The 57,671-nt window shown below is 45.6% G+C and carries 54 protein-coding genes (1 of these 54 running past the window's edge); 26 read left to right on the top strand and 28 right to left on the bottom strand.

All coding sequences use genetic code 11. From position 1 onward, the window contains the following. Nucleotides 1–696: 696 nt before the first annotated feature. Both E5S67_RS03295 and E5S67_RS03300 read right to left on the bottom strand, forming a co-directional pair. Nucleotides 697–2,799 carry a M3 family metallopeptidase gene (locus tag E5S67_RS03295; RefSeq protein ID WP_172185454.1) on the bottom strand — a complete coding sequence of 701 codons (2,103 nt, stop codon included), beginning with the start codon at nucleotides 2,797–2,799 and terminating at the stop codon, nucleotides 697–699. Between the two features lie 158 nt (nucleotides 2,800–2,957). Beyond that, complete coding sequence (locus E5S67_RS03300; protein WP_172185456.1) at nucleotides 2,958–3,830, bottom strand: hypothetical protein; 873 nt, start codon at nucleotides 3,828–3,830, stop codon at nucleotides 2,958–2,960. Between the two features lie 93 nt (nucleotides 3,831–3,923). Here E5S67_RS03300 and E5S67_RS03305 point away from each other — a divergent pair, with 93 nt between their 5' ends. From E5S67_RS03305 to E5S67_RS03355, 13 genes are all read left to right on the top strand, one after another. After that, nucleotides 3,924–4,097, top strand: coding sequence for a hypothetical protein (locus tag E5S67_RS03305; protein WP_216670169.1), 174 nt, complete (start codon nucleotides 3,924–3,926; stop codon nucleotides 4,095–4,097). A gap of 144 nt (nucleotides 4,098–4,241) precedes the next feature. Beyond that, the gene (locus E5S67_RS33940; protein ID WP_281363516.1) at nucleotides 4,242–4,376 is read left to right on the top strand and encodes a hypothetical protein; all 135 of its coding nucleotides are present in this window, start codon (nucleotides 4,242–4,244) and stop codon (nucleotides 4,374–4,376) included. 755 nt (nucleotides 4,377–5,131) lie between these two features. After that, a complete protein-coding gene (locus E5S67_RS03310; protein WP_172185460.1) occupies nucleotides 5,132–5,449 on the top strand; it encodes a hypothetical protein in 318 nt (105 codons plus the stop codon). Nucleotides 5,450–5,582: 133 nt separating this feature from the next. Further along, a complete protein-coding gene (locus E5S67_RS03315) occupies nucleotides 5,583–7,502 on the top strand; it encodes a globin domain-containing protein (RefSeq protein ID WP_172185462.1) in 1,920 nt (639 codons plus the stop codon). Nucleotides 7,503–7,946: 444 nt separating this feature from the next. After that, a complete protein-coding gene (locus E5S67_RS03320; protein WP_172185464.1) occupies nucleotides 7,947–9,026 on the top strand; it encodes a ligand-gated ion channel in 1,080 nt (359 codons plus the stop codon). A 1-nt stretch (nucleotide 9,027) separates the two neighbouring features. Then, nucleotides 9,028–10,116, top strand: coding sequence for an urea transporter (locus E5S67_RS03325; RefSeq protein ID WP_246276610.1), 1,089 nt, complete (start codon nucleotides 9,028–9,030; stop codon nucleotides 10,114–10,116). Nucleotides 10,117–10,191: 75 nt separating this feature from the next. Next, nucleotides 10,192–11,187, top strand: coding sequence for a nucleoside hydrolase (locus E5S67_RS03330; RefSeq protein WP_172185466.1), 996 nt, complete (start codon nucleotides 10,192–10,194; stop codon nucleotides 11,185–11,187). Between the two features lie 52 nt (nucleotides 11,188–11,239). After that, on the top strand, nucleotides 11,240–11,665 hold the full coding sequence (locus E5S67_RS03335; protein WP_172185468.1) for a hypothetical protein: 426 nt from the start codon (nucleotides 11,240–11,242) through the stop codon (nucleotides 11,663–11,665). A gap of 384 nt (nucleotides 11,666–12,049) precedes the next feature. Further along, nucleotides 12,050–12,823 carry a carbonic anhydrase gene (locus E5S67_RS03340; protein WP_216670170.1) on the top strand — a complete coding sequence of 258 codons (774 nt, stop codon included), beginning with the start codon at nucleotides 12,050–12,052 and terminating at the stop codon, nucleotides 12,821–12,823. Nucleotides 12,824–12,918: 95 nt separating this feature from the next. Further along, entirely contained in the window at nucleotides 12,919–13,863 is a 945-nt protein-coding gene (locus E5S67_RS03345; RefSeq protein WP_216670171.1) for a mechanosensitive ion channel family protein, read from the top strand. A gap of 4 nt (nucleotides 13,864–13,867) precedes the next feature. Next, nucleotides 13,868–14,110 carry a hypothetical protein gene (locus E5S67_RS32215; RefSeq protein WP_216670172.1) on the top strand — a complete coding sequence of 81 codons (243 nt, stop codon included), beginning with the start codon at nucleotides 13,868–13,870 and terminating at the stop codon, nucleotides 14,108–14,110. Nucleotides 14,111–14,314: 204 nt separating this feature from the next. After that, nucleotides 14,315–16,462, top strand: a complete 2,148-nt coding sequence (locus E5S67_RS03350) for an adenylate/guanylate cyclase domain-containing protein (protein WP_172185470.1) — start codon at nucleotides 14,315–14,317, stop codon at nucleotides 16,460–16,462. Further along, on the top strand, nucleotides 16,455–17,933 hold the full coding sequence (locus tag E5S67_RS03355; protein WP_172185472.1) for a mechanosensitive ion channel family protein: 1,479 nt from the start codon (nucleotides 16,455–16,457) through the stop codon (nucleotides 17,931–17,933). Before E5S67_RS03350 ends, E5S67_RS03355 begins: the two co-directional genes overlap by 8 nt. A gap of 72 nt (nucleotides 17,934–18,005) precedes the next feature. Here E5S67_RS03355 and rimI read toward each other — a convergent pair whose 3' ends face one another. Next, the gene (gene rimI, locus E5S67_RS32220; protein ID WP_339382932.1) at nucleotides 18,006–18,683 is read right to left on the bottom strand and encodes a ribosomal protein S18-alanine N-acetyltransferase; all 678 of its coding nucleotides are present in this window, start codon (nucleotides 18,681–18,683) and stop codon (nucleotides 18,006–18,008) included. Between the two features lie 185 nt (nucleotides 18,684–18,868). Here rimI and lysA point away from each other — a divergent pair, with 185 nt between their 5' ends. From lysA to uppS, 3 genes are all read left to right on the top strand, one after another. Beyond that, nucleotides 18,869–20,302 (top strand): diaminopimelate decarboxylase, encoded by a 1,434-nt coding sequence (gene lysA / locus E5S67_RS03365; protein ID WP_172185476.1) that lies wholly within the window; start codon nucleotides 18,869–18,871, stop codon nucleotides 20,300–20,302. A gap of 208 nt (nucleotides 20,303–20,510) precedes the next feature. Then, nucleotides 20,511–21,404 carry a diadenylate cyclase CdaA gene (cdaA, locus tag E5S67_RS03370; protein ID WP_172185478.1) on the top strand — a complete coding sequence of 298 codons (894 nt, stop codon included), beginning with the start codon at nucleotides 20,511–20,513 and terminating at the stop codon, nucleotides 21,402–21,404. 20 nt (nucleotides 21,405–21,424) lie between these two features. Then, nucleotides 21,425–22,171, top strand: a complete 747-nt coding sequence (gene uppS, locus E5S67_RS03375) for an undecaprenyl pyrophosphate synthase (RefSeq protein ID WP_172185480.1) — start codon at nucleotides 21,425–21,427, stop codon at nucleotides 22,169–22,171. A 314-nt stretch (nucleotides 22,172–22,485) separates the two neighbouring features. Here the strand turns inward: uppS and E5S67_RS03380 are convergent, their stop codons facing one another. From E5S67_RS03380 to E5S67_RS03415, 8 genes are all read right to left on the bottom strand, one after another. After that, nucleotides 22,486–22,758: a DUF3143 domain-containing protein gene (locus E5S67_RS03380; protein ID WP_172185482.1), complete on the bottom strand. Its 273-nt coding sequence runs from the start codon at nucleotides 22,756–22,758 to the stop codon at nucleotides 22,486–22,488. A 104-nt stretch (nucleotides 22,759–22,862) separates the two neighbouring features. Next, nucleotides 22,863–23,342 (bottom strand): DnaJ domain-containing protein, encoded by a 480-nt coding sequence (locus tag E5S67_RS03385; RefSeq protein WP_172185484.1) that lies wholly within the window; start codon nucleotides 23,340–23,342, stop codon nucleotides 22,863–22,865. A 176-nt stretch (nucleotides 23,343–23,518) separates the two neighbouring features. Then, nucleotides 23,519–24,100 (bottom strand): NIF family HAD-type phosphatase, encoded by a 582-nt coding sequence (locus E5S67_RS03390; protein WP_172185486.1) that lies wholly within the window; start codon nucleotides 24,098–24,100, stop codon nucleotides 23,519–23,521. Nucleotides 24,101–24,157: 57 nt separating this feature from the next. Then, nucleotides 24,158–25,045: an Rpn family recombination-promoting nuclease/putative transposase gene (locus tag E5S67_RS03395; RefSeq protein WP_172185488.1), complete on the bottom strand. Its 888-nt coding sequence runs from the start codon at nucleotides 25,043–25,045 to the stop codon at nucleotides 24,158–24,160. Nucleotides 25,046–25,107: 62 nt separating this feature from the next. Next, entirely contained in the window at nucleotides 25,108–26,697 is a 1,590-nt protein-coding gene (locus E5S67_RS03400) for a chloride channel protein (RefSeq protein ID WP_172185491.1), read from the bottom strand. A 402-nt stretch (nucleotides 26,698–27,099) separates the two neighbouring features. Then, on the bottom strand, nucleotides 27,100–28,479 hold the full coding sequence (locus E5S67_RS03405; RefSeq protein WP_246276611.1) for a hypothetical protein: 1,380 nt from the start codon (nucleotides 28,477–28,479) through the stop codon (nucleotides 27,100–27,102). Between the two features lie 116 nt (nucleotides 28,480–28,595). Then, nucleotides 28,596–29,264 (bottom strand): methyltransferase family protein, encoded by a 669-nt coding sequence (locus tag E5S67_RS03410; protein WP_339382933.1) that lies wholly within the window; start codon nucleotides 29,262–29,264, stop codon nucleotides 28,596–28,598. Between the two features lie 16 nt (nucleotides 29,265–29,280). Beyond that, on the bottom strand, nucleotides 29,281–30,225 hold the full coding sequence (locus tag E5S67_RS03415; RefSeq protein WP_172185594.1) for an aldo/keto reductase: 945 nt from the start codon (nucleotides 30,223–30,225) through the stop codon (nucleotides 29,281–29,283). Nucleotides 30,226–30,375: 150 nt separating this feature from the next. Here E5S67_RS03415 and E5S67_RS03420 point away from each other — a divergent pair, with 150 nt between their 5' ends. Together E5S67_RS03420 and E5S67_RS03425 are read left to right on the top strand one after the other, a co-directional pair. Beyond that, on the top strand, nucleotides 30,376–31,809 hold the full coding sequence (locus E5S67_RS03420) for a BCD family MFS transporter (protein ID WP_172185495.1): 1,434 nt from the start codon (nucleotides 30,376–30,378) through the stop codon (nucleotides 31,807–31,809). A 93-nt stretch (nucleotides 31,810–31,902) separates the two neighbouring features. Then, nucleotides 31,903–32,733 carry an inositol monophosphatase family protein gene (locus tag E5S67_RS03425; RefSeq protein ID WP_172185497.1) on the top strand — a complete coding sequence of 277 codons (831 nt, stop codon included), beginning with the start codon at nucleotides 31,903–31,905 and terminating at the stop codon, nucleotides 32,731–32,733. A gap of 427 nt (nucleotides 32,734–33,160) precedes the next feature. Here the strand turns inward: E5S67_RS03425 and E5S67_RS03430 are convergent, their stop codons facing one another. From E5S67_RS03430 to E5S67_RS03465, 8 genes are all read right to left on the bottom strand, one after another. After that, nucleotides 33,161–33,730: a PIN domain-containing protein gene (locus E5S67_RS03430; protein ID WP_172185499.1), complete on the bottom strand. Its 570-nt coding sequence runs from the start codon at nucleotides 33,728–33,730 to the stop codon at nucleotides 33,161–33,163. 3 nt (nucleotides 33,731–33,733) lie between these two features. Further along, a complete protein-coding gene (locus tag E5S67_RS03435; RefSeq protein ID WP_172185501.1) occupies nucleotides 33,734–34,204 on the bottom strand; it encodes an excisionase family DNA-binding protein in 471 nt (156 codons plus the stop codon). A gap of 151 nt (nucleotides 34,205–34,355) precedes the next feature. Continuing rightward, nucleotides 34,356–34,937 carry an NAD(P)H-dependent oxidoreductase gene (locus E5S67_RS03440; RefSeq protein WP_172185504.1) on the bottom strand — a complete coding sequence of 194 codons (582 nt, stop codon included), beginning with the start codon at nucleotides 34,935–34,937 and terminating at the stop codon, nucleotides 34,356–34,358. 337 nt (nucleotides 34,938–35,274) lie between these two features. Next, the gene (locus E5S67_RS03445) at nucleotides 35,275–35,928 is read right to left on the bottom strand and encodes a retron system putative HNH endonuclease (protein ID WP_172185506.1); all 654 of its coding nucleotides are present in this window, start codon (nucleotides 35,926–35,928) and stop codon (nucleotides 35,275–35,277) included. Then, nucleotides 35,925–37,175, bottom strand: a complete 1,251-nt coding sequence (locus tag E5S67_RS03450; RefSeq protein WP_172185508.1) for an AAA family ATPase — start codon at nucleotides 37,173–37,175, stop codon at nucleotides 35,925–35,927. Before E5S67_RS03450 ends, E5S67_RS03445 begins: the two co-directional genes overlap by 4 nt. 52 nt (nucleotides 37,176–37,227) lie before the next feature. Beyond that, nucleotides 37,228–38,103: a ChaN family lipoprotein gene (locus tag E5S67_RS03455; protein WP_172185510.1), complete on the bottom strand. Its 876-nt coding sequence runs from the start codon at nucleotides 38,101–38,103 to the stop codon at nucleotides 37,228–37,230. Nucleotides 38,104–38,663: 560 nt separating this feature from the next. Further along, nucleotides 38,664–39,026, bottom strand: a complete 363-nt coding sequence (locus E5S67_RS03460; RefSeq protein ID WP_172185512.1) for a cupin domain-containing protein — start codon at nucleotides 39,024–39,026, stop codon at nucleotides 38,664–38,666. Nucleotides 39,027–39,121: 95 nt separating this feature from the next. Further along, nucleotides 39,122–39,397, bottom strand: a complete 276-nt coding sequence (locus tag E5S67_RS03465; protein WP_172185514.1) for a hypothetical protein — start codon at nucleotides 39,395–39,397, stop codon at nucleotides 39,122–39,124. Between the two features lie 159 nt (nucleotides 39,398–39,556). Between E5S67_RS03465 and E5S67_RS03470 the strand changes: the two genes are divergently transcribed. The 4 genes from E5S67_RS03470 (at nucleotide 39,557) to E5S67_RS03485 (ending at nucleotide 42,446) form a co-directional block, all read left to right on the top strand. Then, a complete protein-coding gene (locus tag E5S67_RS03470) occupies nucleotides 39,557–40,195 on the top strand; it encodes a peroxiredoxin (RefSeq protein ID WP_172185516.1) in 639 nt (212 codons plus the stop codon). A gap of 195 nt (nucleotides 40,196–40,390) precedes the next feature. Further along, nucleotides 40,391–40,972 (top strand): Uma2 family endonuclease, encoded by a 582-nt coding sequence (locus E5S67_RS03475; protein ID WP_172185518.1) that lies wholly within the window; start codon nucleotides 40,391–40,393, stop codon nucleotides 40,970–40,972. 65 nt (nucleotides 40,973–41,037) lie between these two features. Then, nucleotides 41,038–42,012 (top strand): cysteine synthase A, encoded by a 975-nt coding sequence (locus tag E5S67_RS03480; protein ID WP_172185520.1) that lies wholly within the window; start codon nucleotides 41,038–41,040, stop codon nucleotides 42,010–42,012. Nucleotides 42,013–42,146: 134 nt separating this feature from the next. Beyond that, nucleotides 42,147–42,446, top strand: a complete 300-nt coding sequence (locus tag E5S67_RS03485) for a (2Fe-2S) ferredoxin domain-containing protein (protein ID WP_172185522.1) — start codon at nucleotides 42,147–42,149, stop codon at nucleotides 42,444–42,446. Between the two features lie 14 nt (nucleotides 42,447–42,460). Here the strand turns inward: E5S67_RS03485 and E5S67_RS03490 are convergent, their stop codons facing one another. The 3 genes from E5S67_RS03490 to E5S67_RS03500 form a co-directional block, all read right to left on the bottom strand. Further along, a complete protein-coding gene (locus E5S67_RS03490) occupies nucleotides 42,461–43,693 on the bottom strand; it encodes a hypothetical protein (protein WP_172185524.1) in 1,233 nt (410 codons plus the stop codon). A 170-nt stretch (nucleotides 43,694–43,863) separates the two neighbouring features. Further along, complete coding sequence (locus E5S67_RS34350; RefSeq protein ID WP_339382934.1) at nucleotides 43,864–44,310, bottom strand: HNH endonuclease; 447 nt, start codon at nucleotides 44,308–44,310, stop codon at nucleotides 43,864–43,866. Next, on the bottom strand, nucleotides 44,307–44,930 hold the full coding sequence (locus E5S67_RS03500; RefSeq protein ID WP_172185526.1) for a cytochrome c oxidase subunit 3: 624 nt from the start codon (nucleotides 44,928–44,930) through the stop codon (nucleotides 44,307–44,309). Before E5S67_RS03500 ends, E5S67_RS34350 begins: the two co-directional genes overlap by 4 nt. Nucleotides 44,931–44,936: 6 nt before the next feature. Between E5S67_RS03500 and E5S67_RS03505 the strand changes: the two genes are divergently transcribed. Then, nucleotides 44,937–45,107, top strand: a complete 171-nt coding sequence (locus E5S67_RS03505; RefSeq protein ID WP_172185528.1) for a hypothetical protein — start codon at nucleotides 44,937–44,939, stop codon at nucleotides 45,105–45,107. Between the two features lie 67 nt (nucleotides 45,108–45,174). Here E5S67_RS03505 and ctaD read toward each other — a convergent pair whose 3' ends face one another. From ctaD to E5S67_RS03525, 4 genes are all read right to left on the bottom strand, one after another. After that, complete coding sequence (gene ctaD, locus E5S67_RS03510; RefSeq protein WP_172185530.1) at nucleotides 45,175–46,980, bottom strand: cytochrome c oxidase subunit I; 1,806 nt, start codon at nucleotides 46,978–46,980, stop codon at nucleotides 45,175–45,177. Nucleotides 46,981–47,058: 78 nt separating this feature from the next. Next, nucleotides 47,059–48,060 (bottom strand): cytochrome c oxidase subunit II transmembrane domain-containing protein, encoded by a 1,002-nt coding sequence (locus tag E5S67_RS03515; protein ID WP_172185532.1) that lies wholly within the window; start codon nucleotides 48,058–48,060, stop codon nucleotides 47,059–47,061. 222 nt (nucleotides 48,061–48,282) lie between these two features. Then, nucleotides 48,283–49,047 carry a class I SAM-dependent methyltransferase gene (locus E5S67_RS03520; protein WP_339382935.1) on the bottom strand — a complete coding sequence of 255 codons (765 nt, stop codon included), beginning with the start codon at nucleotides 49,045–49,047 and terminating at the stop codon, nucleotides 48,283–48,285. 109 nt (nucleotides 49,048–49,156) lie between these two features. Next, on the bottom strand, nucleotides 49,157–50,155 hold the full coding sequence (locus E5S67_RS03525) for a S66 peptidase family protein (RefSeq protein ID WP_172185534.1): 999 nt from the start codon (nucleotides 50,153–50,155) through the stop codon (nucleotides 49,157–49,159). A gap of 73 nt (nucleotides 50,156–50,228) precedes the next feature. Here E5S67_RS03525 and E5S67_RS03530 point away from each other — a divergent pair, with 73 nt between their 5' ends. From E5S67_RS03530 to E5S67_RS03540, 3 genes are all read left to right on the top strand, one after another. Continuing rightward, entirely contained in the window at nucleotides 50,229–51,662 is a 1,434-nt protein-coding gene (locus tag E5S67_RS03530; RefSeq protein ID WP_172185536.1) for a carotenoid oxygenase family protein, read from the top strand. Nucleotides 51,663–52,375: 713 nt separating this feature from the next. Then, the gene (locus tag E5S67_RS03535) at nucleotides 52,376–53,197 is read left to right on the top strand and encodes an SDR family NAD(P)-dependent oxidoreductase (RefSeq protein WP_172185538.1); all 822 of its coding nucleotides are present in this window, start codon (nucleotides 52,376–52,378) and stop codon (nucleotides 53,195–53,197) included. A gap of 139 nt (nucleotides 53,198–53,336) precedes the next feature. Further along, on the top strand, nucleotides 53,337–55,091 hold the full coding sequence (locus E5S67_RS03540; protein WP_172185540.1) for an asparagine synthetase B family protein: 1,755 nt from the start codon (nucleotides 53,337–53,339) through the stop codon (nucleotides 55,089–55,091). A 153-nt stretch (nucleotides 55,092–55,244) separates the two neighbouring features. On the opposite strand, the gene E5S67_RS03545 is transcribed toward E5S67_RS03540, so the two are convergent. Next, entirely contained in the window at nucleotides 55,245–56,549 is a 1,305-nt protein-coding gene (locus tag E5S67_RS03545) for a toprim domain-containing protein (RefSeq protein ID WP_172185542.1), read from the bottom strand. A 20-nt stretch (nucleotides 56,550–56,569) separates the two neighbouring features. Beyond that, nucleotides 56,570–57,671 carry the 3' portion of a diaminopimelate decarboxylase family protein gene (locus tag E5S67_RS03550; RefSeq protein ID WP_172185544.1) on the bottom strand. Its footprint extends 128 nt past the window's final position, so the window shows 1,102 of its 1,230 coding nt (coding positions 129–1,230); its start codon lies off the right edge, out of view; the stop codon is at nucleotides 56,570–56,572.

A 57,671-nucleotide genomic window follows, 5' to 3' on the forward strand; every position in this document is an offset into this window, starting at 1 on the left:
CTCCAGGCAAGTCTAATATATAGTCCAAATAAAAGTCCATGAGAACAAATGTATTGTTTGTTACATTATACACCATAAAGTCAGGAGAGCCAGCATTAGCTGTATCGAGAAAACAACCCTTAAATATTGCGAAATATAAAGTTAATTTCAGGGAGAGGGAAAGTTAAGTATAATCAGCGCTTAATGACAGCAAATATTTGCAAATGCGGGTTTGATGAGCCTTCCACCTAAACTAAAATCTGCTGGCGATCGCACTTTATGCCCGATTTTTCACCACAAGATAGGGGATGATGTGCCAAACTACAGATGTTTATTGCATGATGTTCTACAATAAAATGGGTTTGTAGCGAAAATTTTAGTCCTATTAATACCAATAAAAAAAGTGTGGCTCCAATTATCAATTTGGCAATAATAAAACTTACGCAAAAATAACAATAAAACTTACGCAAAAATTTTTACGCATGAATTGTAGCGTTTTCCAGGTTTATGAAGTGTAGGACACGGCAATGCCGTGTCCCTACAGGGAACGAACGATATGTTGTGTGCTTCATAAACCCGGAATCTGCTGAATAGCGGTAAGACTTCATCCACACCGCACCCTACACATACAGGATATGCCTAAATCTTGTTTAACAAAAAACAGGGATTAATGCAGATAAATTCACCCGCATTAATCCCGAGTAATTCCACACTTAATTAAGCCGCAACTAAACCGCTGTGCCTCAACAAAGCTTTAGTGCTCGGTTCGCGTCCCCGGAAAGTTTTAAACACTTCCATCGGGTGCAAACTGCCGCCCAATCCTAACACTGTATCTCGGAAGCGCTTGCCTGTAGATGCGATCGCACTTTCATCTTCCAAACCCGCTTCCTCAAACGCCGCAAAAGCATCAGCGCTAAGGACTTCCGCCCATTTATAACTGTAATACCCCGCCGCATAGCCGCCCGCAAAAATGTGTCCGAAAGCGCACAAAAATGCGTCTTCTTCCAGAGGAGGCAAAACAGTCGTAGTTTTAGCGATGCGGTTGCGGACATCGGCCACAGTTTCGCTGCCGCCCGATCTGTAGCGGTGGTGCAATTCGATGTCAACGCTGCTAAAATGTACTTGCCTGAGCATGGCGGTGCCGCTCATGTAGTGGCGCGCTGCTAGCAGCTTTTGGTAGTAGTGTTCCGGCAAAGTTTCCCCGGTTTCGTAATGCTTTGCCATCCCGAACAAAGTCGCGCGGTCGTAACACCAATTTTCCATAAATTGACTGGGCAATTCCACCGCATCCCACTCAACATTATTGATGCCCGAAGCCCCCGGATAGTCTACCGTTGTCAGCATATGCTGCAAACCGTGACCGAATTCGTGAAACAAAGTTTCGACTTCCAAAAAAGTCATTAAACTCGGTTTCCCGTCAACAGGAGGACTTTGGTTGCACACCAAATAAGCCACCGGCAACCGCGTGGTTGTCTTGGACTCTTCCACAAATTTAGCGCGCACCACGCACTCATCCATCCAAGCACCGCCGCGCTTTTCCTCGGGGCGGCTGTAGGGGTCTAAATAGAAATTGGCGATCCTATTTCCTGCTTCGTCATCTATTTGGAAATAGCGCACATCTTTGTGCCACACAGGAGTTTGACCGTCCGCCGCAGTTACTGTCACGCCGAACAGCCGCTTTACTAATCCAAATAACCCCTCTAATACCTGCGGCAAAGCAAAGTAAGGGCGCAATTCTTCGGCACTAAAAGCAAACTTTTCTTCCCGCCGCCTTTCAGACCAAAAACCGATATCCCAGTGCTTTAAATCCTTAGCTTCCGGCGCGCCTTTTTCGGCAGCAAAATCTTTCAATTCTTCTAAATCTTTGACAGCAGCACTGTAACTAGCTAAGCGCAATTCTTCTAACAAAGCTTCCACTGCTGCAACGTCGGGAGCCATTTTGCTCGCCAAGCTCAATTCGGCATAACTGCTAAACCCGAGCAAAGCAGCTTTTTCCTGGCGCAAAGCCAAAATTCGATCGGTCAACGGCCAGTTATTCAATTCTCCACTACTTGCTCTGCTGATAAAAGCTTTGTACAACTTTTCGCGCAAGTCGCGGCGGGTGCTGTGCTGCATGAAAGGGCCGTAACTCGGAAAGTCTAAAGTAATCCGCCAAGGGCCGTTTTCGGCATCCGCATTTTCTTCGCCCGCGCTGCGAGCGGCTTGAGCTGCTAAACTCAACAAACTCGGCGGTAAACCGTCAATTTCGTCTTTGTTTGTGAGGGTGATGCTGAATGCTTTGGTAGCGTCGAGGACGTGATTGGAAAATTGGGTAGTAATTTCCGCCAATTCTAATTGAATGGCATTAAAACGCTCTTTTTGCTCACTTTCTAAACCGACACCGGAGAGTTGGGCGTCTCGGAGAGCGGCTTCGACAATTCGCTTTTGAGCTGACTTTAAGCTGTCCCAATTTTCGCTAGCCCGCAGCGCTTTAAAAGCTTCATAAAGCGGTTTGCTTTGACTGAGCTTGCTCCAAAATTTTACTACTTCTGGCTGCACTGTTTCGTGAGCCGAGCGCAGTTCCGGGCTATTTTTCACGCCCATCAAATGTCCGACAATGCTCCAGCTCCAATTTAAACGCTCTCCGAGCCGCTGCAAGGGTTCTACTAAACCGCTCCAAGTCGGCTCGACAGAGGATTCTAAGGCAGCTAGCGAGGCTTCTAGTTCGGTCAGCAGTTGGGTAACAGCGGGGACTACCTGCTCTGGTTCGATCGCGTCAAATGGAGGCAATCCTTGACCTATTAGTAACGGGTTATCAGCAAGAGTGACAGTTGCAGTCATAGAATTTTGTTGTAGCAGGTTGAAAACAGGTGAACTACGCAGATTAGCTTTTCATTTTGTAACACATTTGTCGAAAAAGTTGGGATCTATTCGCGGTAGAGTCGGAGAGTCGGAGAGTGAGAAAATCTTCCTAATGACTAATGACTAATGACTAATAACTACTGACTATTCTGCTGCAACTCCTTGACAACCGAGATTAAGCGCTTGAGGTGAGGTTTAACAACTTCTTGCTGCTCGTGTTCCAAACGGTGGATTTGAGCTTGGACGATTGACAAATCACCAGTCGATTGGTGCGCGGGAGCTTGCAGTTGGCTTTGCAAATTGGCCATGACTTTCTGGATTTCCAAAAATCGAGTATTTACTGCTTCCCAGTCGTCTCGCGTCAGAGAAGTTTCTGCCAAGCCTTGCGTGGCGCTTTGCAGTTGCTCTATAGCCTGTTCCACAGCTTGGAGATTCGCCGATTGGTCAACCGATAAATCTTGCAGTTGTGCGCTCACCTGCTGGCGGACATCGAGCACAGCAGACGCCACGATTTCTTGCAAAGAAGCTACCGACTCTCCTAAACTCAGCAACTGCCGCTGGATGTCGATCGACTCCTCAAAGCCTTCTGCCCTAGGCAGTGCAGCCATTTGCTGGCGCAGCGCTGCAATATCTGCTGACAACTGCTTGCGCAATTTAACAATTACCGTCACCGCCGTTTTTTCGACCTTATTTACAGACTGTTGCACTTGAGCCATTTCCGAATTTTGATGCACCCGCACTTGCTGCTCGAAGCGATATCTGTTAGCAACATTCAGGGACAAAGCCAAAGTTAAGGGAGCCACCCCGTAAAAAGCTTGGCCCGACACAGCCACCGCCAGGGAACCCACACCAGAGGCCGCCAGAGAGGCGTACTCTGCCAGCTCCAGCCAGTGCCTTTGAGGAAAACTTTGCCTCAACTGGTTTCCAACATAGGGATTTGGCTTCCGCACGGCTCTTTGAGTCATAGTATTTTCTCGTTGTTGGTAAGGTTGCGAGACTGGGTGGAGCATCGATTTCTATCCTTTTTTCAGTTATATGTTTTAGATTATTTCCTGAAACTCTTCTATTTTTACCTTTGTCAGTAAGCAAAGGATGACTGACATATGATTGTGTATTTGGGATCTGACGGCGATCGCGCCCAATTCCGGCTGTTAAAAGGTTCGCCCCAACGCGCCCTCTATTTTACAGGAGTTAGGGTCATCGGGTTCGGGCGATCGACAATAGCTGCCCAGGCTAACCGAACAATGCCTAAGACTATTTTAGATTTTAGATTTTAGATTTTAGATTAAAAGTTCAAAAAATGCGACCTACTGAGGGCGATCGGGGTTTGGAGCTTGTCTGGAGTTGCATTTTTGTGCGCGCATTGGTATAATTTAGTGTTTCTCAAATGCCCGGATAAAATTTACTGCAAAAATTGACCGATGAACTCAGAAAAATCAGGAATTGCCGATCGGCTAAAGTCTATTTTCAGTATCGCCATCTTTATCATTCTCGTACTCGCAGTAGGCTTTTTAAGCGTTAATTTTATTTCAGCTCTCTATGCCAAATTTTCTTAAAATTAGTCCTGGACGCATCGGGTTCAGAAACCATTTTTTTTTACGATAATAGTTCGTCGCAGCCCGCAGACTCGGTAAAAAAACCCGGTTTCTCGGAGTCGGAGTGCGTAATAGCAAGTCGGACAAGGAAATGCCGTTGCCATACTTCAAAATAGGCGATCGCCAGAGACGTAACTATCACCCAATTATCTTGTAGGGAAAGGCACTGCCGTGTCCTGATCGTGGGTAATTTATCATAATTTCAACTATAAAGATTGTGGTCTGGGTCTAGCCAGACAATATAAAAAACATTTTCACTAAAAAAGCCATGCACCCTGCCGCATTCATTAGCAGATATTGAAAACTGGTACGGAACATTTACTAGCTCGTCTTCATTGGAAATCCCAAAGCCATTAGGTTCAGTAGTATTTTTCCAAACTATACCATAACATCGCAAACTTTTACTCTGATTATTGATAACTTCTGGAGCGTTCAATTGTGATTACAAATCGCGCAGCCTTCTCAATAGAGATGCTAGATACTTAGCATCTCTACCGCCAAGGGAAATTCGAGGTCTAGAAGACAAAAATTTAATTTTGAGGTAATATAAATTGTTAGGACTTACGCACAGACTATACTTGTAGTGGGCGTCTGAAGCACCAGACTACTATAGATAGTATAATAATTAACTTATATAGCGTAAGTCCTGTTGCTTTCATTAATCGAAAAAAATTACTTACGAGAGTACCTTAAAACTAGGAAGAGGAAAATATCCAATGAAGTTAGACAAGTTTGTAATAGCACAAAATATGGCATTTCTAATAGCCATTCCACCAGAAAGTAATTTGGCAAAATTGCTTTCCTTTTGCTTGGCAACAAAGCCTAGAAAAAAGACGACCGGAACAGACATCTTAAAAATAACCTGTGACCTAATGGAAAACCCATCTAATTTGCCCTATTGGACTCAAGATGTGATGGGACTAGATTTAGATTACACCAGTGAAGAGTGGAAAGCTTTAGGAGAAATGGGCATCAACGATGCAGAGGAGTTTATGACTACCCTGTGGCAAGAGTTGGAAAATTTGAGTTTGTAATATATCGCCCTGGCGTCAGCTAAGAAACTCTCAGGTTCCAAACACTCTATCAAAAGCATTCATCACAGCCGGATAGTTAAAAACCCCTGTCTTTAGACAAGGGATCGTCAACTTTCAAGAGAGAAACAAAAATATGTCTTTAAATGTTGAACTTTTAGAGCAAAGTTTCGAGAAAATCAAACCTCGTGCTGATGAATTTGCCGCTAGCTTCTACGAAAAATTGTTTACAGATCACCCCGAGTTGAAACCGCTGTTTGCCAAAACTGATATGGAAAAGCAACAGAAAAAGCTCATAAGTGCTCTGGTTTTAGTAGTAGAAAATCTCCGTTCTCCAGAGGCTTTAGGGCCAGTTCTCAACGCACTAGGAGGCAGACACATCGGTTATGGAGTAATTCCCAAATATTACGGTCCAGTTGGAGAAGCACTACTGAGTGCTTTTGAGCAGTCTCTCCAGCAAGATTGGACAACAGAAGTAAAGCTGGCGTGGACAGATGCCTACAAAGCAATTACTGCTTTGATGTTAAAAGGCGCAGGTGTAGAAACTACACGTGAAGAAGTCCAATTAAAAGCACAGATAATTCCCGAGGAACAGGTGACTGTAGCAGCTAATCACCCACTAGAATCAGTTCCCGAAAATGAGTCAGAATTAGCCGTAGATATACTGGAAAGCAGTTTCGAGAAAATTAAACCTCGTGCTGATGAATTTGCCGCTAGCTTCTACGAAAACCTCTTCATCGCTCACCCAGAATTTAAACCGCTTTTTGCCAATGTCGCTATTGAAAAACAACAGAAAAAGCTCATAAATGCTTTGGTATTAGTAGTAGAAAATCTCCGCTCTCCCGAGGCTTTAGGGCCAGTTCTCAACGCACTAGGAGGCAGACACATCGGCTATGGGGTAATTCCCAAATATTACGGTCCAGTTGGAGACGCACTGCTGATGGCTTTTGAGCAGTCTCTCCAGCAAGATTGGACTCCCGAAGTAAAGCTGGCGTGGACAGATGCCTACAGAGCAATTACAGGTTTGATGTTAAAAGGCGCAGTTGTAGTTTCTACACCAAAGGTTGTCCCACATGAAAAAGATGTCACCCACAATCAGCCAAAAGAATCAAAGACACAATTACTCAACGAATCTAAGCCAATCGAACCACCAACCGAGGAACAGAAAAAGCCTTTAGTACCAATTCAGTTGGATAGTGAAATTATCCAAAAAATACTCTCGAAAATAACTGATAGTTATCAGCAATTTCAGGGTCAATCATTCGTTAAGCGATCGGGTGAAGTTCTCAAAGAAATTTTAGGAAAATTCATTGATAATTTTTGGGCACAACCCGCCTGGTTAGTGGCTAGCGTTTCAGCGGTTCTGTTCCTCATAATTTATGTGGTGGCGGAGGAGAATTCTCTGCTGGCAGAGATTTTGGAGAGTGCTGATGCTCTCAGTCTTGTCGTTGCTTTAGTTTTATTCATTAAGGAAGCTCCCGATCGCCGGAAGCAATTTCACTACCAAGCTTGGAGTACGATCGATGCCGCAAACGGCGTAAAAGTTAGCTATGCAAGAATTCTGGCACTTCAAGATTTGAATGAAGATGGTGTTTCTCTCAGAGGTTTGGATTCTCCTGATGCAGAGTTAATAGCTATTAATCTCTCTCATGCCAATCTGAGTGCAGTCAATTTGAGTAATACCGATCTCAGTAATGCAAATTTGAGCCATGCCAACCTCGATAATGCTAATCTCAGTCAAGCTAAACTTGCGGGTGCTAATCTCAGCCATGCCAAGCTAGGTTTTGCTCGCTTGAGTCAGGTTAATCTCAGTAATGCCAACCTCAGTGACGCTAATTTAATTTGTGCGGACTTGAGCAACGCAAATATGAGCGGCGTCAATTTGAAAAATGCTAGTTTGAGTGGTGCTAATTTGAATAGTGCCTACCTAAGTGGTGCCAATCTCAAAGGTGCTAAAGTTAGCATTTCTGACCTGAGTGGTGCTTTGCTTGAAGGCGCTATTATGCCAGATGGCTCGAAGTATAAGTCTCGGGAAGATCTGGTCAAAAATCAATAAATTGATGCCAGTTTTTTGAGGACATTGAGGTCTGCTTTTCTACTAAAAGGGTGACGATATCTTTAGTAGAAAAGCTTTGGCTTACTGAAAAGCGCTCCTCCCAATGGTGAGAGATTATTCTTTAATTATATAGACAAAAAAACAAGGCAAAGAATATCAAAAAACATTCTATGCAATTACTGAAGCAATTAAGTATCAAGACAAAACTCATAGTCATGTTCCTGGTAGTCAGCTTTTGTGCTATGCTTGCAACTGCCTTTATATGGTCTAGTGAATAAATTTATTCTGACCGAAAAAGTCTTCAACCAATTAACCAACCTTCGGGCTGACAAGACTTATCAAATCCAAGATTATTTTGAAACACTTAACAACCATAGCCAGACTGTCAGAGAAGACCTGACAGCGACCGCCCTCGTGAAAGTCAAAACGCGATTCCCTAGTTAAATGCACATCGCTAGAAGCTGTACTACTTGCAAGCTGCTGTTCTCTGTACTTTTCGTTGCCTTGCTAGCTCTCTTGGCTCAGTTGGGTAGTGGGGTCAGAGTTTCGGCTCAGTCTCAAACAACGTCTGATACATTCAAGCCACTGTCTGATATTCCTGCTCAAGCACAACAGGTTGAGACAGGAATCTTTGTAATGAACCTCTACGATCTTGATATCTCAAGCAATACTTGCTCCCTGGACTTCTATGTTTGGTTTAAGTGGAAGGGTAACCTAGACCCAACTACCAACCTGGAGTATTTCAACGGAGTTAGCGACTCAGACACGACTTCAGTCCCCTCATATAAACAGCCCGAAAAACTACCAGACGGTCGCTTCTTTCAAGCTGTGAGAGTTGAAAGTCGCTTTGTCCAACCGTTTGCTTTGGCAAAGTATCCGCTCGATCAGCAGAATCTAACGATTTCGCTAGAAGATTCAGTTTATACTGTTGACCAAATGGTTTACGTAGCAGACAACAAGCAGTCGGGTTACTCAAGTAAGATATCAATTCCGGGCTGGGAAATTCAAGCGGCTGATGTGTCGAGTCTAGTTCATGAGTACACGACTAATTTTGGCGATCCAAGATTGGGAGATATAACTCAGTATTCGATTCTACAATATTCACTGACTGTCTCTCGACCCGTTAGTTTCTTCGTTTGGAAACTGCTGTTACCTCTGGTGATTGTTGTCGCTGCCAGTTGGGGAGCATTGCTGCTCAAGCCACAATACGTTGATTCCCGCATTGCCCTATCCGTGACTGTACTGCTAACTACTGTATTCTTACAGCAGTCCTACTCTTCAACACTGCCGAATATTGGCTATCTGGTTTTGCTCGATAAGATCTATGCCCTGGCGTACCTACTGATTACTATTTCGATTTTGGAAGCGATCGTAACCGCTGACTGGATTAAGGATGAGAAACCAGAAAGCTATGCGCGGGTTGTTCGACTAGATCGCACGCTTTTAGCAATTCAAATAATAGTTTTTGTTGGAGGAGTTGCGTTGCTTATGTTGCTGTCGTTATCTGAGCAAGCCAAAGGTTAATTTGAGAGGCAGCATCTCGTATGAGAGCATCTGCGGTTTTCCCAAGTGGAGCATCGAGCCTAGCAGAACGAGGAAGGCGGGTGCAATTAACGGATTTCGCTTGGTACAATCGCTGCCGATCGGTATCGGGCAGGTCTTTTTCGTAGACAAGGTTGTTTCGGTTTTGCTAGTCGTCCTAGGCGTTGCCATTTGTACCCCGATTGGTGCACTGGTAGGATTGCTCGGTTGTGCCATGTACCTGCTAGCCGGTTTGCTACTGGGAGCCAAGCCGGATGAACTGTATACGGGTTTGTGGGGCTACAATGCAGCTCTCACCGCGACGGCAATTGGGGAAGTGTTTTACACGCCAAACCGTCTCAGCATTTCGATTGGTCTGATCTGTGCTTTCTTGGCATCGATCGCCAGCATTCTCTTAGCACCCCTGTTCTCGCTGCTGAAGCTACCCGTTCTGTCCGTGCCTTTTGCAATTGTAACGATTGGGTGTTTTCTGATCTTGCAGCGATCGCTGCCTTCCCTCGTACCCGTCGTGCTGCATACAGTGGCGAGTCCAGAGGAACATCGACAGCGGTTCCTCGCAGCCAAGGAAACTATTGCTAGCTTCCGGCAACAACTCAGAGCCGCACTTCAGGGCCAGCAACGCAACATCTTGTTTGAGCAGGCAACTCCTGCGATTAAAGGCGATTTACGCTACATCTTCGATGCAATCGATCGCGATCGTAGTGGGTTCCTCTCAACCCAGGAGCTTGCAACTCACCTGCATCAGGCAGGAAAAGTCCTCTCTGAGGGTGAACTTACCTATCTGTTCAACTGCATGGATAGAGATCGCAGTGGTGCGATCGACTTTGAGGAATTTGGCGAATTAATGTTGCGCCATCAACGGTTGATGTCGAGATATACAGAATTTGTCACCTATTTCCTACCGATTGATGTTGATGCAGATGATACCATCAGTATGCAGGAGATGAATACGGCACTAGCCAGTTTGAAAGAGCCACCTCTGTCTAAGGATGAAATCACATTTTTGCAAGAGCAAACAGGAGGACAGGCGTTGACTTGGAATCGGTTTATTGAGGTGCTGCTGCTGACTTGAAGCGCGATCGCTGCCTTGATACTAATCCCGATCGGACTTTTATACAATCATCCCTTACTTGAGGGACCTTATCCTATGACAACTCAACTCACTCATCCCAGAATCATTCTCGACACCGATCCGGGCGGAGACGATATTTATGCTTTCCTTTGGCTTCTGGGCTTAGTCAAACAAGGACTCGCTGAACTTGTGGCCGTTACTTCCGCAGATGGCAATGTCGCTGCTAAACGCACCTTTTCTTGTGCGTCGCAGATTTTAAATTTAGCAGGGTTCCCAGACATTAAAGTGGGTCGCGGTGTCCCCATCAAACAAGTTGTGGGAGATGCCGGACATATTCATGGATCTGATGGGATGGGCAATCTGTCTCATACTCTACCCCCAGCCACGCATAATTTTGAGGATGCTCGCTACTCCGACGAAATCATCATCGACGAGCTAAACGCAGCTCCCGGGGAGATTACCATTGTAGCGATCGGCCCACTGACAAACCTCGCTGCGGCGGAAATGAAAAGTCCCGGCATCCTGAAAAAAGCGAAGGAAATTGTCATCATGGGAGGTGCTTTTTTCTGTTCCGGTAATGTGACTCCCCATGCCGAATTCAATATTTGGTTTAATGTTGAAGCTGCTCAGACAGTATTTGACAGCCGAGATGATATTGTCGTGATGCCGCTAGACGTAACGCGACACTTAATTTTCACGCGAGATATGACTCAGGCAGTCACTCAGGCGAATCCAGAAAGTAAACTTTCCCAATTCTTGATAGCTCTTTGTGAGTTCATGATTGGCACAGCCTTGGGTTATCGACAAACAGCAGGAATTCCAGGTTTTCTTGTCCATGATGGAGCAACCTTGGGATACCTGTTTTATCCAGAAACTTTGATGTTGAAAAGGGCAAAAGTGCGAGTTGAAACAAAAGGAGAGTTGACACTGGGACAAACGTCGATCGATAGTCGTCCTGCACCGAAAACAGGAGCAAATGCCTGGGTAGCGTTGCAGGTTGATGAGATCAAATTTTTCACCAGTTTCGTTGAAGATTTGAAACAGCTATTCGCAGCCGCTGTTGTTTCGTGAAGGCAAGATACCCATACTGAATTAATTAAGTATCAAGACAAAACTCATAGTTATGTTGCTGGTAGTCAGCGTTTGCGCTATGGTCGCCAGCATCTATATATGCTCTAGCAGTGGGAAAGCTACTCTGACCGAAAAAGTATTCAACCAATTAACCAGCCTTCGGGCTGCCAAAATCGATCGAATCCAAGATTATTTTGAAAGCCTTTACCACCACAGCCAAACCTTAAGCGAAGACCTGACAGTCGTCAGTGCCATGCAGGAGTTCAAGACAGCCTACCGCCAACTTGAACAATCAACAGTAGCAACGGATTTTGACGCAAAAATTGATACCTACTACCAGACACAATTTCTAACCGAACTAACACGAACTAACGAGGGTTCACCCGTTCTGGCATCCTACACGCCAAAAACAGCCGCTGCCCGTAAATTTTATAAATATAATTGTGATATAGGTTTATTATTTAATAGTCAGCCTTAATACTAGATTGCCATTAAATATGAAAGTTTTAGCACCGAGCTAATCATTAGTTTTTCCAAGCTTTTCCGGCGACAGCAACCTCATCAGAATCGAACACTGAATGGAACCTACAAATATAGTTTCTATGATTTAAACAACAGTCCACTCGCTCAAAATACTCAACCGCTTCCGTATGGAACCTTTGAATTCAGCTACCAAGGAGTGAAGCTTAAGGCTGACTAAAGATAAGTGAGGTAAAAAACTTTTACAATAATAAAGCAAAAGGGCAGGGCTATACTAATGCCAAAATTTCTGAATAACTGTCGGGGCAGTCAAAACGGTTGTGTTGCACTCATCCACGCTCCTCAGCCAAAAAATGCTGTTTAGAACTTTAAGTTCACAATAATGGATAGACGAACCTTACTTAAACTCTTTGGATTTGGGGCGCTGGAAATTTCGTTCGGTGTCAGTTTCCCATCAAGGGTGTCTGCTGTTGGACAAGAAGCTGACTGGGGCTATATCGGAGAAAGCGGGGTAGAGAAGTGGGGGAACCTGTCTCCCGAATTTCAAGTGTGCAAAACGGGAATCCAGCAATCACCAATTGATTTGCACCGAGCGATCGCAGCTCAACTGTCACCAATTGAAATTGATTATCGGGAAAGTCCTCTACGCATCGTCAATAACGGTCATACCATCCAAGTGAACTACGAACCGGGAAGCTCAATTAAGCTGGACGGTCAGATTTTTAACCTCGTGCAATTTCACTTCCACGACCCCAGCGAACACACCATCGATAACAAACCATTTGACATGGAACTGCATTTAGTGCATCGCAGCGAGGCTGGTGCGCTAGCTGTGATTGGAGTATTGTTGAAGCAGGGACAACACAATGCAGCCCTGCAACCGATCGGGGACGCATTCCCAAATCGCAATGAACCAGAGCAAGTAGTGAAGACAGTGAAGGTAAATGCAGAGCAATTTTTACCAAAAGACCGAAAGGTTTACCGCTACTTTAGCTCTCTGACGACACCACCCTGCTCCCAAGGAGTGAACTGGATTGTGATGCAGCAGCCTATTGAAATCTCGCAAAATCAGATCCAGCGATTTCCCAAGTTAATATCCATTGACGCCAGACCCGTGCAACCGCTAAACAATAGCTTTGTGTTGCGTTCGAGTTGAAGACCCTAGAAACAATCCCCGATTTTTAACAAGCATGTCGGGGTAGTTTAAAGATAATAGACTGCCACGCTGTGTAAGTATCGAATTAGGAAACCATGAATACTTTGGCAATATCGTTGAGAGAAGCTCTGGCTGGTTCTGATTTTTGGCAACTCATTTTTAGTGGAGACATCTCTATCGTCAACATACCGATACCGCTGTTCAAAATCGTTCTTGTCGTCATTGTCCTCACACTTACCCTGGCGTTAAAACAAGTTTTCTCCGAAATTATCATTCGTAGAATCGAGAGTCTGACTAGCAGAACCCAGACCACCTTTGACGATGAGTTAGTCGAGATTATCAAACAACCTTTAAACTGGCTGATTGTCATCGGCGGACTCTGGATAGTCCAGCTAATTCTGGCAGAAAATTTCAGCCCAGTATTGAACGAAAAAGTAGAAGGGATTCTCAGATTTGGTGCGATCGCTACCTTCGCCTTTATTGTTTACCGTGCCGCTCCTGTGTTGGGAGAGGTGCTTAAACAATGGGCGCTCAAAAGTGAAACCGAGTTAGACGATTTGCTCGTGCCCTATCTGCCGAAATTGTTTCAGGTGCTGGCGATCTCGATTATCTTGCTCAAAGCAAGTGAGGTGTTTTTGGGTGCATCGGCAGGGGCACTCATCGGCCTGCTTGGTGGAGCGGGTGTTGCCATAGGTTTGTTACTCAAAGACCTGATCTATGACTTGTGTTGTACCATCATTATCTACGTAGATAATCTGTTTCGACCCGGTGACCAAGTGACGATGCCTGGAATAGAGGGTCTAATTAAGGTGGAACATATTGGGCTCAGAAGTACAACGCTTCGTATACTGAGCAGAAACACTATCCAAAAAGTGCCCAATTCTAAAATGATTAATGGAGTCGTTGAAAATTGGTTCCAATTGGTAGGGAATGATAATTCAATAGGTATTAACTTCACCCTAAAAATTGATGGTATTTCGGCAGAAAAAACCGAAAAAATTTGTATCGATCGGTCTTCGAGAAATTCCGAAGTCAATTGAGATATTGACTGAAAAGTTTTTTATTTACTTTAGCGAACTCAATCAAAATTCTCGTGTCATTAAAATTCGGGTTTTTGCTAAGACTAATGGTAATCCTCAATTGTACTTTGATACCATCGAAAAAATTAACCTAGCGATACTGACTCTACTGGAAAAAGAGCAGATTAATCTATTCACCTATTATCCGGTGCAATTTCAAACCAACCTTGGAGAAGCTCAAAATAACTTAGAACGGATTGAAAATTGACAAATCCGACAAATACATCACAGGCATTAGACATCTCCGCAAAAGAATAGAGAGACGCGAAATTTTGCGTTTCTCTATTAATTAGACAAGAGACTTTTCCAACAATTAGTCTAAAATATTTGTAGCAAATTGGTTAAAATGCAATTTATGGAGATGTCTAGTCTAAAATCCAAAAAGAAGGCAAATAATATTAGGAAACATCCTATGCAATTACTGAATCAATTAAGTATAAAGACAAAACTCATAGTCATGTTGCTGGTAGTCAGCCTTTGCGCTATGCTCGCCAGCACCTATATATGCTCTAGCAGTGGAAAAGCTACTCTGACCGAAAAAGTTTTCAACCAATTAACGAGCCTTCGGGCTGCCAAAACTTATCAAATCCAAGATTATTTTGAAAGCCTTTACCACCACAGCCAAACCTTAAGCGAAGACCTGACTGTCGTCGGTGCCATGCAGGAGTTCAAGACAGCCTACCGCCAACTTGAACAATCAACAGTACCAGCGGATTTTGACGCAAAAATTGATACCTACTACCAGACACAATTTATACCCAAACTAACGCGAACTAACGAGGGTTCGCCGGTTCTGGCATCCTACACGCCAAAAACCGCCGCTGCCCGTTACTTGCAGTACCACTACATCGCGGCTAACCCCAACCCCGCTGGCAAAAAACTTCTCCTTGACAATCCAGGCGACGCCAGCGCTTACAGCCGCGCTCACGCCCGCTACCACCCTATTTTTCGCAATATAGTGGAAAAATACGGTTACTACGATATGTTTTTGATCGATCCCGAAGGAACAGTTGTCTACACGGTTTTTAAAGAAGCCGATTTTACCACAAACTTAACCAACGGCCCCTACAACGAGAGTAACCTAGCATCCGCGATCGCCGCCGCACGACAAGCAAATGGAACGGGCTATGTAAAAATAGTAGATTTTAAGCCCTACACCCCCTCCTACGGTGCGCCTGCGGCTTTTATCGCTGCCCCAATCTTTAACGGCTCCCAATTCATTGGTGTTTTGGCGTTCCAGCTTCCCGTTGACAAAATTAACAATGTGATGACTGGCAACAAAAATTGGAAACAAAATGGTCTGGGCGATTCAGGAGAAACTTATCTGGTTGGGTCGGATTATTTAATGCGCTCTGCGTCTCGTTTCCAGATTGAAGACCCAGAAGGTCATGCAAAAACTCTACGCTCGATCGGCACTGATGAAAAGACTGTCAAGAAAATCAAAGAGTTCAATACTACAATCCTCCTACAGGAAGTGCAAACAAAAGCAGTGAAGGAAGCGTTGTTTGGTAAACAGGGTACGGAGGCGATCGACGATTATCGTAATATTCCAGTTTTGAGTTCTTATGCTCCACTAGAGATTGATGGATTGAGATGGGTTATCTTGGCGGAGATTGATGTTTCTGAAGCCTATGCCTCAATTCACTCGTTTGAAAAAAAAGTTGTGATTGGAGCTACTATAATCATCGCGCTAATCACGCTTGTTGCCATCTGGCTGACCTCAATTTTTGTCAAACCCATCAATACTTTAATCAAAAGCGCTCGTAAGGTGGGAGCTGGGGAATTTGACGCGGTTGTGAAATCGGGTTCGCAAGATGAATTTGGAGAGTTGGCTAAGTCATTTAACCAAACGATAGCCAGCCTTCGTGCCGAAACTCAACTAATCGAACGGGAAAATCGCGAAAATGAAGCATTAGTCTTAAATATATTTAGTCCCGCAATCGCCAAACGCCTCAAACAGGGCGAGCGAGAAATTGCCGAGCAGATTTCTAATGTCTCGGTCTTGTTTTCCGACCTCCACCAATTCACCAAGCTCGCTCAATCAATGTCCCCTCAAGAGGTTGTTGGCTTGCTTAATGAACTGGTAACAGCCTTCGATGAAATGACAGAAAAATACGGTTTGGAGAAGATTAAAACTATTGGTGACGGTTACATGGCTGTATGCGGGCTTGGTGTGCCGCGTCTGGATCATGACAAACGCACGGTAGATTTTGCTTTGGAAATGCTGTCGTTTGTCCGCCGATTTAATTATGAAAAAGACTTGCATCTAGACCTGCGGCTCGGCATCAATTCAGGAGATGCGGTTGCAGGCGTGATTGGCAAAAATAAATTGCTTTACGACGTTTGGGGCGATACTGTAAATATTGCCAATAGGTTGAAGTCAGCTTGTCCGCCCGGATCGATCTTAGTTTCTCAGGACATCTGCTCGCGCCTGCACGATATCTACGATTTTGAGCTAGTTGGTGAAATTCAAGAACCTGGAAAAGAAAAGTTAGTGGCTTGGCAAGTCAAAAGTTCTAAGCTGACCGTAAGTGTTCGAGAGGAAGATGTCTATGAGTAATTTAAGCTTTTCAAACGACTGGCAGACCTGGGCGATAATTGTCGGATTAGGGTTCCCACTCTTAGTAGTTTTACTAGGAGAAGTTATTTATCATCTACAAAGGCGCGGTAGACCGCTGGCGGCTACGCTGCGGGTTGTAAAAAACCTCGTCCTGCCCGTCTTAATGCTGATGCTTTTAATCAGAAATGTCGTGAGGTTTGACGTTAACGGGAATTTTGCAAAGGTCGTCGAAACCCTGTTTTGGATATCTGTTATCTACGCTTCTCTCTCGCTGTTTAATGTGATTTTGTTTGAAGAAGCTGAGGCAAATACATGGCGGGGACGGATGCCAAAACTGCTGGTCGATCTTTCTAGGTTGTTTTTGGTGCTTGTGGGAAGCGCGATCGTACTGGCGGCGGTGTGGGGTGCAGATTTGGCGGGTCTTGCTACGGGATTGGGTGTTAGCTCGATCGTGATCGGTTTGGCGCTTCAGGACACATTGGGCAGCATCATGTCGGGCATTGCGCTGCTTCTGGAACGCCCCTTCAGCGTGGGTGATTGGTTGCGCATTGGAGATATCGAAGGTCAGGTAATTGATATCAATTGGCGCTCGGTTCGCCTGCTAACTCTCCAGCGCGAGGTGATTATCGTTCCCCATCAATTCGTTGGGAAAGAAATAATTCATAATTACAGCCAACCAGAACGCATTTACAACCAACGCATCAATATTGGCTTTTCCTACGATAGCCCCCCTAACCTCGTGAAGCAGGTACTGCTAAGTACAGCTTTGGCGACACAAGGAATATTAGCCGAACCCGAACCAGAGAGCAAAACCACATCCTATGATGAGACTGCAATTATCTATGAGGTGGAGTTTTTTATCGAAAACTTTGAGGATATGGAGCAGATACTCGATCGATTTATGACGCGAGTCTGGTACGCAGCGCAGCGAAACAACCTGACGCTATATCGCTACCGATACGAGTATGCTGTGGAAGCTGCTGATAAGGCAGATAGCGCTTCAAGTAAGTTAGCCCAAAGCTTGCACTCAATTCCCGGATTTATGCCTTTAGCTAGAGAACCAAAAAATTTGGATGACTTAACTAAGGGAACTATTTTGCAGAAATTTGGTGCGGGAGAGAAAGTCATCCGGCAGGGCGAGCCTGGTAATGCTTTGTACATTATCATTGCGGGTCAGGCTAAGGTCACAGTCACGAACAAGTTGGGCATGGAGTTGGAGGTAATGAATATTTTGCGCGGTGAGTTTTTTGGCGAGATGGCACTGTTTAGTGGGGAACCGAGTCCGGTATCGATCGTCGCCGTTGACGATTTGCAAGTTCTTGTTATTTACTCAGATGCTGTAAATACGATGATTGAACGTCAACCAAGCTTGGGGCGCGAGATAGGTCAAATTATCGAAGCGCGGAGCAAAGCGGTAAGTATGGCCATGCAGGCAGATGTTTCTTCCCATGCTGAAGTTGATTCTCTATGATAATTTTGAACTAAATTGATATCGAGTAACCAATTATTGGTCAATGCAAGTTAAAGGCCCAATAAATTACATTCAAAACTCAAAACCATCGATCGCCAAATGCCATTTTTTCTGATGCAGCCGATCGCAAACTTGGACTTTCTCAACCGCCAAATAAAGCTTAAATTCGGGCTTTTCTATGCCGCTGCGCCACATGATCAGAGCATCTTCTCCCGTGTCTTTGTAGTATCGTTTCCGCCGTCCTGCCTCTTTAAAACCAAATTTATTGTACAGAGACACGGCGGCTAAATTAGAGTCCCGCACTTCTAACGTTGCCCGTTCTAATTGTCTAGAGTGAGCCTTTGTTAGTAAAGCCCAAAGCAGAGCTTGTCCTAAACCCTGACCTTGAAAGCGAGGATGAATTGCCAAAATTGTAATATGAGCTTCTTCTAAAATTGCCCACAGGCAACCCAAACCGATCAGGGTTGGGGTAAGTTTTGAGTTGGGAGTGGCCCGCGAGGATGTCTCAACACTGAGCGGTTTTGAGTTGAGAATGCTGTTGGGCTCGATCGACTGGAGTTCGCTGTCGAATCTTTCTGATGCGCAGTCCCCGGTTTCCGATGCCCACAAACCCAGTAAATCGGTGTTAGGACTGCCTAACTCGCGCCCATAGCCTTCTAAAGTCCAAAGTCCGCCAAAACAGAGCCGATCGAGTTCTACTGCACTGTTGAGGTGTTCGGCGGCGAGATGTTTAATTTGTAGAAAACGCACGGCTGTAAATTGTACACTGGAAAACACGGTAGCGATTAGCTGTTTGTTGCTAGTTGTGAGTCATGACTCACAAGTCTCCAGACATTAGTCTACTGCCAACGACTGCTGACTGCTGATTAATGACTGCCGACTGCTGACTGCTGATTAATGACTGCTGACTAATAACCTAGGATAGTTATTGCGCGATGGTATCAACTCAATCTTTCGGGGTGGAATCGGGACTTAAGTATCTGTCTGAGTCTCAACAAGCCCTGCAACATCGATCGCCAAATCAAGAACTGTTACCGCTGACAGCCAGTGTTAACAGCAGCGATCGGTTGGAAATCGGAGGCTGCGAGGTGACAGCCTTGGTGGAGCAATTTGGCTCGCCGTTGTACATTTTAGACGAAGAAACGCTGCGGGCGGCTTGCACCCAGTACCGGGACGCTTTCGGGCGTTACTATCCGGGCGAATCTCAAGTGATCTATGCTTCTAAAGCTTGGAGTTGTTTGGCAGTTTGCGCGATCGCAGCTTCGGAAGGTTTAGGCATAGATGTCGTATCCGCCGGAGAAATCCACACTGCACTGCAAGCAGGCGTCAGCCCCGACAAAATCTACTTCCACGGTAACAACAAGTCCCGCGAGGAACTCCAGCTAGCTGTCGAAAACGGCTGCATTACCGTAGCCGACAATTGGCGGGATTTAGAGACTCTAGCAGAGTTGGGACAATTGGGTGTCAGCAGCCTCACAGGTGGGCCGACACGAATTATGGTGCGGTTTACTCCTGGAATTGAGTGTCACACCCACGAGTACATTCAGACGGGTCAAATCGATAGTAAATTTGGCTTCGATCCCAACTCGCTCGATCGAGTATTTACTTTCATCAGCCAACAGCCGTCCTTATTTTGCGTAGGAGTGCACGCTCACATCGGCTCTCAGATTTTTGAACTGCAACCCCATGACGATTTAGCCGAAGTCATTGTGCAGGCCTTGACTAAAGCACAGAGTTATGGTTTGCCAGCGACAGAAATTAATATTGGCGGCGGGTTGGGCATTCGCTATACTGAAGCGGACGATCCTCCCAGCATTGAAGATTGGGCTCGTACAATTTGCTCCGCAGTGGTAGCAGCTTGCGAGCGGCAGCAATTGCCATTACCAAAATTGCTTTGCGAACCGGGTCGATCGCTCGTCGGTACAGCCTGTGTCACTGCTTATACCGTTGGCTCTCAAAAAGTCATTCCGGGAATGCGGACGTATTTAGCTGTAGATGGAGGGATGTCCGACAATCCGCGTCCTATTACCTATCAATCAGTTTATCGAGTCCTCGCAGCCGGTAAAATGTCTGCTCCCTTAACGGAAACAGTGACAATTGCTGGGAAACACTGCGAATCAGGCGATGTTCTGATTAAAGATGCCAAATTGCCAGAGTGTCGGGCCGGAGATGTCCTCGCGGTTACGGCTACAGGGGCATACAATTACAGCATGGCTTCTAACTACAACCGAGTACCTCGACCGGCAGCAGTTTTAGTGAGAAATGGAGAAGTTAACACGATTATACAGCGGGAAACTTACCAGGATTTGCTAAGGCTTGACCGCCTTCCTGAACGACTCGGAGCTCAAAAGTTAAAAGTTAAAAGTTAAAAGTTAAAAGAAAGACAATCTATCTTTACTTAGTGATGATTGCTTTTTCACTTTTAAATTTTGCCTTGTTCAGTCACGCGATTGGATTGACACTCCCCGGTCTAAAAACACGGGGATTTTCAGCATATTCCTTATAACAACTGTTCATGGTTCACGGGTTCGAGTGCATCACGGTTCGCGGTTCACAGGCGGTAGCGTTCGATGAACCATGAACAATCAACAATCTGGCTTTGACTTTGCCCTGGTTCAGTCCTTATTGATTCAAGGGATCGATATTGGACTGGTTTTTGCCCTTGCGTATTTGGTGCTCGTCATTGTGGGCGAGCGCAGAACGCTGTGGATGGTACGGGGATTTATCATTTTGATGCTGGCGGCGGCGGTGAGCAACTGGGCTGGATTGAGGCTGTTGCACGTTGCCCTCAACAGCTTGGTGACTGGTTCGGCTGTGGCAATGGCGGTAATATTGCAGTCGGAGTTTCGCCGATTTCTGGAACAATTGGGTCGGGGGGAATTTCGGCAATTGTTTGGACGAGATCGCCGACCAAATCCCGAACCGGACAGCGTAATAGATGAAATTGTGGACGCTGTAAAAGAACTTTCGCAAAACCGCACGGGCGCTTTACTAATTATAGAAACAGATTCTCCGATCGACGATCGAGATTTTTCGGTGCCGGGATTAAAGCTAAATGCAGAAGTTTCTAAAGAATTGTTGCAGACAATCTTTCAGCCGCAAACTTTGCTGCATGACGGAGCTGTTTTGATTCGAGGTTCGCGGATCGTGTCGGCGGGGGTAATTTTGCCTTTGTCCGATCGCAGCGCGTCGCGGCAGTTGGGAACTCGCCACCGGGCGGCGATGGGGATTACGGAACGGGTGCAAGCTTGCGTGTGCGTGGTGGTGTCCGAAGAAACGGGTTCTATTTCTTTAGCCCAGATGGGAATGTTAAATCGACCTTTGACTAGCAGCAAACTTAAGGAATTGCTGGAAGCAAAGCTGTTTCCGTCGGAGGGAGAAAGAGCTGTGGCTCCAATTCCGATCGGCAATCTCGGACGCCAGATAGGATTGAAGGGAGTGACGCTATTAAAACGGATACTGCGCCGTTAGTCGGGTAATCGGGAGAAACCATGAGTCAAGGAATTTGCTTGGAAAAGTTGCCGGAGGATCTGCAACAAGAACTACTGCCTAAGCACATAGCAGTGATTATGGACGGGAACGGGCGCTGGGCTAAGAATAAGGGGTTGCCGCGGATTGCGGGACACCGCCGAGGAGCTAGCACTCTGAAGGAACTGCTGCGCTGCTGCAAAGATTGGGGGATTCCTGCTTTAACGGCCTATGCTTTTTCGACGGAGAATTGGGGGCGGCCGGCTGGGGAGGTGGATTTTTTAATGAGTTTGTTTGAGGGTAAGCTGCGCCAAGAATTGCGGGAGATGGTGGACGAGGACGTGCAAATTCAATTTATGGGGAATTTGCAGGCTTTGCCGAAGTCTTTGCAGGCGGAAATCGAGCGTTCTGTGACGGCAACTCAGCACAATCAGGGAATTCTGTTTACGGTGGCGACGAATTACGGGGGGCGTCAGGAGATTGTACAAGCTTGTCGGGCGATCGCCACTCAGGTGAAAGAGGGGAAGCTGCAGCCGGAGGAGATTGATGAGGTTTTATTTAAACGCTATTTGTATACTGCTGATGTTTGTGACCCGGATTTACTGATCCGGACGAGCGGGGAAATGCGGTTGAGCAATTTTCTCCTATGGCAAATGGCTTATTCAGAAATTTACATTACTGAGACGCTGTGGCCGGATTTCGATCGATCGGAGTTTCACCGCGCTTTGTCTACTTATCAGCAACGCAACCGCCGATTTGGCAAAGTCTAACGATTTTGGATTTTAGATTTTAGATTTTTTGGTTAATTTTTCAGTTTTCAAGTAGGTGTGGATTCTGAGGGAGCATCTCCATGAAAGTAAAAAACGTTTTTACGACCGGCGAGCGTCCCGCACAGCAAAATACAGCAAGGGTCCCACTCGCAATCCCATGTAAATGCTTGCACGGTTGATGGTTCTTACCTGGATTCCCCATCTAAAATCTAATACCAATTCCACTCATCTCCCGCTCAACATAACGATTTTAGATTTGAGATTGGAGGACAAATCTAAAATCTAAAATCTAAAATCTAAAATCTAAAATCTAATTAGGGGCCGGAGAAAACGGCAGATTCAATGTCCTGACGCGAGAGGGAGTATTTGAAGGCTCGCTGAATATCTTGGCCGTCGGCTCCAGCATTGATGTAACGGATGGTGAGTTGGTCGATATCGAGGGAAAGTTCTGCTTTCCAGGTAGGTCGATCGATCTGCCAGGAGTGGAGTTCTTGCCGGTCTTGCTGGCAGCCGCGGCTTTTTAGCCACTGCTCGATTTCCGGGAGCGGATGGTTGTACAAAGGAGTGTCAGCGGAAGGAAGAGTCATGGGATTTTAGATTTTAGATTTTAGATTTTAGATTGAGGATTGGGGATTGAGGATTTTAGGCTTGGGATTGGGGATTGAGGATTGGGGATTTGGGATTTGAGGCTTTAATTGCCGCGAATTAAGCCGATCGCGATCGCCAGTACCAAACATCCGATTAAGCTAGCTCCCATGATAAACAGAGCGAACATTTCTCCGGGGGAAAGAGGTCGATCCGTGGGATCTAGGTAAGCGGAGTTGTAAGTTTTTTTGCCCGAGCCCGAAACCGGAGTATTGAAGCCTGGGGGCGGCGCAATCACGTTCAGGCGAGAATAGCCTATTTTGAGGTCGTAGGCGAGGCGACGTTCTGGGTTGCTGAGGGTGGCGTAGGCGTTGTTGAGCTGCTGAAATTTGGCGGTGGCGACTGCGGGCGACAGGTCGGTGGTATCGGGATGGTAGAGTTTGCTCAGTTCCCGGTACGAGCGCCGAATTTCGATCGCAGAGGCTGAAGGATGCAGCCCTAACAAGCTGTAATGAGTGGAACCCAAGGGGGTTTTTTCGGGTATTTTTTGACTTTTGTTTTTTGCAGTTGCCTCGTTTCCTGCCACCGAAGCCCCTCTCTGCCTATTGTTTATAATTTTCTATCTATTTTAGCCCAGAGTTGAGGGTAGCGCCACAGTCTGCGATGTCGAGGGGTTGAGGGTGGGCGATCGGCGACGGCAAGTAACATCAAACTCAGCACCAAGATATTCATGCCGTCCGCTTCATCGATTTGTTATGCGACTTACTGCGTGTTTGAGATATGTGACTCACCGATCGATTGGGTAAGCCGATTTCGCCAGAACCTTTTCTCGACACTGCGAATATTTTCTTCATCTCTGAGTTTATCCAAGTAAAGCAGCAAATACTTCAATTCATTATCCGTCTCATCCCCCTCAAAGGGGTTTACTCGCACCAGATTGCCATAGCTGCGCTCCCACTTTTGAGGCGTATCATCTACTGCAATAATTGACTCTAGACGATAACCTTTGCGCTTGACCTTTTTGATATTTTTCCGATTGTAATATTCAAACCATTCAATATCGTAAGCAACTGTGCAGCGATCGCTTGCCCACACAAACGATAAACTTTTAGGATTTTTAAAGATGGCTGACACAATTGCGATCGCATAAGACGGCGTTGAAGATGTCCAAACTGCAACCTCAAACCAGTCTAAGCAATTTTTCAAAAAGACATCAAGAAACGGTCGTTTGTAAATGTGATAGGGATCTACTAAAAAGTCAGCTTGCCGATGGAGAGATGCTTCGGTAGCATAAATTAAAGTTTCATCAAGATCGAGGATCAATAGTTTTTTGGGAGCATCCATAATCAAAAATTGTTCATCACTATGTCTGACGCCAATCCTGTACCCAATTACTTTAAGCTATGAATCGCCCGAGCGCAAATTTTGCACATCCTCAACGCTAAGCCCGCTAACTTGGCTAATCGTGGCATTATCTAGCTGTGAAATTAATTGTCTGGCGATCGCGATCGCCTTTTCTCGCATTCCTTCTTCTCGTCCTTGTTCTCGTCCTTGTTCTATGCCTTGTTCTATGCCGTCCTGAACAGCCTTAATAATTGCTCCCTGTTGGTCATAAATAAACTGTTCTCTTCTGTCCAAATCTTCCACTTCCTCTCTGCTCAAACTGGCTTGATTCGCAATATTAAAAGCTTCATGTATTTCTGGTATGCTATCCATTGTTTCTGGAACCGATGTCAGACTTCTCGCATTTTTCATAAAATAAATCCATTTGTCTGCTAAAGTTTCAAGTTCCTCCTGTCCTTTGGTAAACTTTGGCAACTCTACAAACACTAAATCCAGCTCGTTTTCGGGATAAGTCAAATTTGTCTTGACTTCTTTGAACACAAACCTGGAAATAAATTCTGGGCTGTTAGGAAACATTTCAAAATCAGTAATTGTCAGAGCAATTACTGGCTTCAGCATTCGATATCCTTGGGCTGCTTCCAATTGAAAAGCGTAAGTCTTCGCTGCATTGTACAAAACTCGTTTCCCAAAAGACTGGACGTTGAGCACTTGCATTTCAATAATTACTAAAGTGCCATCGTTGAGTTTTGCTTTCACATCCAGATAAGTATCTTTCAAACCTTCAAGTTTTGGAGGAAGATTCGGGTTGATAATTTCTAAGTCTTCAATGGTGGGATTGCCTTCATAAATTAGAGCGTTGAGAAAGCTAATTAGAATGTCTTTGCTTTCTGAGGAACCGAATATTTTTTTGAAGGCGTAATCGGTTTTTGGGTTGATAAATATCATAGTTGTCAGATTTAGCTTTGAGGTTATTGGTTTTGTGACGAACCAACGGGATTGGATCTGGGTCAAACTGCTGATTTTGTTTCAGGTAATGATTTGACATTTTCCTGCAAATGTGCATTGGCGATCGCCAGCACAGGCTCATCGTCCCTGTGTTCCTCATCAATATCAATGGGAATTTGGCAAGAAATCAGTTCTGTGACGATGCGATCGCCCAGAACATCTTCCCAATCCTGCAACTGTTCTCTGGCTTTGATCGGTGTATTGATAGCTACGTCTACGCCCATTTGCTGAAGGTTGAGGCTGTGGGCTGTCGATCGGCGGTTGACACACTCCACCAGCCAAACGCTCAATCCGACTGCTGCCATCAAAGGCAAGACAATCCGATAATCGCGGGTTAATTCAAACATCAATAGGATGGCTGTCAGCGGTGCTCTGGCACAGCCGGCGAGCACGGCGGCCATTCCCACCATTGCGTAGGCGGGAGGGCCGGCGACTCGATCGCTCATTGCCGGCAGCATTTCCAAAAAGAGTCCGTAAGCCGAACCCAGGGAAGCTCCCAAAAACATCGCCGGAGCGAAGATACCGCCCACTAAACCGCTGCCGAGGCTGATTGCTGTCATCGCCAGTTTGACAAACAGCAGCAGCAGCAGCAAAGGCAAGGAAAATTTAACATCTTGGAGCATTGCTTGGACTGTTTCGTAGCCAACACCCAAAATTTGAGGAAATTGCAGGGCCACTAAGCCGACGCAGGCCCCGCCGATGATGGGCTGAAGCGGCCGGGGCAGTTGTCCGAGCCAAGCAAATCCTCGGATTTTGCCTTGAAAACAGCGATCGGCTAATTGAATTGCTTCTGTGTAGGCTAGAGACACTCCGCTCGCCAAAAGTCCCAATCCCATGTACAGAGGCAGTTCTAGGGGGCTGCGGACATCGTAGACTGGCAAAGAAAAAGCCGGCTGAGCTCCCAAGCAGATTTGAGCGATGAGCGCGGAAACTACCGCCGAGAGCAAGACAACGCTGACTGACGAAGTGGCAAAGGTGCTGCCGAGCACGACTTCTAAGGCAAAGAATACTCCGGCGATGGGAGAGTTAAACCCGGCGGATAAACCTGCTGCTGCTCCGGCGCCGAGGAGCAAGCGCTGCCGTTCTGGGGAGAGCTGCAAAACTTGAGCCAGCAGCATTCCGAAGTTGGCGCCGATTTCGACGCTGGGGGCTTCCGGGCCGAGGGAGGCGCCGGTGCCGAGGGAAACTGAGGCTGCCATCATTTTGGTGATGGGTTTGAGGGGGGAGAGTTCTTGCAGGCCGCGGGTGGCTGCAATTAAGGAAGACATATTCGGGCCAAAGTCCCGAAACCGCCAGCGCATCAGCCCGATGATGACTCCGCCGAGGGTGGGAATGCAGGCTAGCGTCCAAGAGCCTTTCGAGGCGATCGCCCCCATGAAGTCTTCCAGCATCAGGCTGTGGATGAAGTGGATGAGATAGTGAAAGGTGACGACGCCTGCGCCCGTAACTCCCCCTATGACTAGGGAGAGGATGAGCAGGAGGGTTTCTGGGCTGGGGTGCAGGCGGTTGAATAGCGGGCTTAGGCGGGAGGCTTGGGGAGTTGCTGCGGTTGGCCCGGGTGGCGGCAGATCCACAGGAGGGGTGACTCTCATTTAGCGGTTAATTCTTCTGTGAGAAGTTAGATAAATATTACATTTTATTTCTTTTTTTAATTTTGAGTGATTTTACGGGAATTGACAAGTTAATTAAGGCGTATTTTAGGGGGGGGATTTTTGGGGCTGGCGGTTGGGATGGAATGACCGATTAAGAGAGTCAGCACATTTGGCGCAATTGTATTCTCAGTTACATTCAAACTTAGATAGACTCTCGCGATAATGCTAATTAAGTATATTTACAGTGTTGGCGCTTGGGGCGATCGCATCAGTGAACTTGTAATATCGTATAACTCCATGAAACACAACATTCCGATTAAAGAATTGGTGATTTGAGATTTTACCTTAAAACCACAAATCTCAAACCACAAATATCAAATCTCAAATCCCTCGCGCATAATATCAGATCGGTTGTTGAGTGGGCGGGATTCTTGGTCTGGGTTTGGCGATCGACATTAGCGGATCCCCGATGGTGGCTACTTTCCAGGGAGGGGATTCTAGCTGGCGTGCTGCGATTAAAAAGGGTGCCCCTCGCTTCAGGCGATCGACCATTAATTTAGGCGGAATAAATGCAGATAAAAGAGGTTCGTTGACGCTGCCAATATATGCGTAAGCACCATTTTGTAGCCACCTTCCGGCAACGGTGTTTGTGTCATCTGGGGCTGCTGCTGACCAACTGTGGATCATGTGGATTGCTGCGGGAAATTGGAGTTTTGGTATGTCCTCGACAGAAGCGTCGCCGTTGCCGACTTGAAATGATTTTGGATAGCCTTTGGAATTCATTAATATTAAGTCAAATCTCCAGGGTTTTGAGGCTAAACTCCGCCACTTTTCCAAGCTAGATTCGGGTTTCTGCACTACTTCGACATTCAAACCTATGGTATTTAGTCCGCTAGCTGCTTCCTCCATTTCATATTTTCCCCAATTTCCTTCCTTGGGGTAACTGTCATAAAGCATGGCGGTTTCGGTATCGAGAAATAACGCGCACATGGCTTGATAGATCGATCGTACTTCGGAGCCGTAAATCCAGCCGACAGCCGCCCAGCGTTCGCCGTTGGGGTGCCTTCCCAAACCGTCGGTAACGGCTAGTTGTTCGTCTGGTTTTTCAGGAGATTGATATTTTACGGCTAGTTGGCGTACAATGGTTATTGTGTCGATCGGGTCTGCGAGTTGAGAATAAAAAAATCCGGTTGATTCGACGGCTTTTGTAATTGCTGTTTGCAGAGTTTTCCACTGTGTATTATTAAGGGTATCGTTGGGTTTTCCGAAGTTGCCTTCTAGAAATACTAAAGGTTGACCGTGAGCGGCTGCTAAGGCAACTGCTGCTGAGCGTGCGGGGTCATTTTCTGATGTGATTACTACTCCTGGCGGCTCCCAGCCGAGTTGCGTCCATTTTGCTTTTAAGGTTTGAGTATCGGTGGCATTCCAGGCTGCTGCTGCGGCGTTCCGCATTAATTGTTGGAGTTTTTGACCTTTTGGCAGTTGCTGTTTGATGCTTGGCAAACGCACTATTTCTTCGGGTTGAAAGCGCTGCAAAAACATGGGCGCATATTTTTTGTCTTCGATGAGAATAGGCCAGTTTCCTTTGAGATTCCATTTTTGGATTGCTGCTAAGAATGTGGCTTCGTCGGGTACTAAAACTATGCGGTTAACTGTTGGTATGTTGGATCGGATGATGGCGGCTCGAAGGCCTGTTTGAATTGGCCAGGGTTCTTGTTTGGCTGAGGCGGGAAGTTGAAAGGGTTTTGTGAGAAAGCTGCACGCTGTTAATTGCTGTGACAAGCATAAAAATAGTGTTAATACTAGCAGTATAATTTGTAGTCTTTTGTGAAATTTCATTTTTTAACCGCAGATTGAAGCAGATTAACGCGGATTAACGCAGATGCAGAGGGGTTCTGTTAATAGATTCCGGGAAGTAGTTTTTTGACTCGCTGGCTGTATTGTGAATAGTCTGGATATTTTTCGGTTAACCAGGTTTCTTCGCGGCTGGCTTTAATGTCGAAAAATATTATTAATATTGGGCTGGCTATTAAGTGGGATATGCTCATTTGAAAAAGTGTCCAACCGAGGGCTGCTAAAATTAAGCCACTGTATAATGGATGTCGCACTATTCCGTAAATGCCTGTTTGGATTAATTCTCCGTTTTCTATGGGATACGGTAAAGGTGTGAGGTTTTTTCCTAAGTCTATCAATGCTTTGATGATGAAAATTAATGCGGTTAAGCCGAGAATACTTGCTACAATCCAGGTAAGAGCAAGTAATTGAGTTGATTGAATTTTAAATCCTGGAAGTTGATAAACTGGTAAGATTGCAAATCCTGCGAGCAATGCTCCTTGAAGCAAAACTAAATATTCGCCGCGACTGTTATTGCGCCAGCCTTTGCGCGTGAATCCCCAGTCAGTTAAGATTTTCATAATAGAAGGAAGAAGGAAGAAGGAAGAAGGAAGAGGGAAGAGGGAAGAAAGGAGAGGGGAGAAGGAAGAGGTGAGAACAAAGTGAACTGTAGGTTGGGTAGAGTGAAGTAAAACCCAACCTACGGCGAACAGCGAACAGTCAACAGTCAACACTCAACAATTAACAAATTTATTCTCGCCAAGGACGTGTCATTAATTCTAATTGGTTGACTTCATCTTGGCTCAAATTCCAGCCTAATGCGCCTGCATTTTCTTGGGCTTGTTTGGCGGTTTTGGCGCCGGGAATGGGAATGACTCCGTTTTGGCATATCAACCAGTTTAGGGCAACTTGGGCGGGAGTTCGATCGCGCTTTTTGCCCATCTTCCGCAGCGTGGACATGACTAATTCAATTTTGTCGAGGCCGCTTTTGCTGAAGCGGGAGTCCATTTTGCGGGCTCCTGTAGGTGGTTCTTGGGCTGTGTATTTGTCGGTGAGCAATCCTTGGGCTAAGGGGCTGTAAGCTAAAATTGTGACCCCCAATTCGCGGGCTGCACTCACAATTCCTTGTTTTTCTACTTGCCGCGACAGCAAGGAGTACCGGACTTGATTTGTTGCTAGGGGAACGCCTCTGGCTGCTAGTATTTTGTGGGCTTGGCGCATCTGTTCTACTGAATAGTTGCTGACTCCTACTGCTTGAATTCTGCCTTGTTTTACTTCGTCGGCTAAGGCGTTCATCAGGGTTTCTTGACTTAGTAAAAAAGCAAACGGCCAGTGCACTTGGTAGAGGGCTATTTGTTCTACTTGCAAGCGTTTTAAGCTGGCACTCAAAGCGTCGGAAACAGATTTTCCTGTAATCCGCCAAGGTAGGGGGCCGAATTTGGTGGCTATTTGCACGGGTTGGGTGGTTTTTTTGAGAAACTGCCCCAGTAATTCTTCTGACAAGCCGTTACCGTAGACTTCGGCTGTGTCGAAGAAGTTGACTCCGCTGTCTAGGGATGTTTTGAATGCTGCTTCGACTTCGGCAGCGCCGTAGTTGCTGCCGTAGTTCCAAAATAGTTTGTCGCCCCAAGCCCAAGTTCCGACGCACAGGGGAATGACGGCTGGGCCGTTTTGTCCTAGGGTAATGGTTGTCACGGTTGGTAAATCCACAGTTATTGATTCTCTTTATTTTTATATGAATTTATACGAATAATCGCGATCGAGCTTCTAGCCGGGGGAGGAAACGTGGCTGGTGGCGATATCTCAGTTACTATAAATGCAAATGCTGTGTTTATTTGAATAGTTATGTCGATCGACCGTTTGCCAGATTCAAGATTAACAGATTCCGCGACTCCTGCCATCAAGAGAGTTTCCCTCGTGACGATGTTCCGGTTGGGTTTGTTTCAGATGGGATTGGGCATGATGTCGATTTTGACGCTGGGGGTGCTCAATCGCGTGATGATTAAAGAGTTGGCGATTCCGGCTACTGTGGTGGCTGGTACGCTGGCCATGCACCAGTTTGTCGCCCCGGCTAGGGTGTGGTTCGGGCAAATGTCTGATGCTAAGCCTTTGTTTGGCCATCACCGCACGGGTTATGTGTGGGTAGGAAGCGTTTTGTTTGTGATTTCTGCTTTTTTGGCGGTACAGGTAATGTGGGGCTTGGGCGGCAGTTTGGAGGCTGTGGGGTGGACGACTGCTACTTACGGTTGGGTGGGTTTGTTGGGTTTGATTTTTGCGCTTTACGGTATTGCTATTTGTTCGAGTTCGACTCCTTTTGCTGCTTTGTTGGTGGATGTTTCGGATGAGGAAGATCGATCGAAGTTGGTGGGTGTGGTGTGGTCGATGCTGATGGTTGGTATTATTATCGGGGCGATTATTAGCAGCGGTTTGCTGAAGCAAATTGATGGGGATGTGTCGCGCGAAGTGTTGCAGGCTTCGATTAACGGTTTGTTTGTGAAGGTGCCGGCGCTTGTTTTACTGTTGGTGGGGATTGCGACTTTTGGGGTTGAGAAAAAGTATTCGCGGTACGGGGTGCGATCGAGCGCAGTGAATCGAGAAGATAAAATTACTCTGGGAAGTGCGCTGCGGATTTTGACTGCTAGCCGTCAAACCGGTTTATTTTTTACTTTCCTGCTGATTATGACAATTTGCTTGTTTATGCAGGATGCGGTTTTGGAACCTTACGGCGGGGAAATTTTTAAGATGCCGATTTCGGAAACTACTCGCTTGAATGCTATTTACGGTACTGGTACTCTGATCGGTTTGGGTACTACTGGTTTTTTTATTGTGCCCCGAATTGGCAAGCAAAATACGATTAGGTTGGGCTGTTTGTCGGTGGCGACTTGTTTAGGTTTGATTATTTTATCGGGATTCACAGGTAATCCAATTGTGTTTAAGTCGGCTTTAATGTTGTTTGGTTTAGCTTCGGGAATTACAACGACTGGTGCGCTGAGTTTGATGTTGGATTTGACTGCTGCGGAAACTGCGGGGACTTTTATTGGTGCTTGGGGTTTGTCGCAGGCGATGGCGCGGGGTGTGGCGACGGTTAGCGGCGGTGCTATTTTGGATTTTGGCAGGAGTTTGTTTGGGGTGCCGATGTTAGCTTACGGGTTAGTTTTTGCTGTGCCGGCTGCGGGTATGATTCTGGCTGTTTGGCTGTTGGGTAGGGTGGATGTTGGGGAGTTTCAGGATAATGCTAAAAGTGCGATCGCCACTATTTTGGAAAATGAATTAGACTGATGTTTTGTCAGTTGGTCGGTGTCAGTTGTCAGTTGGCCTGTGGCAGTTGTTAGTTCCAATACTCAATAACCAATAACTAATAACCAATAACTAATGACTAATTTTTGGGATTCTATTTTAAGTTTTGCACGGGTTACTGTCGAGAGAGTCGGACAGAAGTTGTTGCAAGATTTCGGTTCCGTGCAAGCGGATGAGAAGGATGACGGCAGTTTGGTTACGAAATCCGATAATTGGGCGGATGCGGAGATTAGAAGTGCGATCGCATCTGCTTTTCCCACTCACGGGATTTTAAGTGAGGAAGGAGAACAGGTTTTCCCAGATACTGAATGGTGTTGGGTTGTCGATCCTTTGGATGCTACAACTAATTTTGCTAGGGGAATTCCGATTTGGGGTATTTCTTTGGGTTTGTTGTATCGCGGAACTCCGGTTTTTGGCTACGTGCATTTGCCGCCAATTAATCAGTCTTTTCACGGTTTTTGGGCACCTGATTTGGCGGGCGGCGTGTTTGACAATATGCCTCAAGGTGCGTTTTTAAACGGGCAGCACATTCGGCCGAGTGCTGATAAAATGAGCGGCAATCATTTTTTTAATTTGTGTTCGCGGAGTGTGGGAATCGGGCCTCATCTTCCGAGTAAAGTTCGGATGTTGGGCATGGCTAGTTACAATTTTTTGACTGTGGCTTCGGGTGTGGCTATGGGAGGGGTGGAAGCGACTCCGAAAATTTGGGATATTGCGGGGAGTTGGGTAATTGTGAAGGCTGCTGGTGCGGTTTGGTTGCCGCTGGAATCCCAGGGGATTTTTCCGCTGGAAGTGGGGAAGAATTACGGTAGGATTTCTTATCCGACTTTGGTGATGAATCGGCAGGAGTTGGTGTCGGTGTTTTTGCCGTTTGTGGAGGCTTGGAAGAAGAAAAAAATGGGGTAATTTAGGTGAATCGAAGCTATCCCGTAGGAAATCGAACAATTGTTAAATAAAACTGCAGGGCAGGCGTAACGGAGGAGTCTCCCACGCCTGCCGTGCTGTTTGGAAGAAATATACCGACCGATGACCGATGGTTTTAAGTATGCCTACTCTTGTCTATTTCTGGCAATCTGCGATCGGGTGGTTTTGTTTTACGTCGATCGGGTGATGCGGTGCTGGTACAATTTGTGGTAACTTTTCCACGAGGTATTATCTCTAGGAAATAAAATTATGCCCGTTTTCAAGTAGAGGCACATTGGAAAATACGTTTACTGCGGTGTTGGAAAAAGTAGATGAGTGGTATATTGGCTAGGTTGAAGAGTTAGCCTCTGGGAAGATACAAGAATAAACCTTGAAAGAAACTTGGAAAAGTCTGCGATTTGCGATCGGGCTAATCATGATAGCACAATTCTCGCATCCGATTTGCTGACAGCGGCAGTCCCAATTCTACCAGCGTTTGTAAATACTCGTCAGGCGTTTTTGGCGGATTTTTGAGCCTGATTCTTTGTTTCTCGGCTGCTTTGCATACACCTTCAAACTTTAAGTTGAGAAAGCGCAGAATTAACTGATCTGGGTGCAGCGGTTGAATGTTATATTGTTTAAGATTCTCAGCAGGAAAATCCCTGAGATTGAAAGTAACGATAAAATCCGCCCGAGAATGAATTGCTGCTGCTAGAACGTGCCGATCGCCCGGATCGGGAAGTTCCAACTCTGGTATAATTGTCTCGTAGCCAGTCACCACACAATTTTTAATGCTTGCATTCATCAGATTTTTGGTTCTGGCAAGCTGTTCTAATGTGAGATTTGGATTGTTTTGAAGCACGTTTCTCATCCACTCGCCGTGAATCTCTTCTGTCCACCTCGGCTCAAACACATCACCAACTGCTAATTCCATCAGAAAATCGCGGAGTGCGGCTGAATACAAAACATTAGCATCGCAGACAACTTTTACAATTTCCATGAGTTAGTCGTACAAACCGAGTGCTTCTGATTCTGCGACAAGTTCGTCAAGTATTTTACTTCTTTTGTCATAATCCTGCTTTTTATATTTCATTACATCTTCATAACGTATTCGGCGACAGGTACTTACCATTTTGTAAGGAATTTCGCCAGAATCTAGCAACTTCCACACATACTCGCGCGAGACATTCAGTATGGCCTCAACCTGCCAGATATCGAGTTCCTCAGTAATTGGAATCATGTTAACAGTATTGCCGCTGCTTGTCTGTTGCAAAATTGCTAACAGTAATGGCAACGCTGCGGCAGGTATGTCAATTGTCTTTCCCTCTTTTTCGTTTAATATCAATTTTAGGGATTCGCCAGACGGATGATTTTGTAAGTGCGATTCTAAAGCGCGGCTGCTGGTTTTGGCAACCGCTGCTTCTGCTGCTGTCGGCAAAGCAGGTGCTGAGTCGGGATCTCCGGTGAATGTCATGTTAATTTGGGGGTGAGAATAACAGGCGATCGACTACGATCGTAGCAATTTTTTTGCGAGGCGATCGCACTTGATGGAGCCAGCAAAATAACAGATGCTGGGATTGGGACACAACAATGTTGTGTCCCTAATGCAAAATGAATTTATTGCCTCATGCAATTAATTTCGACAGCACATTAGACAACTTAGCACCGAGATTCTCCACAGAGTCCTGCTGTTTGGGATCTTTCATCGTACCGTCAGCATTAAATGCTTCAAAAGCTTGGGGAACTGCTTTCTGATCGGGGAGCACCAATACGTTAATATTCCCCAGGATCGATCGCAAATGAACCAATCCCCGCAAACCGCCGATTCCGCCTGGGGAAGCACTCATAATTACCGCTACTTTGCCAGTAAATGCCACCAATCCCGGTTCACCCGGTGCTGGGCGCGATACCCAATCGATCGCATTTTTCAGCACAGGCGTAATTGAACTGTTATACTCAGGAGAAGCTATCAAAAACCCGTCATGCGCTACCATCAATTCCTTCAAGTGCCGAGCATTTTCTGGCATTCCCTCTTTGGCTTCTAAATCTTCGTCAAATAGCGGCATCGGCAAATCGCGCAAATCTACATAAGTAACTTCTGCACCCGCCGCCCTAGCCCCAGCCGCCGCAACTTTTACCAGCAGTTTGTTGTAGGATGCTTCGCGGGTACTCCCGGCAAATGCAAGTATTTTTGGTCTATTGTTCACGGTATTTCCTGATATTTTGACAAGATAATCTTGACATTTCCAAGATAAATTTTAGCAAAGGAAGGGGGTCGCTGTCTCTTTCCTTAAGATATATTAGTTAAATAAACTGTCACCAATAAAAAACCGGGCAGGCGTGACGGAGGAGTCTCCCACACCAGGCGCGCGGTTTGTAGTAAATATAACCGACCGATGACCGATATGTAAAGTGTGCCTTGGTGCATCGAGTTTCTGCAATCTGCGCTCGGGCGATTTAATTTTGTGCGATCGGGTGATGCGGTGGGGTAAAGTTTATATTAAGTTCGATCGTCGATCGCGCAATCTTTGGGTAACATTCAACTTAAGAAACACCAAAATAATTTTTGAGGAAATACAAAACTGCATTACAAAAAGGCTGGTATCGCCCTTGTGCATTCATTTGTTGACAAACTTGAGCTAATAATTCGGCCTCTTGCTGTGTCATGATTCCCTGCAATGCTTCAAGTGCTTGAATTCGTCCCTGCATTAAGTCATAATGATTGAGTCCCAAAACTTCAATGGTTGTTTGAGCATCTTTTTGGTGAGCTAAATTATTGGCAGTTGGCAGTATCTCACCAGTGCTAGAGTAATTAAAAAATTCTTCACAGTTGGCTTGTAGTGGCGAAACTCCGATCGCAATATCCCCCTTCTTATTGCCACAATACTCTGGCCAACAATACTGTGGCTTATTTGTATCTCTGCCACAAGAAGCTAGCATATTTGTGTACTCAACAGATAATTCTGCATCAGTCTTGCTCTGAGGGTCTAGATGTTCAATATGGCTATTACTTGGGTCAACACTCTTACAGCAGTAGCAGCAAATATAGCCTTGTTCACTTAGCAAAGAATTGTGTACCGCTGCTTTCTCAGGGTTGGAAAGATATTTGTAAGCAGCATAGTTGACACCGAGAGACTTCTGTGTAGCCTTCCAGTCGGAAAAATTTTGAGGTTCTTTACCCTTTTGAATATATTTCATTTATTGAGAATTTCCTTGCGTTGAATTAGCCAATCTGCTCTCACAAATTCAGGATCTTCTTCTCCCATTCTGTGTGCTAATTCTTGGCGAAATTGCCGTGCCTCTCCGAGTTCGCCCTTGTCTATCAAGCCAAACAATTTACGTAAATCTTCCTTAATTTGCTGCGGACGTTCTGGAGTTTCCATAAGCGTTTCTAGAATCCGATTGCTATCTTTCCCAAAGGATGGTACTCGATCGATCGCAATTCCTTCAGATGTTGACCTCAAAAGATGAACCCATTTGAGATCGCTGATTACCTGTGGCGAATGAGTCGTAATTATAAACTGGCAATTTGGGAATGTTTTTTTCAGATTCGGAATAATCGCCCGTTGCCATTTTGGGTGCAAGTGGAGCTCAATCTCGTCAATCAAAACAACGCCGGAACCCTCAAGCGGATTGCAATCTGGATTCGGATTTGCGATCGCCAAACGCCTTGCTAAATCTCCTGCTAGTGCTAACAAGCATTTTTCACCATCGGATAGTTGATTGACGATCAGTTCATCGCCTTCTTTGTTTACAGTCATTCGCAAAGGCGATCGCCTAACCCGTAAATTTGACCAGCCGTCTAGTAAGTTAGCGATCGCATATCTGACTGCTTCTAGTTGGCGATCGCGATACTGATCAGAATCATTTAGTCGTATTTCGTTTTCTAAATCTTCCCGATCTCTAAACCATTCAAAAAAGCGCCTAAAATCGATCTGCCCTCCAATGAGAACCTCCTCATAAGCAGTTTGCTCAAACAAATGTTTCGTCCTAATCTTCAACAGAATATCAATTACGGCACGGTTAGTTGGGTAGTAAACAGCCAGAGGCAATGCTGCGTAAGAATTAGCCTCTAACTGACTGTTTATGCGATCGACAACTCTTTTTAAGTCCCCAATGTTGCTGCTAGTATCCTTGTTTCGCCCTTTCCTGACCTTGGTTAAAGACCATACCACTTCCGGCCAGTCATTGATTGAAATTGTAATTTCGTTGTGAGTTTCTTTGCATCCGTTTTTGATATCATCTTCGGTGAACAAAGGTCTATTACTATTGGAAGTTTGAATTCGCTTGGTCAGCCAAAAGAGAAGAATAGCCAAACACTCAAGTATGCTGGACTTCCCCACACCGTTGATACCGATGAACACAGTCGGCTCATCTGTATCAAACTCCAGGGTCAAATCGCTGAAGCCTCGGAATGAGTTCATTTTTAGACGCTTGACTTTCACGATTTGGTTCTCCCTCTGGCTTAGTGGGTTATATTTTTGAAATCATATCAAATCAATGCTTCCAAACAAAGTCAGCAATGGGTCTATCTGCCGACAAAGGAAGATTTTCAGTGGAATTGAATAAAACCGATCGCACTTTTACATTCCCGACTCCCAAACGCCTCTCGACGCGACTGGGAATGCCGTAACCGTAAATAATATGTCCTTTACCCGCCAACACCACAACTTGATAGTCGGGGTTTGCTTTGACAAATTCAGCTATTTTTTCCGCCATAGTTTCGTCCCACAAAACTTGGGCTTGCAAGAATCTTTCAAAAGCCGTACTATTTCCCTGTGCTGCCTTTTGGTGTTGCTGGTAAACTTCTAGCAGCATTTGCCGGTATTCGGCGTTGTCGGTGCGAATTTCGGATATTGGCGGAATGTGCTTTTTTTCCTCGGCTGTGAGGCTTTCTAAACCTTGACTGGCAACTTTTCTCGTTACTTCGGATGGTGTATTTAAGGCGAGGACAGGTAGTTGATTTTCTTTGGCAAACCGCAAAATGGGGGCGTAAGATTCCCAGGGAAAGCGCCACCTGCGATCGTACTCTGTTTGCTCGACTAATTGCTCTTCAGTCAGTTTACCTGCTAAGTAGTTGTCGATCGCGCTTTGAAAGGGGCGCTGAAACATTTCTAGGGCGATCGCAATTTTCCGATTTTGCCGCTGCATTTCTCGGATAATCTTTAGTTGAGCTTGATGGTCTTCCGCGCTATCGTGGGTTTCTCCCAGATACACGACTTTCGCGTTTACCAACTGTTGCAGAATCTCTTGGTTAGTGTAAGTCTGTGGAGGTTGAGGGTTCGCCGTCGTTTGCGCTGTCACTGCACTGCTGCACAGCAGAAAGATACTCAGCGATAAGGCGCACAGTTTGATGAGTTTGGTTGTTTTCATATAGATATTATGCCGTTTCTCGCAGCAGCAAGCACAGCCGAACTCTACTATCTAGCTGAGCAGCTAGAAAGCTCAATGCTTAATTTAACTTCATAATTATCCGCAGTTGCTTCTAAAAATGTAAAGTTTAGTTGCAGGTACTTGCGCTTCTAGAAGAAGGTGATAAATTAATAATATGAAGCGAACAAAAAGCTTCTCCGACAGATACCAAATCCAGATATCACAGCGAAGTTCACAATAGAATCTAAGGAGTAAAAACGCTGTTTAATCTCACATCTGTCTCATTAAAAACCAATAGCAGCACCCACCAACAAAGCTGATAATTCCTCAACTAATTAGAGGGGAGCAATGCAACTGAATCCGAGGATTATTGCAACTCCACATCGAAGTTGAAAAAAGAGGAAATCACTCGGTACATATGGCTGGGTGCTGTTGTTGTTAAAGTTGTTGTTAAAAGAGATTTTCGGTTTGTGATGTTTTTTTCAGTAGAGGCAGAGCCTCTAGATATGCGTTACCGGGCAGAGCCGGGTAACAAGCATACAAGGAGAAAAAATAGAAAATTACTGGAAAATTGTCTCGTCTTCCTTTCGCCACGCGGGATCGACGATACAAATAAATATTAGCGGCTCTGTGCCGCAGTTGTAAATAAACTGCTTGGCGTTTGGAGGAATGTAAACTGCATCTCCTGCTTCCACGAATTGATTTTCGTCGTCGATGTGCATTTCTCCAACGCCGCTGAGGATGTAGTAAACTTCAGAAGTTGTCAGGGAGTGCAGCACAGAAGTTTGTCCCGGTGGCAAAGCGGCGTGCGCTAAACTGTAACGCAAATCCACAGCTTGTTTGTCTGGATGCAGCAATTCTCGCAGTTGAGTACCGTCGCCAGCAATAAACTCGTCGCAGGCATTTAGCTTTTGAATTAGCATTCTTTCCACACTCCTGAAAATCTCTTGACCACAACTTAAGTTTAATTGAAAGGGCCAGAAATGTTAAGAAATATGTAAAGCGGCGACCGGATTTTTTAACCGTAAATTCCCGAATGCGATCGATAATCAGGACAGTCGATCGCATCTTCAGATAAAGCTATAGTAGGCTGAACGGGACACTTGAGGTGGTAGTCGCCGGTGAAAAATACGCAGTTAGCACAAGGGATTTGGTGCATCCTCTGAGCTCGACGCACCGAGTCGGTAACAGTACGCCCGACACTCAAACACAGCAAAAAAACTAAGCCCCAGGCGGACACAAAACACAGCGGGACTAAAATAGGCTGTATTGCCTTAAGCAAAAAGTAAAGCATAGCAAGAAAATTCAGCGTTAGAAGCCACACATACATTACAGTAGTGGAATTGCCGATCGATCGACCAAAAAGTTTAGAATCCTTTACAGCTCGATCGAGAAACCGGGAATTATGGCATGATAAGGAACAGTCCTTAAATAAAATTAGAGGAAATCAGCTATGACTCTGCGATTAGGCGATACAGTTCCCAACTTTACCCAAGCTTCGTCTGAAGGGGAAATCAATTTCTACGACTGGGCTGGGGATAGCTGGGTCGTGTTGTTTTCTCACCCGAAAGACTATACTCCAGTGTGCACCACAGAACTCGGTGCAGTGGCCCGTCTAAAGTCTGAATTTGAAAAGCGGGGCGTCAAAACCATTGCCCTCAGCGTCGATGATGTGGATTCTCACATGGGCTGGATTAAAGATATTGAGGAAACTCAAAATGTCACCCTCAATTATCCGATTTTAGCAGATGGCGATCGTAAAGTTTCCGACATTTACGACATGATCCATCCCAACTCGCTGAACAACTTAACAATCCGCACAGTTTTTGTTATTGACCCGGAAAAGAAATTGCGTTTGAGCATTACTTATCCGGCTAGCACTGGTCGGAATTTTAATGAAATTTTGCGAGTAATTGATTCCTTGCAACTTACAGACAAATACAGCGTTGCGACTCCGGTTGATTGGAAAGATGGCGACGATTGCGTAATCGTACCTTCGATTACCGACCCCGCAGAATTGGCAGAGAAATTTCCCAAAGGCTACACGCCTGTTAAGCCTTATTTGCGGATGACTCCTCAGCCGAATAAATAGGTTTAACATTCCTGGACGCAGAACCTAATTATGTAAGGTGTGTACTGCACACCTTACCTCTATAATTGGCGCCTCAAACCAGCTTGTAGTTAGGACTTGAGTCCTTAATCCGGATTTTTGAGGACTAAAGTCCTCACTACAAACAAATAAATTGTGCAATCTTGTCAGAACAATTTAAAGTGGAGGAAAGGCAAAATGCTGTCATCAACAATTGTGTTGCGAATACCACCAAAATTGCAAATGACAGACGACGAGTTTTTCGAGTTCTGTCAAATCAATAGTGAGTTACGCATTGAACGCAACAAATCGGGAGAATTGCTAATTATGCCCCCTACTGGTGGAACAACAGGAAATCGCAGTGGTAGCGTCTTTGGAGAGTTGTATATTTGGGCTCGCCAAGATGGAACCGGTATCTGTTTTGACTCCAGTACGGGATTTAAGCTTGCAATGGGTGACAAGTCTCCAGATGCCTCGTGGATTAAACTGGAACGGTGGAATGCTTTATCTCAAGAACAGCAAGATAAATTCGCACCTATTTGCCCGAATTTTGTAGTAGAACTGAGGTCGGCTTCTGACAATCTCAAGCCCTTGCAAGACAAAATGCAAGAATATATGAGAGAACCAGGAGTGCAGTTAGGCTGGTTAATTGACCGCAAAAATGGCAGAGTTTATATTTACCGTCCGGGTTTGCCAGAGGAATGTTTGGATAATCCGGCTACAGTTAGCGGCGACCCTGTTTTGCCGGGATTTGTACTCAATATGAGCAAGATTTGGTAAAAGTGGTAGCAATAAATATCAACTTATTGTAAAAATTAATAATAGGATGCAAACACGCAAAAAATATGGATATTAAAAACGGCTTTGTAGGCACAATCGGTAACACGCCACTAATTCGCTTAAACAGCTTCAGCGATGAAACTGGCTGCGAAATTCTCGGTAAAGCAGAGTTTCTCAATCCCGGCGGTTCTGTAAAAGACCGGGCTGCTTTATACATCATCAAAGATGCAGAAGAAAAAGGCTTGCTGAAACCGGGCGGCACGGTTGTTGAAGGCACTGCCGGCAATACTGGCATCGGTTTAGCCCACATTTGCAACGCTAAAGGTTACAAATGTTTGATCGTGATTCCCGATAACCAATCTCAAGAAAAAATCGATGCTTTGAAAACTTTGGGCGCTGAAGTTCGGACTGTTCCCGCTGTTCCTTACAAAGACCCAAATAATTATGTCAAATTGTCGGGAAGATTGGCTGCGGAAATGGAGAATGCAGTCTGGGCAAATCAGTTTGACAATTTAGCCAATCGCCGAGCTCATTACGAGACAACTGGCCCGGAAATTTGGGAACAAACAAACGGAAAAATTGATGCTTGGGTAACAGCTACCGGTACCGGCGGCACTTTTGCTGGCGTAGGAATGTTTTTGAAAGAAAAAAATCCTGCTGTTAGAATTGTCTTGGCAGACCCGATGGGCAGCGGGCTTTACAGTTATTTCAAAACTGGGGAAATTAAGACTGAAGGCAGTTCGATTACTGAGGGAATTGGCACCACTCGCGTAACTGCAAATATGGAGAATGCCCCGGTAGACGACGCCATTCAAATTGACGATACTGAGGCGGTCCGGGTGATTTACCAACTGCTGAGAAAAGAAGGGCTGTTTATGGGCGGTTCTGTGGGGATTAATGTGGGGGCGGCCGTGGCTTTAGCGAAGCAAATGGGGCCTGGACATACGATTGTTACGGTACTCTGCGACGGCGGGGCTCGGTATCAGTCGCGTTTGTTCGATCGACAATGGTTGGCTTCCAAAGGCTTGTCACCAGATTAATCGTAGGGTGCGTTGCGGCGCACCTTAAAATTTGGGCATATATCAAATTAGAGTATATATTTAGAGTATATATGCGCGCACATATTCCCACTGTAAAAAATAGCATATAGGTGGCAGACTGTCAAGTAAAAAACATGAAAATCATCGAATCTTCTAGGCGAGTTCTTGTTTGCCAAAACCGCACTTGTCGCAAGCAAAGTGCAGCAAAGGTACTGGCAGCTTTTCAGAAATTGTCGCCCTCAGAAGTCGAAGTTGTTGCTAGCAGTTGTTTGGGACAATGCGGCAACGGGCCGATGGTGTTAGTGCTGCCAGAAGAGGTTTGGTACAGCGGTGTTTGCCCTGAAGAAGTTGCGACAATAACTGAGCAACATTTGCGAGGAGGAAAGCCAGTGGAGAGGATGCTTTACCGCAAGTTTCACCAGCTTTCTCATTAGTCGATCGTCTGGCTTTAAAATTCTTCCGCAAACAACCGGCGGAGAATTTCCGTGACTTCGGCGCAAAATCTGGCGTCGAGTTCGATCGCCAAGCGATCGACACTGCTGGAACCGCCTACAGGTTTTTCTGCCCGCAAAGTCATGGCTAGAGTTCTGAGTTTTGCCGGCTTTCCCGCCGCCTTCGGCCGTTCGTCAACAAACCGCACTAAAGCCACATAAACTGTTTCTAGGGTTCCCCTGATCGCGCTCAGTCCGTAACCCAATTTTGAGATAATTACTGGAGAAGTGATGAGGCTGTCCATCCCCAAAGTTTTAATTGCTACGTCCACATATCGAGCGCTGTCATGTCCCATTGCTCTGACAATGCTTTCTAAGCTGTTCCACTGAGATGCTTTCATGCGCGATCGCTGTTCGATATGGAAGTGCCATCCTAACATGGAAATTAGCCTAGTCAAGTCATAAGCAGATACGGAATTACTTTGTTTGGTGCTGTTTACTGCGACATTTAACAGCACTTGTTTTTTGCTAATATCGAATATTTTTGGGTTGTTGAGATAAGGGATTTCGCCGTAATCGCCGCGAAAAATTAGATTGTTATTGCCAGTAGCGCTCTTCAGCCATTGCTCTAGTCCTATGCGAGTATCGAAGCGTTTGAACATCGCGGCTAAGGAGTTTGAACTTGCTATATTTGAGGCATAGCTAATCATGTCTTTTGCTACATCGTAAAAGTAAAAATCATGTTTTTGCCCGTTGCCATCTCTAACAACGCAGTTGTCAATGTCGCAGTCGGGATATTTGCTATTTATTTGACTGACGATATTAAGGAGTGCGATAATTTTAGTGGCACTCCACTGCTCAGCATTGGTAAGGGCGTTTTTTCCCAGCCACTGTGCCTGAATTTTGCCGTCTACAAAAGTACCAATACAAACGCACGCTTCCTTAATATCTGCGTGCAAAAAGTTTAAAGCTTGAGAGTTAATTTGAGGTAGTTCTCCTAGGCTGGGGAACGGGGTAGGTTTGAGGGGATTATTGGGGCCGGGAATAGAGCTAATTACTTTTAAGCCGTCGGGTTTCTGTTTGAGATAATCGGGATAGTTTTTTATTGCTTGTTGGTAAGGGGAGTTTTCAATGCCCCGGTCTAAAAAGGCTAGTTTGTTTATATTAGATTTGGCATCTATTTCCATTTGGAGGTAGTTTTTGAAGATGCGCGCTCGGTCTTTTGCGAGTTCGAGGGAGGTGAGGTTCATGATAATAGTTGGCAGCTTGTTACCAATAAGTAAATCACTATACTAGGATTTACGCAAACAAACCGGGTTGCTATGCAAAATTTTGGTTTGGAAAACGAAAATTTTATGAATAACCGGGTTTCAGAGAGTAACTGCGTCCAGGACTATATATCTGAGCTCGCGCATTGCGATCAAGCTTTTTTGCCGCGTACTTGAATGCGTTTGTCGGTTTTTTGTTTCTTAATCCAAGAGACAAATTTATGGAGTTCAGGGTCATTTTTGAGCTTTTCCAGGGTGTTGAGCTCTTGGGCGAGGTGTTTGTTGTCAAATAGAGAGTGAATCTGGCGGTGACAAGCGGAGCAAATGTCGATTGTCGGGCTGGGATCTTCGTTTTTCCGCTTGGTGTTTTGTTTGGGGATAAGGTGATGGGCAGTTAATGCTTCCATTTGTCGATCGCACAATTCGCACTGCATAATTTTCTCAATGCTGCTGGATAAGAGAATTGCTACTTTTAGTTTAGCGCGATCGGCTGTGAGAGGGTGAATAAAGGTCGATCGCACTCTCCAAACAATAAAAAACCCCCAATTGGGGGTCAGACAAATCTCTTGCGGCAGAGGCCCAAAAGCCTCTGGGATCACAAAATATACAGCAACAAAAACAAGACAATCCAAATCACATCCACAAAGTGCCAGTAAATCTCAGTCGCTTCGATTCCGAAGTGGTGCTCGCTAGAATAATGACCTTGCGCGCGCGATCGCCACACCACTGCCACCATCAGCAGCACTCCCAACGTAACGTGCAAGCCGTGAAAAGCAGTCAAAACGTAAAAGCAACTGGCATACAAATTCGTCGTCAAGCCAAACTCTAAATGAGTGTATTCGTAAACCTGACCGAACAAGAAAACTGCGCCCATAGCAATAGTTACGAGCAGCCAATTCCGCATTCCGGCGGCATCATTCTTTTTGATTGCAGTATCAGCATTGTGAATCACAAAACTGCTAGCAATCAGAATTACCGTATTGATTCCCGGCAGCAATAACTCTCGCGCTGGCGTACCTTCAGGAGGCCACACGGGGGCCATCGCCCGATAAATCAAATACGCGGCAAACATACCGAAAAATATCATGCCTTCAGCGCACAGGAACACAATTACACCTAACATTCGGTGGTCGGGATGCTCCACACCGTGTGCTTCTACATCAGCCTCGTGGTGGTAATTCAGGGCTGTTTTTGCCGGATCGATCGCTGGAATTTGCATAATTAATTGCTAGTTGGTAATGGGATGTTGAAGGAAGAAGGAAGAAGGAAGAGGGAAGAAGGAAGAAGGAAGAAGGAAGAGGGAAGAAGGAAGAGGGAAGAGGGAAGAGGGGAAAAAAATTATCCCTACATTGCTGGTGTGCTGTTGCTGTCAAAAGTCATTTGTCCCAAGTTCTGATATTGCGACGAGCAATAACTAATAACTCATGACTAATGACTTTTGACTGATGACTGATGACTAATAACTATTCGCCATCTTGACTTTCATCAGCAGGAGAATCCTCATCTATCTCTGATTCAGGAGCGACCAAAGTGGCAGTACCGCCAAAGAAAGTTGAAGCTTGAGCCTCCGCAATAGGAATACCTGTTTTCTGGGCGTTGCGGGTGGCATTTTCCCTCAACTTGAGCCTGAGACGTTCCCCAGTATGCTGAATTTTTTCCATGCCGTAATCGTAAGGGCCCGTTGCCAATACCGGCACTCCTTCAAAATTTTCGATGGGGGGCGGCGAAGTCGTCATCCATTCCAAACTCAAAGCTTGCCAAGGATTGTCACCTGCTTTCGGGCCGTACCTCCAGCTCCAAATCACATTAATGATAAAGGGGATTGTAGACACTGCCAGCATATAAGCACCGACAGTACAAATGACATTAATTGTGGTAAATTTCGGGTCGTACATTGCCACCCGCCGAGGCATTCCTTGCATTCCCAAAGCGTGCATCGGCAGGAAAGTTACAGTAAAGCCAACATAGGTTAAAACAAAGTGAACTCTACCCCAAAATTCATTAATCATCCGCCCCGTCATTTTGGGGAACCAGTGGTAAAAAGCAGCGTAAATTCCAAACACTGAGCCGCCAAACAGCACGTAGTGTAGGTGAGCGACGACAAAATAAGTGTCGTGAACGTGAATGTCGAAAGGTACGGAAGCTACCATGATCCCGGTGATGCCGCCGAGCACAAATGTTGAGATAAAACCCATCCCAAATAGCATGGCGCTGACAAGCCGGAGTTTTCCTCCCCAAATAGTTGCCAACCAGCTAAATATTTTAATCCCAGTTGGTACGGCGATGATCATAGTCGTGATCATAAAAAACATCCGCAGCCAGCCGGGAGTGCCGCTGGTAAACATATGGTGCGCCCACACGATCAAGCCCAAAAAGCTGATCGCGAGACTGGAATATGCGATCGCCAAATAACCAAAAATTGGCTTGCGGGAATGCACCGGCAAAACTTCTGAAATTACCCCGAAAAAGGGCATAATCATAATGTAAACTGCCGGGTGCGAATAAAACCAGAATAAATGCTGGTAGACGATGGGATCGCCGTTGCCGGTCGGGTTAAAAAATGCCGTCCCTGCTAACAAGTCAAACGACAGCAAAATCAAAGCTGCGGCTAAGACTGGAGTAGCAATCAAAGTCAGCGCTGAAGTCGCAATCATCGCCCAGCAAAACAAAGGCATTTCATTGAGACTCATGCTCGGAACGCGCATGGTAAAGATGGTAACGGCAAAATTCACCGCCCCCAAAATCGAAGAAGTTCCGAGAATCAAAACGCTGAGAATCCAAATTTCTTCCCCGGCTTGAGCAGTAACTAAGCTCAAAGGGGGATAGGAAGTCCAACCCGCCTGCGGAGCTCCTACCAAAAAACTGCTCAACAGCAACACGCCGCCTACGGGAATGAGCCAAAAGGCGATCGCATTCAGCCTGGGAAATGCCATGTCTTGTGCCCCAATCATTAAGGGAATCAAAAAGTTAGCAAATCCGGCTCCGGCGGGTACGATCCACAGGAAGATCATCACCGTCGCGTGAACAGTAAATAAACTGTTGTAGAGTTCGGGGGGGACAAAATCGGAGTCGGGGGTGGCGAGTTCTGTTCGCACCAAAGTTGCCATCACGCCGCCGATTAGATAGAAAATAAATGTTGTGACTAGGTATTGAATACCGATGACTTTGTGGTCGGTATTAAAAGTGAAGTAGTCGCGCCAATGTCTATCGGCGGGAGCTGTTCCGCGAGCCTCAGTGTTGGCACTTTCTTGGAACTGTGCTTGTGTCATAGTTATTAGTCATTAGTTATTAGTCATTAGTTATTAGCTAAGAATCAAAGACCCACTGCCAGGAACTAATGACTATTTTTAGTGATGAGTTGGGTGAAGTTGTTCTAGGGTTTCGGAATTAATTTTTATTTCCCTAACGTAGGGAGCCAAAAATTCACCGTCTGACAATTCCCCAGGATTGACTGCAACTGCTTGCTCTAAGTTTTGACTGCTAGCAACTTGCTGGCTTTGCAGCCAACTGTCGAATTCTTCGGGCGCGTGAACGACTGCTAAAGCTTTCATCGCTCCGTGATAAGCGCCGCACAATTCAGCACAAACAACCCGGTATTCGCCGGTTTTAGTTGGTGTAAATCTCAGTTCGCTCGGCCGCCCGGGAATTGCATCTTGTTTGAGGCGAAATTCCGGCAGCCAAAATGCGTGCAGCACGTCTTGAGCTGAGATATTTAGCTGTACGTCGCGGTTGACTGGCATATGCAGTTCGCCGGAACTAACGCCGCTTTCTGGATAGCTAAAAATCCAGGCGTACTGCAAACCTGTGACATTTACAACTAAGTCTGCTGGTTTGTCTTCATTTTCTGGGGAAGCGCCTACGCCTAAAGCATAGAGTTTTTGAGACGGAATTTGAGGGGCGTTTTGGGGTGTATCTGAGAGTGTGGCTGCGATCGCACTTCCCCGCATTTTAGAGTGCGCTTGCATGGTGCCGTGGTCGTGATTGCCCATCGGATCGAGGCCTCCCATTGAGTTGTAAATCTCAAAACTGTAGACTCCGATTCCTAAAATAATCACCGCCGGCACGGCTGTCCAAAGAATTTCTAAGGGAAAGTTGTCATGCCAAGGCGGCCCGTCTGTGTTGTCTCCTTGACGGCGGCGATATTTAATTGCAGCAACGATGAGAATTCCCTGGACCATGATAAATAATCCAGTGGAAATGGTCATCATTGTATTGAAGAGCGCGTCTATGTCGGATGCTTCATCAGAGGCGGCGATCGGCAGTAAACCGTGATTCTGCCCGTACCAGAGACTGATCAGAGTCACTCCGATGCCGGCGAGCATGGTGAGGATGGAACTTGGAATGTTCACGCTGGTACTTCTTAATAGCGACACTTCTTCGCTTGAAAAATGAAGGAAGCGCCTCTGGGTTATCAATTTTTAATTGTAAATGGTATTTTTAGTAAAAAGTCTATCTTAAGGGTTACTTAAGGCTTAGTATGTTTGACTGACCGATCGCCCGTGCACACAAATACGTCTTTTGTACCTTGACAAAAGTGATAAAAAATGGTAAGCAATCGCTTTGTTTGGCTGCTAAATTTGAGATTGTTTCTCAAACACCATCAAATGCTGCTGTGGCAACATATCTTTTGTCTCTTTCCATACTAAACCGACGGCTGCCATTTCTTTTTTCACCTGCTTCTGCGTCATTTTGTGCAAACCTTTAATGGGAATCAGGGGGTTTTCGCCCCGATATTCTATCGATACCGTGCGGCCTCCCGGTTTGAGTGCTTTTACAATTCCTTGCATCATTTCTCTGGGATATGCAAATTCGTGGTAAGCATCGACCATCACAACTAAATCCACGCTGTTTTCCGGCAAATTCGGATTGTCAATACTTCCCAAAACTGGCTCAACGTTAGCAATATTTTTTTCTTTTTTATTCAATTTAATAAAATTAATCATTTCCGGCTGCACGTCAACTGCTAAAACCTTTCCTTGTGGAACTAAGGGAGCAATGCGAAAGCTAAAATATCCCGTTCCCGCTCCTATGTCGGCGACAATATCGGTTGGTTTTAAATCTAGATTGTTCACTAATCGAGCTGATTTGTCTTCCATGCCGCGAGACGGTCTTTCCAGCCAACTAGCGCCTTGATATCCCATGACTTGGGCAATTTCTCGACCCATGTAAAATTTGCCTGTGCCGTCGGGATTGTGGACGGTTCGCTGCTGATAAATGGTGTCACTGCTGGCGGTTTTACTTGCTTCTGCTGCTGTGCAAGCGTTCTGCGATAACAAGCAAATTATTGTTAAGAGAATTGCTGTTAAGGGTTTAATTAATTGTGCGGCTTTTTTCACGTTCGTCCTAATAGTATGTTTAATTTTTTCATTACCAGGCTCTGCGCGGTAATGCAGAGGAAGAGCTTCGCGAATATCGAGAATAGTTTAAAATTTAGCTGACAGCGGATTATAACAATCTGATTGTACCAGAATTTGAGTCGATTTCGACTTGTTTGCCGATCGGCAAAGTGAACTGCTCCCGAATGTGCCCCACCATTGAACCATACCACGCAGGAATCTTCAAGGGGCGAATCTGGTCTGACAATACTTGAGGTAAGCTTAGGGACTCTTGGGGTTTTTCAGCTTCGCACTTGGTACACTGTCCGAAAATAAAACCGGATATTTTATCGAGAATGCCCGCTAATTTGAGCTGCGTCAACATTCTATCTATGCGATAAACCTCTTCGCCAACTTCCTCGACAAACAAAATACTGTTTTCCCATGTCGGTAAATATGCAGAACCCACCATTGCTGCTATTACTGATAAATTGCCGCCGATTAGTTTTCCCCTAGCTGTGCCGCGCCAGATTGTTTCAACTTGCAGGCTTTTGGAGTTTTGCAGCGTAACAGAGCCTCCCTCAAACAAAACTTTTTTGACGTAATCTACTGTAAAGGGACTCCAACTTGAGGCACCTAAAGGGCCGTGAAAAGTAACTATATTAGTTTTAGCATAAATCGCCAATAACAGCGCAGTAATATCGCTGAATCCCATCATAATTTTGGGATTGTTACGGATAATATTGTAATCTAGGAGCGGCAATATTCTAGCGCAGCCCCAGCCGCCCATCCCGGTAAAAATAGCTCGCACTGAGTCATCGGCAAAGGCTGCGTTGACATCGGCGGCGCGATCGGCATCCTTGCCTGCTAAATAGCCGTAGCGGTCGTAAAAATGCTCTCCCAATTTAACTTTTAAACCCAGGTTATCCAGAACTTTGAAAAATGGCTGCACTTCTTTTTCGTAGTTGAAAGCGGCAGGATTGATTAAAGCTACAGTATCGCCGGCTTGCAGGCGGCGCGGCTCGATCGCAGTTTTGGGGGATAGGTTGGTTTGGGCGATCGGCAAAAGCTGAGTACCAATAGCAGTCAACCCAAAAGTTCTGAGCAGAGCGCGGCGGCGGAGAGTCATAGCTGTTAGTTAATTTTTGCTATAATTGTATAGCAAAAATTATGTCATATCAGTTAAAACTTGCGAGTTTCAAATGAAAACCGGCACTCAAATCTCAGCTAAAAAATCTTGGGCTAAAGCTTTAGCCCGTCCGGCTGCGGAATTTCCGCTGACTCAGCTATTGGTTAAAAGCGGTAAAATTCCCGCAGGATTGCGGGGAACTCTCTACCGTAACGGGCCCGCACGTTTGCAACGCGGCGGCATGAATGCGGGACACTGGTTTGACGGCGACGGTGCAATTTTGGCAGTACATTTTACCGATGCGGGTGCTGCGGCTGTTTATCGCTATGTGGAAACAGCGGGATATCAAGCTGAGGAAAAAGCTGATAAATTTCTCTACCCTAATTACGGTATGACAGCACCGGGACCTGTGTGGCTGCGCTGGAGAAAACCTGTTAAAAATGTTGCCAATACTTCTGTTTTAGCTTTGCCCGATCGCCTTTTAGCTTTGTGGGAAGCAGGCTTGCCTCACAGCCTCGATTTGCAAACCTTGGAAACTCGCGGAACGGACGATTTAGGAAGTTTAGAGAGTGGATCTTCTTATTCCGCTCACTGCAAGCGCGACCCGATTACTGGCAACATTTTTAACTTTGGAATTACACATGGTGCCAGTACCAAGTTGAATCTCTATAAAAGCGATCCTACAGGCAAAATTGTCCAAAAAGCAACTGTTGCTTTAGAAGGAATTCCTTTGTTACACGATTTTGTTTTAGCAGGAAAGTATCTAATATTTTTTGTACCGCCGATACGACTTAAAGTTTTCCCAACGTTAGCTGGAATTAGCAGTTTCGGCGACTCTTTGGAATGGAAACCAGAGTTAGGAACGCAGATATTAATAGTTGACTCGGAAACTCTCTCTTTAGTTAGTCGCGGTGAAACGGAACCTTGGTTCCAGTGGCATTTTGCTAACGGTTTTGTCAAAGAAGATGGTTCGGTGGCGGTTGATTTTGTGCGCTTCGCTGACTTTCAAACTAATCAGCGCCTGAAAGAAGTAGCGGCGGGTGAAACTCGCACTGATGCGGAGGGGACTCTGTGGCGGGTGCATCTCAATCCTCAAACTGGGAAAGTGACAGCAGCCGAAGAATTGTTGGATCAACCTTGCGAATTTCCGACGGTACCTGCTTCAGAAATAGGGCAAGACTCGCGATATATTTATCTGGCAATGTATCGGCCTGACGTTGATATTGTACCGGAACGTTACGGTGCGATCGCCCGTTTTGACACGCAAAGCCGCCATCTCACAATTGCCGACTGTGGCAAAAATCGCTATCCCATAGAACCCATCTACGTTCCAGATATTTCCTCGGAGAAAGGTTGGATAGTAACAGTTATTTATGACGGCAATTCTGATAGCAGCGAAGTCTGGATATTTGACAGCGACGGACTTTCCCGCGAACCTGTTTGCCAGCTAGAATTGCCCGGAGTCATACCTTTGGGCTTTCACGGCACTTGGAAATCTGCCGTATGAGAATTGTGTAAAGAAGTGTTGCGGAAGATTTATTAAAAATTGTTGCCGCTTTAACTTCTAGTTGTTAAGGTGTGTGTAGATAGGAAATTCTCATATCTAGGAGGTGTGGAATTGATCATCTGCATTGCTCAATTATCCTGTGCCAATTCGCGCGAATCCCCGGCGATTGTAAGTCGCGACTGCACAGGATATCGTCTGCCTCTGCGGACTAAAAAAAGAGGGCTAATTAAGCCCAAACGAATAACCAATCCAGGCGAGTATTCCCGGCGAATAAATTCGCGGCTACACAGGCAAAGTCCGCCGACGCGGACTGAATAAAACCAATCCCCGGCGAATTTATTCGCGGCTGCACAGGCAAAGTCCGCCGACGCTAACTGAATAAAGAGCGGTACTAAAGCCAGCTTTGGCATGATTCCCGACTAGGTTTTCTCATCTCACGTTTGTCTGCTTGCATGAGGTTAAGTGACCAGATATTTGACTGATTCCTGGCAAACTAAAAGTTTAGTTCAACTCACGCGCACGTTAGCGATTCAACAGTTTTTGGTTTTGAGTTAACCCCACAAGTAAATGAGGTCTGTCGAAAAAAGATAGCCTTTCCCAAAATTATGGATTATGAGTTGTTACCGCCAAAACATTCAACTCATAACTGATAATTCACAACTCACAACTCATAACTCCGTGTTGCGGTGAGCATCAACCAAAAGGTTTAATCTATGCAACTTCAAGGAAAAACAGCTCTTGTTACAGGAGCTTCGCGCGGAATTGGGCGATCGATCGCCCTGGAATTAGGGAGACAAGGAGTCAAACGTTTGTTGATTGTAGCTCGCAACCGCAAGCAATTAATTGAACTGGCAGAGGAAATCGATGTTTTTGGCACCGAAATAGTGCCGTTAGCTTTGGATTTAACTCAGTCAGTAGCAGTGAATATTGCGATCGCCCAAGCTTGGCGAGATTTCGGCCCGATTCACCTGCTAGTCAACTGTGCGGGCGTCGCCCACCAAGCATCTTTCTTGCGTTCGCCACTCCCGTTAATCGAGGAAGAAATCGCCTTAAATTTGCTCGGAACCTACACAATTACCCGCTTGATTGCAAGGCGAATGGCGACTCAAAAAGAGGGAACCATCGTCAATGTTTCGAGCTTGATGGGAAAAATTGCCGCTCCCACAATGGCCACTTATTCTGCTACCAAATTTGCCATTTTGGGATTCACCCAAGCTTTACGCAGCGAGTTAACTCAGTACAATGTTCGAGTCACAGCTTTGCTCCCATCCCTAACAGATACCGACATGGTGCGAGACTTGGAACAATTTCGCTGGGTAGTACCCACAACTCCCGAAAAAGTTGCCTTAGCACTTGTCGCGGGATTGCACAAAGATGCGCCGGAAATCTTGGTAGGATATCAAAGTCATCTAGCAGTTTGGTGTCACCGAATTGCTCCTTGGCTGCTGGATTTTGTGTTGCGGATGGCGACTCCAGAACTCCGGGATAAATCGCGCGGCCGCAAATTGCGGGAGGCTTTAGCTAGCGGGCGATAAACCCTTTTATGGGCGGGCAAGATGCCCGCCCCACAAGAAAACTCATTGTTTGTGGAACGGGCATCTTGCCCGTTTTTGAGAATGGTGCAAGATGTAAGTTATAGTTGATAATATTTATAATGATATTGAGTTGGCAAAAATGAGCGATAAAAAATCATTTTTTAATTATACAGGTAGCCAAAAACAAAAATCCTCTCTACCTCCAAATTATCTGGTTGAATTAGCCTCAAATTGGCGGATAGCTTGGGGAAAAACAGACGCGATCGAAGATAATACAGCGTGGCGAGAAGGTCAACTTGCTATTATTTGCTCAAACCCAACTGTTCAGATAATTCTAAGTCCCTTAGAAAAATTTGCAGTTGTCGGCGATATTTGGCTGAGCAACCGATTAGAATTGCTGGAAAGATTGGGGGTTGCTGCGAATAGTTGGCAGGGCTGCGATCGCCAATTAGTCGCTCAACTGTGGGAACGCTGGGGGGTTGAATGTTTGCCGCTGCTGGCGGGTATGTTCGCGTTCGCGGTTTGGGACAGAGAAGGGCAAGTTTTGCGCATGGCGCGCGATCGCGCGGGTGCGCGCACTCTTTACTACACTGATGTTGGCGCGACTCGCTGGATTTCTCCTCAACTGCGGGCGATCGCACCCTACCATTCAAGGGCGATCGACCTGGTAGCGCTGCGAGATTACCTCTGCTGCTCCTTTGTTCCGGGCGATCGTACCCTCTGGCAGCAAGTGCGAGAACTGCGCCCAGGAACGGTTTTAAGCTTCCCTGACGACACAATTTCCGCTTACTGGGAACTCCGAGAACAAGTTGTCGAGGCCGAACAATCTTTAGAATGGCACGGTGCGAGATTGCGCTCTCTTTTAGATGAAATTGTCCGAGAATATTTGCCTGCAAATCAAGCTGTAGGCGTCTTTCTTTCCGGCGGGTTAGACTCTAGCTGCATCGCTGCTTTAGCTGCTAAATTTCACGATCGACCAGTTCACACTTACTCAATTCATTTTGGTGCAGAATGCGCCAATGAATTAGAGTTTTCCAGTTTAGTTGCCCAACACTGCCAAACTCAACACCACATTTTAGAAATTAGCTTTCGGGATATGTGGGAAAAATTGCCAGAAACAATGAGCTATTTAGACGATCCGATCGGCGACCCCCTGACAGTGCCAAACTTGCTATTAGGAAAATTGGCACGAGAATCTGTCGAAATTGTCCTCAACGGCGAAGGTGGCGACCCGTGTTTTGGCGGGCCGAAAAATCAACCGATGCTAATTAACAGCTTGTACAATTCTCTCACTAATTTGGATGCGCTGCCAGCATATTTGATGTCATTTCAAAAGTGCGCTGCGGATTTGCCTCAACTTTTAAAACCGGAAATTTTAGCAGCGGGAAAAACAGAACCTTCGGTATTTAGTGCGGATTTGAATAGCAGCGACAGTTATCTAAATCGATTAATGGCATTAAATATTAAATTTAAGGGAGCAGACCAGATTTTGACCAAAGTGAACAACTTGACTCAAGCTGCTGACTTGCACGGGCGATCGCCTCTTTTTGACCAGCGAATAGTTGACTTGAGCATGACTATTCCGCCGGAATACAAACTCTCGGGAGTTGTGGAAAAAGCTGTGTTAAAACAAGCGGTTGCAAACCTTTTGCCCGCTCAAATTTTAGACCGACCAAAAAGCGGGATGCTGGTTCCCGTACAGTTGGGATTTAAGAAGTTTTGGCAACGAGAGGCTAAGGGTTTGCTGCTGTCGAAAAAAGCTGCGATCGCTCCTTATTTCAACCAATCTTTGATAGGTCAATGGCTAGACTATGAAGGAGATACCTGGGGGCGTTACGGCGTTAAACTGTGGCTGTTGGCGAGTTTAGAAATTTGGCTGCAAGGTAATAAGTAATATCAAATCGGCTTAATTGCGCATTATATCTGTAGGGAAACGGCAATGCCGTTTCCTTATCTGCGCGGAAACGGCAATGCCGTTTCCCTATCTCACAGGATTTTGGCATGGAAACGGCAATGCGGACACGGCAATGCCGTTTCCCTACAAACCTCAACCAAAACTGTCAACAACATAGATAGAACTATCCGTACCACCTAGCAAAATCAAACTGCTGTCATCGCTGCCTAAATCTCGACTGCCGGCAATTCCTAGATTCAAAATTTGAATCAGTTTTTGAGGACTAAACGATTCCAATTCTACATAATTACCTAATTCCAACCACTCCAATTCTTCAGCGGATAAATCTTGGCGAATTGCTGGCGGCAGTTGTACAGAATCTCGTGCCGAACTCTCAGAACTTAGAACACACATATTGTCGCCAGCCGCAATAATTTGCCTGGGAAGGAATCCGATATCAATAATTATCGCGCTGCTATCTGAGAACCAATTAGGACTGGTACGCAAGCGGTCAACTAAACCAATTCCTCGGGGAGTGCAATCGTGCAAAGCGTACACTTTTAAGTCGGGATTTCGGCGCAGCATTTCCATAGTTGTGTCGAAGATACTTTGAGGATATCCGGTAATGCTGAGGACTGCACAGTTGTTTTCAAAGTGAAAATTGTTGGCGATTAAAAATTGGGCAATTTCCGGGCGATCGCACACAACTAATCTGTCAAAACTGTAAGCGCTGACATCAGGACTAACGGCGGTATTTCCATTTAGAGCGCGGGGAGGCGGCAGCAATTTAGTCAGAGAGTTAATTTCTCTCCAAGTATTAAGCCAGCCTTGAAATTGATTTAACTCAATAGTAAATTCTTGACTATTTGCAGGTTTTTTGTCAATTTTTCGGGTTCCCAAATAGATAGATAGCAGTCCGATAGCGCAGCTCGCTAAAAACAGCGGAAAGGAATTTGATAAGAGACTTACACCAATTCCACACACCAGAACTATTCCTCCCCAAACTTGCAAAGTCTTTGCAAATTTCTGGCGTTGTTTGTACGGATACTTCCTAGAACGGCTAGCAGTAAAAGTTCCTGCAATCAATAAACTATTGATAGCAAACATTACAAAAATGAAAGCTATACTCTCTCCGGAAAAGAGATTGGGTGTCAAGATAAGAACAAAGATACCCGAAACTATATTAATAATTACGTATCCTGGGATTGTGTAGAACAGTTCATCATTTTTTGGTCTCGATCGCTTGTCTAAAAGGTAAAATAACTGCTTCGGGGTAAAAAACAGCGTATCATTAACAGAAATATCTGCGATCGCCTTGGCAAACATCGGGTCAGTTATTTTGACACCAGTCATTGAAGTCGGTTCAAATGCAAACTTATGCCTGCATCGTACACAGCGGCCGCTATTTGCCGTGCGATCTTTTAACTTATTGTCAGTTTGGCAGTTAATGCACTTCATAAACGTCTCCCAATGATGATTCAAAAAACTTGATTTGCTAACAAAATGCTGTAATCTTCTCTTTGGCGAATCACGCGATGCCTGCTATTTTCTAACAGCAATTCCGCAGGTCTGGGGCGGTGCAAAAAGTGCGATGACATGGCATAGCCGTAGGCTCCCACATCTAAAATAGCCAGGATTTCCCCAACTCTCAAAGCTGGTAAATGACAGTTTTTTCCCAAATAATCCCGCGAATAAGTAGTATTGCCGCAAACATCAGTAAGATGTAGAGAATCCCGGCAATTCCAGGTATAAATCTCTCGATAACCGCCGTGAACAGACGGCACTGAAAGATTAGCAACAGTAGTATCTACACCGACAATTTGTTTGGCTTCCTGCCATTTTGTCGAAACAACTTGAGCGAGCAAAGTAGCACATCCTGCTACAACCGATCGCCCTGGTTCAACTATTAGCTGAATTCCGCGATCGAGTTGGCTGATTTTGCTGGTTATTTCTGCTCCGAACAGTTCCCAGTCAAAGGCTGTACCCCCGCTGCGGTAAGGATAGCCAAAACCGCCACCAAAATCGAGATATTCCCAATCTGGCAATTGCTGAGCTGCGGCAATTATAGTATTAATTACTTGAGTAAAAGCTGCGGTAGAATTAGTGCCGGTACCGCGATAAAAATGCAATCCGCTGAGCTTTAATCCGGCTTTTCTAGCGAGGGCGATCGCCTCTGGGAATTCAGTCGATCGCACTCCAATTCGACTCTCTCCCGTTAGTTCGGGCAAATTCAGTCTCAAACCCAAACTGGGCGGTTCTAAAATCTGTTGGTTTTCCCTGAGAGATTGATAAACTTCACAGCACAACTGCAACTGAGCAAGACTGTCGAAATTCAGAGTTTTGACACCCCATTTGAGAACTTGTGCCATCTCATTTCGGTGCAAATTGCTGCCGCTGTAAACAATGTTGTTGGGCGCAAAACCTGCCTGACTTCCTAAATAAATATCTCCCGGTGTATTGGCGTGCAGTCCCCACCCGCAAGCTTGAAAAATTTGCAGCAGTGCGATGTTGCCGTTCGTCACGCTGGCAAAACAAAATTGAGTTCGCGGATAGGAAATTGCCTTAGTAATGCGGGCAATC

Source organism: Microcoleus asticus IPMA8 (assembly GCF_013179805.1).
GTDB classification, from domain to species: Bacteria; Cyanobacteriota; Cyanobacteriia; order Cyanobacteriales; family Microcoleaceae; genus Microcoleus; species Microcoleus asticus.

What these genes read in the sequence shown, in the direction of transcription:
- E5S67_RS03525 (WP_172185534.1), bottom strand. Translation starts at nt 50,155, where the DNA reads ATGACTCTCCGCCGCCGCGCTCTGCTCAGAACTTTTGGGTTGACTGCT.
- E5S67_RS03545 (WP_172185542.1), bottom strand. Translation starts at nt 56,549, where the DNA reads ATGAAGTGCATTAACTGCCAAACTGACAATAAGTTAAAAGATCGCACG.
- E5S67_RS03460 (WP_172185512.1), bottom strand. Translation starts at nt 39,026, where the DNA reads ATGCTAATTCAAAAGCTAAATGCCTGCGACGAGTTTATTGCTGGCGAC.
- E5S67_RS03355 (WP_172185472.1), top strand. Translation starts at nt 16,455, where the DNA reads ATGAGTAATTTAAGCTTTTCAAACGACTGGCAGACCTGGGCGATAATT.
- E5S67_RS03350 (WP_172185470.1), top strand. Translation starts at nt 14,315, where the DNA reads ATGCAATTACTGAATCAATTAAGTATAAAGACAAAACTCATAGTCATG.
- E5S67_RS03300 (WP_172185456.1), bottom strand. Translation starts at nt 3,830, where the DNA reads ATGCTCCACCCAGTCTCGCAACCTTACCAACAACGAGAAAATACTATG.
- E5S67_RS03500 (WP_172185526.1), bottom strand. Translation starts at nt 44,930, where the DNA reads ATGCAAATTCCAGCGATCGATCCGGCAAAAACAGCCCTGAATTACCAC.
- E5S67_RS03400 (WP_172185491.1), bottom strand. Translation starts at nt 26,697, where the DNA reads ATGAGAGTCACCCCTCCTGTGGATCTGCCGCCACCCGGGCCAACCGCA.
- E5S67_RS03335 (WP_172185468.1), top strand. Translation starts at nt 11,240, where the DNA reads ATGTTGCTGGTAGTCAGCGTTTGCGCTATGGTCGCCAGCATCTATATA.
- E5S67_RS03435 (WP_172185501.1), bottom strand. Translation starts at nt 34,204, where the DNA reads ATGACATTCACCGGAGATCCCGACTCAGCACCTGCTTTGCCGACAGCA.
- E5S67_RS03530 (WP_172185536.1), top strand. Translation starts at nt 50,229, where the DNA reads ATGAAAACCGGCACTCAAATCTCAGCTAAAAAATCTTGGGCTAAAGCT.
- E5S67_RS03345 (WP_216670171.1), top strand. Translation starts at nt 12,919, where the DNA reads ATGAATACTTTGGCAATATCGTTGAGAGAAGCTCTGGCTGGTTCTGAT.
- E5S67_RS33940 (WP_281363516.1), top strand. Translation starts at nt 4,242, where the DNA reads ATGAACTCAGAAAAATCAGGAATTGCCGATCGGCTAAAGTCTATTTTC.
- E5S67_RS03395 (WP_172185488.1), bottom strand. Translation starts at nt 25,045, where the DNA reads ATGATATTTATCAACCCAAAAACCGATTACGCCTTCAAAAAAATATTC.
- E5S67_RS03430 (WP_172185499.1), bottom strand. Translation starts at nt 33,730, where the DNA reads ATGGAAATTGTAAAAGTTGTCTGCGATGCTAATGTTTTGTATTCAGCC.
- ctaD (WP_172185530.1), bottom strand. Translation starts at nt 46,980, where the DNA reads ATGACACAAGCACAGTTCCAAGAAAGTGCCAACACTGAGGCTCGCGGA.
- uppS (WP_172185480.1), top strand. Translation starts at nt 21,425, where the DNA reads ATGAGTCAAGGAATTTGCTTGGAAAAGTTGCCGGAGGATCTGCAACAA.
- E5S67_RS03295 (WP_172185454.1), bottom strand. Translation starts at nt 2,799, where the DNA reads ATGACTGCAACTGTCACTCTTGCTGATAACCCGTTACTAATAGGTCAA.
- E5S67_RS03465 (WP_172185514.1), bottom strand. Translation starts at nt 39,397, where the DNA reads ATGCTTTACTTTTTGCTTAAGGCAATACAGCCTATTTTAGTCCCGCTG.
- E5S67_RS03540 (WP_172185540.1), top strand. Translation starts at nt 53,337, where the DNA reads ATGAGCGATAAAAAATCATTTTTTAATTATACAGGTAGCCAAAAACAA.
- E5S67_RS03330 (WP_172185466.1), top strand. Translation starts at nt 10,192, where the DNA reads ATGACAACTCAACTCACTCATCCCAGAATCATTCTCGACACCGATCCG.
- E5S67_RS03340 (WP_216670170.1), top strand. Translation starts at nt 12,050, where the DNA reads ATGGATAGACGAACCTTACTTAAACTCTTTGGATTTGGGGCGCTGGAA.
- E5S67_RS03485 (WP_172185522.1), top strand. Translation starts at nt 42,147, where the DNA reads ATGAAAATCATCGAATCTTCTAGGCGAGTTCTTGTTTGCCAAAACCGC.
- E5S67_RS03310 (WP_172185460.1), top strand. Translation starts at nt 5,132, where the DNA reads ATGAAGTTAGACAAGTTTGTAATAGCACAAAATATGGCATTTCTAATA.
- E5S67_RS03305 (WP_216670169.1), top strand. Translation starts at nt 3,924, where the DNA reads ATGATTGTGTATTTGGGATCTGACGGCGATCGCGCCCAATTCCGGCTG.
- lysA (WP_172185476.1), top strand. Translation starts at nt 18,869, where the DNA reads ATGGTATCAACTCAATCTTTCGGGGTGGAATCGGGACTTAAGTATCTG.
- E5S67_RS03420 (WP_172185495.1), top strand. Translation starts at nt 30,376, where the DNA reads ATGTCGATCGACCGTTTGCCAGATTCAAGATTAACAGATTCCGCGACT.
- E5S67_RS03390 (WP_172185486.1), bottom strand. Translation starts at nt 24,100, where the DNA reads ATGGATGCTCCCAAAAAACTATTGATCCTCGATCTTGATGAAACTTTA.
- E5S67_RS03380 (WP_172185482.1), bottom strand. Translation starts at nt 22,758, where the DNA reads ATGACTCTTCCTTCCGCTGACACTCCTTTGTACAACCATCCGCTCCCG.
- E5S67_RS03480 (WP_172185520.1), top strand. Translation starts at nt 41,038, where the DNA reads ATGGATATTAAAAACGGCTTTGTAGGCACAATCGGTAACACGCCACTA.
- E5S67_RS03470 (WP_172185516.1), top strand. Translation starts at nt 39,557, where the DNA reads ATGACTCTGCGATTAGGCGATACAGTTCCCAACTTTACCCAAGCTTCG.
- E5S67_RS03455 (WP_172185510.1), bottom strand. Translation starts at nt 38,103, where the DNA reads ATGAAAACAACCAAACTCATCAAACTGTGCGCCTTATCGCTGAGTATC.
- E5S67_RS03445 (WP_172185506.1), bottom strand. Translation starts at nt 35,928, where the DNA reads ATGAAATATATTCAAAAGGGTAAAGAACCTCAAAATTTTTCCGACTGG.
- E5S67_RS03475 (WP_172185518.1), top strand. Translation starts at nt 40,391, where the DNA reads ATGCTGTCATCAACAATTGTGTTGCGAATACCACCAAAATTGCAAATG.
- cdaA (WP_172185478.1), top strand. Translation starts at nt 20,511, where the DNA reads ATGAACAATCAACAATCTGGCTTTGACTTTGCCCTGGTTCAGTCCTTA.
- E5S67_RS03315 (WP_172185462.1), top strand. Translation starts at nt 5,583, where the DNA reads ATGTCTTTAAATGTTGAACTTTTAGAGCAAAGTTTCGAGAAAATCAAA.
- E5S67_RS03535 (WP_172185538.1), top strand. Translation starts at nt 52,376, where the DNA reads ATGCAACTTCAAGGAAAAACAGCTCTTGTTACAGGAGCTTCGCGCGGA.
- E5S67_RS03425 (WP_172185497.1), top strand. Translation starts at nt 31,903, where the DNA reads ATGACTAATTTTTGGGATTCTATTTTAAGTTTTGCACGGGTTACTGTC.
- E5S67_RS03320 (WP_172185464.1), top strand. Translation starts at nt 7,947, where the DNA reads ATGCACATCGCTAGAAGCTGTACTACTTGCAAGCTGCTGTTCTCTGTA.
- E5S67_RS03490 (WP_172185524.1), bottom strand. Translation starts at nt 43,693, where the DNA reads ATGAACCTCACCTCCCTCGAACTCGCAAAAGACCGAGCGCGCATCTTC.